The sequence below is a fragment of the Novosphingobium sp. SG751A genome (assembly GCF_013149295.1).
Lineage (GTDB): Bacteria > Pseudomonadota > Alphaproteobacteria > Sphingomonadales > Sphingomonadaceae > Novosphingobium.
In genome coordinates this window covers 173,015-229,474 of the sequence record NZ_JABGCB010000010.1, presented here as the reverse complement: position 1 = coordinate 229,474, position 56,460 = coordinate 173,015, and the positions used below count along the sequence as shown (strand labels likewise).

Sequence of the window (56,460 nt, the reverse complement as noted above, 5' to 3'; positions counted from 1 at the left end):
ATAGAGTCGCTCGACCGCGCGCATGACCGATTTGGCCGCATCCCACACCGGCGTGCGTGCCTGCCCCGCCCCGCGCCGCCCCACGGCGCGGGCGCGGGCAAGGTGGTGTTCGACCTGCCGGCGCATCACCGCCGTTTCGCGCGCCACCGACTCGGCCAGATCCAGCTCCTTGGCCTGCGCGGCATTGAGCAGCACCGTCAGCGGCGTTTTGAGCGCATGGGCCAGATTGCCCGCATGGGTGCGCGCCTCTTCGGCCTGCCTCTCGTTGTGCGAGAGCAGGTCGTTCAACTCCTGCACCAAAGGCTGCACCTCGACCGGCAGCGGATCGCTGACCCGGTTGGCCCCGGTGCTGCGCATATGGGCAATGGCCAGACGCACGCGGCGAAGCGGTGAAAGGCCATACCAACTCTGGATCGCGGCCATCAGCACGAGGCCAAGGCCCAGCACGAGGAAACTGTCGATCAGGATCGTGCGGATGCGACGTATCTGCGCGTCCAGTTCATGCCGGCTCTCGGCCACCACGAACCACCATGTCGTATTGCTGCCCGGCAGGATGATCGAGCGCTCCATGATGCGCAGGGGTTCGCCGGAAAACTGGCTCGAATCGAAGATATGCGCCTGCGTGTCCTGATGATCGGCCGAGATCTTCAGCGTGCGATCCCACAGCGAGCGGCTGGGGAAATCCTCATGCCCCTTGCCGCTGATCTGCCAGTATAATCCGCTGTTCGGCTCTAGAAAACGCTGGTCGCCAAGGGGGCGGTTGAAGAACACCTCGCCATCGGGGCCGATTTCGGCGCTGCCGATCATGCCGGTCAGCATATAGCCGAGCTGTTCGTCAAAATTGCGCGTGACCATCGCGGTCATCGCCCGGTCCAGCGCCAGCCCGCCCGCCAACAGCAGCACCAAGATCCAGCCCACCGCGATCAGCATCATGCGCCGCGCAAGGCTGCCGGTGTATTTTATTCCGTCAACCTTGCGCGTATCGCTTTGTGCTGTTTCCGGCGTCTGGCCGCTGGCCATTGCTGCTTATCCGCGCGCAGGCTCGTCAAGGCTGTAGCCCAGCCCGCGGATCGTGGTGATCACATCGGCGCCCAGCTTCTTACGAATGCGCGTGACAAATACCTCGATAGTGTTTGAATCGCGGTCGAAATCCTGATCGTAAATATGTTCGATCAATTCCGTGCGCGACACCACCTTGCCCTTGTGATGGAGCAGATAGGACAACAGCTTATATTCCTGCGCCGTCAGCTTCACCGGCTCGCCCGCCAGCGTGACACGGCCCGAGCGCGTGTCCAGACGCACATCGCCCGCGATCAGTTCGCTGGACGAATTGCCCGAAGCGCGACGGATCAACGCGCGCAGGCGGGCGATCAGTTCCTCGGTCTGAAACGGCTTGGCCAGATAATCATCGGCGCCGCCATCGAGGCCCGCCACCTTGTCCGACCACGAATCGCGCGCCGTCAGCACCAGCACAGGGAACTTGCGCCCCTCCTTGCGCCACATCGACAAGACGGTCAGCCCGTCGATTTCGGGCAGGCCAAGGTCAAGGATCACCGCGTCATAATCCTCGGTGCTGCCCATGAAATGGCCATCCTCGCCATCGGTGGACAGATCGACCGCATAGCCGGTCTGTTCCAGCGTGGTTTTCAGCTGGCGGCCCAGCGTGGGTTCATCCTCGACGATCAGGATCCGCATCTGGCACTTCCTTATTATTAGGTCGGATTAACAAAGGGAGATGGGCGCCAGGCCGCGCCGCGTCAAGCGCAAGGGAGCAGGGATCAGCGCCGTTGGCGCAGGATTTCCCCGGAACGCGCATCAACATCGACAAAGACTACGCGCCCGTCCTTAACGAACTTCAGGCGATAGGCCATAGCCAGCGGGTCGTATTCAGGCCCGAGATATTGCGCGCCCGCCATCATCGGCAAAACATGCGTTTCGATTTCACGCAGCGAGCGCACATTACCCGCGCGCATTTCACGGCGGGCCTCGCCCTGCGCCTCGCCCGGGCCGGCATGGGCCGCCGGCACCGGCGGAAGAGCCAGCGCCGAAACCACCGCCCAGAGCGCCAGAGGGGCCATCATCAGCATAGAGGTGAGCCGTGTGAACATGAAAGGTGGGTTATCCGTTTGCGATTGAACGCGATGTGAATAGAGAACATAGCGATTGTTCAGCCAGCCATAGAAGGCAAGAGGGGGCGATAAAAAGACGCGAATTGCTTGCCTTCCCGGCGGGCACTGCCTAACGCGCGCCCATGGCAGTTGCACCTATTCTCAGCTGGGAAGGACTGAGCCTGATCCAAGGATCGGGCTGGCTTTTTCGCGACCTCGACATTTTCATCGCCCCGCGCGACCGGCTTGCGCTGATCGGGCGCAATGGCGCGGGCAAGACCACGCTGCTGCGCCTGATCGCGGGCACGCTGGACGCGGACAAGGGCAAGCGTTCGATCCAGCCGGGGACCAAGGTGGTTGTGCTGGAACAGGACCCGGATTTTGGCGGCTGCCCTCGCCTGCTCGACTATTGCCTCAAGGGGCCGGACGCCCCGCCCCAGCATGAGGTCGAATCCATCGCCAGCCAGTTGGGCATCGACCTGAACCGCGAAGCGGTCAGCGCTTCGGGCGGCGAGCGGCGGCGGGCGGCGGTGTGCCGCGCTCTGGCCAGCGAGCCGGACCTGCTGCTGCTGGACGAGCCGACCAACCACATGGATCTGGCCGCGATCGACTGGCTGGAAAGCTGGCTGATGCGCTTTACCGGCGCCTTTGTTGTCATCAGCCATGACCGCACCTTTTTGACACGGCTGACGCGGGCAACTCTGTGGCTGGATCGCGGATCGCTGCGGCGGCGCGAGGTGGGCTTTGGCGGCTATGAGGCGTGGGAAGAGGAAGTCTATGCCAACGAGGCGCGCGCGGCCGAAAAGCTGGACGCCAAGCTGAAGCTGGAAACGCACTGGCTGTCGCGCGGGGTTACGGCGCGGCGCAAGCGTAATCAGGGGCGTTTGGAAAAGCTCTATCAGATGCGTGCGCAGCGGGCCTCAATGCTGTCGGTGCAAGGCGCGGCCAAGATGAAGCTGGCCAGCGACGATGTAAAAACCAAATCGGTGATCGTGGCTGAGGGCGTGTCGAAGAAATTCGGCGACCGCACGATCATCCGCGATTTTAACCTGCGCATCCAACGCGGCGATCGGATCGGCCTTGTCGGCGGCAATGGTGCGGGCAAGACCACCTTGCTCAAAATGCTGACCGGCGAACTGGAGCCGGACACCGGCACGGTCAAGCTGGCGCAGACGCTCTCGGGCGTGATGATCGACCAGCAGCGGAGCCTGCTCAGCCCGGAAAAGCGCATTCGCGATGTGCTGGCCGAGGGCGGCGACTGGGTCGATGTGCGCGGTGAGAAGAAGCATGTTCAGGGCTATCTCAAAGACTTCCTGTTCGACCCCGGCCTGATCGATGCCCGGGTCGGCACGCTGTCGGGCGGCGAGCGGTCGCGCTTGTTGTTGGCGCGCGAATTTGCACGGACTTCCAACCTCTTGGTGCTGGACGAACCGACCAACGACCTTGATCTGGAAACGCTCGACCTGCTTCAGGAAGTTATTGCCGATTATGACGGCACCGTGCTGATCGTTTCCCACGACCGCGACTTTCTGGATCGCACCTGCACGGTCACGCTGGGGCTGGACGGTTCGGGCCGGGTGGATATCGTCGCAGGCGGCTATGCCGATTGGGAAAAGCAGCGTCAGCAGCGCAATGCTCCGGCGGCCAAAAAGGCGGTTGTGGCGGACAAGGCCGAGGTGGCGCCTGTGGTCATGCCCGCGCGCAAGGTCAAGCTGAGCTATAAGGATCAGCGCGATTACGACCTGCTGCCCGCGCGGATCGAGACGCTGGATGGCGAGATTGCCAAGCTGGAGGCGGCGCTGGCCGATGGGGATCTCTATACCCAAAACCCGGCGCGGTTTGCGCAATTGACGGCGGCACTGGACAAGGCTCGCGCGGAAAAGGATGCTTCCGAAGAGCGTTGGCTGGAATTGGCGGAGATGGTGGAGGGGTGAGAAGCGGGAAGGTTTTGCCTCCGGCGGGCAAAGGGTCTCGACCCTTTGCAATCCCGTTATTGCATTTCGTCGCGCTTCCGATCAACTTTGCAGCGCCGCAGGCTTTTAAACCGCTTCGCGGATTAGCGCTTCGATGCAGAAATGGCGCCACCCCTTAATAGGATTGCAAATGGACCAAGTCCCTTTGTCCGCCGGAAGCATAAAGCCCCTCACCCGATCCGATAAAACCCCGCCACCCGGTCGAGCGCCAGCTTCAACACCAGCTTGCCCGACCGAACGGGCCATTCGAGCGCTTTTTCGGCCACGGGCAGACTGTCCCCTGCGCAAACGACGCGCCAAAGAATGTCGGAGAGTCCCTTGCCCGCCTCCGCAAGCGCGCCGTCGAAACGGGCCTTGGCGGCAATCTGGCGCTCGGTGGGGTTGAGATCGCGGTCATGGCGGCTGCCCCGGATAGTGACGGGTTCCCAGCGCATTGAAATATTGGGGCTGAGCTGCGCCATTTCCCAATCGGCGCGCAGCCGCTCGCCCGCATCATATTCCCGATCGGTCAGATGACCACGCGCGTGGAGCCATGTGAGGGGTGATTCGCACAAATTAACCGTCACGCTGCGCCCCAATCGGCGAGATTTTCCGCGTCCCGGCCCCTGTGCGGTTAATTCCCGTTCGACAAGTTGACGATTCATAGTACTATCTCCTTAGGTTTGTTCCGCCATTCCCTGCAAAGAGTTTGCCAAACCGGGCGAATTGTAGGAAAGTGAAAAAACCGGATTGGTTCGAGGGGTCGGCTAGTCATGATTAACCGCATACGTGATATTCGCAGACAAAAGGGCATGACGCTGGCCGATGTGGCCGCGCGTTGTTCACCGCCCACAACGGCGCAGACGATTGGCAGGCTGGAAACCGGCACGCGCAATCTTTCGCTCATCTGGATGAACCGGATTGCCCTCGCACTTGAGGTCGATCCGGAGCTTTTGGTGCGCGGCGATGCTGCCGAACAGGCCAAAATGGTCGCTCGCCTGACCGATGTCGGGGCCGAAGCATTGACCACGCCGCGCGATGCCATTCTGCCTTCCGAACTGGTGGGAGAAGGCACGCAAATGGCCATGTCGGTGGAAACCGGCGCGGGCGATTACCGCAGCGGCGACCAGATCTGGCTGCGCCAGATGCAGCCGGAGAGTTTCTCCAAACTGGTTAACCGCGACGTGCTTGCTCCGCGTCCAGGGGGGCGATTCGTTTTTGGCCGCCTGATCGACCGCGACGAGCATCGCATCGCGCTGCTGCCTCCCGGCATCGGCCATCGCCAGTTGGTGATCGACAGTCCGCCATGGCTGGCCGTTGCCGAAATGTTAGTGAGGAAGCTGTAATCACCCGCGCATGATGCGCGTCCTTTCCATTTCCACCCTGTTCCCCTCGCCCGTGCGCGGGGGGTTCGGCAAATTCGTCGCCAATCAGATGGCGGCGCTCCACCAACTGGGCGGGGTTGATCTGACCATGATCAACCCCATCGGCCTGCCGCCTTTTCCGCTCAGCCTGCGTCGGCCCTATCGGGATTGGGCGCGATGTCCCGCGCAATCGGAATTGGCTGGGCTGACGGTCTTGCATCCGCGTTTCACGCTGATCCCGATGATTGGAGGCGATAGCAATCCGGCGCGGATCGCTCGCGCGGTGCTGCCTCTTGTGCGGCGTCTCCATGCCGAAAAGCCCTTTGATCTGGTCGATGCGCAGTTTTTCTTTCCCGATGGCCCCGCCGCCGCGATCATCGCGGGCGAATTGGGCCTGCCGCTGACGATCAAGGCGCGGGGATCAGATATCCATTACTGGGGCGCAAGGCCCAAGGCGTTGGCACAAATGCTGCGTGCGGCCGATCAGGCATCTGCGTTGTTGACCGTCTCGGGCGCTCTGGGGCGGGATATGGTGGCGTTGGGCATGGATGAGGCGAAATTGCGCATCCACTACACCGGGCTCGACCGCTCCCGCTTCATACCCACGCCGCGCGATCAGGCGCGGGCCGCCTTGCCGGAAAGACTGGGCCTGTCGATTCCCGATGGCGTACCCTTGCTGGTTTGCCCCGGCGCTCTGATCGCCATCAAGGGGCAGGCGCTGGCCATTGGCGCTTTGGAGGAATTGCCCGATGCGCATCTGGCGCTGGCCGGCACCGGCGCTTATGAAACCGTCCTGCGTCAGGTTGCCGAACCTTTTGCCGCCCGGGTTCATTTTCTCGGACAGGTCAGCCATGATGCCCTGCCCCTGTTGATGAGCGCCGCCGACGCCGTTGTGCTGCCATCCGAACGCGAGGGATTGGCCAATGTCTGGATCGAGGCGATGGCTTGCGGGGCGCCTCTGATCATCCCCGATATTGGTGGCGCGCGCGAGGTCATTTCCTCTCCGGCGGCGGGACGGATTGCCTTGCGCACGCCTCACGCCATTGCAACGGCGGCCCGGGAATTGCTGGACGCGCCCATTGCCCAGCAAGATGTGGCTGCGCAGGTGGCGGGGTTTAGCTGGGACGCCAATGCGATGAAACTGAAAGAAATTTGGCAGGAAACAAGGTAGCCTCCGGCGAGCAAAGGATCTCTATCCTTGGCAATCCCATTATGGGGCTCGCTCAAAACCCGGCGCCGCAGGCCATAAAAAAGCGGCTTCGCCGCATAAGCAACGAAGCCGCCCAAAACCTATTAACGGGATTGCCAAGGGACAAGTCCCTTGGCAATCCCGCCGAAGGCAGCCCTAATTAAGGCGCCTCATCCTTGCTCCCCTCACCCGGCACAAAGCTGGTCGGGTTGACCTTGAGCCAGATCAGCATCGGCGCTGCGGCATAGATCGAGGAATAAGTGCAGACGAAGATGCCCAGGATCAGCGCCGCCGAGAAGCCGAAGATGACCTTGGGCCCCAACAGCAGCAGCGCGATCAGCGTGATCAGCATCGTGCCCGAGGTCACCACCGTGCGCGCCAGCGTTTCGTTCACCGACAGGTCGAGCAATTCCTCCAGCGGCATCTTGCGGAACTTCTTCAGGTTCTCGCGGATGCGGTCATAGACCACGATCGTATCGTTGAGCGAATAACCGATCACCGTCAGGATCGCCGCCACGATGGTCAGGTCGAACTCCATCTGGGTAACGGCAAACAGGCCCAGCACCAGCGAGACGTCATGCACAAGGCTGACCAGTGCGCCGACGCCGAATTGCCATTCAAAGCGATACCAGATGAAGATCGAGATCGCGAGGCTGGCAAAGCCCAGCGCCTTGAACGCGGTCCAGCCCAGTTCCTTCGAAACCTTGCCCGACACCGAATCGACCCCATCGACGCGCGCATCGGCATAGTTCTGCTTGATGTTGGCGGTGATCTTCTTGGCCATCGCATCGGCCAGAGCCGCATCCTTGTCCGACCCTTCGGGCAGACGCAGGCGGATCGAGATCTCGTTGGGCTTGCCAAAGGTCTGGATGATCGGTTCGCCATAGCCCAGCGTTTCGACCTCGCCGCGCAATTGCGCCACGGGAGCGGTCGCGCTCTGGGTAAATGTCACGCGGATCATCTGGCCGCCCACAAAGTCCACGCCCATGTTCAGCCCATGGGTGAACATCAGCGTCCAACTGCCCAGCATCAGCAGGACAGAGATGATCGTGGTTGGCCACTGCCACTTCAAAAAGTGGAGATTGGTGTTGTCAGGGACGAGTTTAAGCAAACGCATGGAAATTCACCCCTATCAGATATGCAGGTCAGACGGGCGCTTGCGGCGCAGCCAGCCCGCCACCCACATGCGGGTGAGGAAAACGGCGGTGAACACCGAGGTCGCGATACCGATCATCAGCACCACAGCAAAACCCTTGATCGGGCCGGAGCCGAATTCGAACATCAGCACGGCGGCGATGATATGGGTGATGTTGGCGTCGAAAATCGTACGGCTCGCTTCCTTGTAGCCCAGTTCGACCGATTGCACGACCTTGCGCCCGCGCCGCCGCTCTTCGCGGATGCGCTCGTTGATCAGCACGTTGGCATCGACCGCCGCGCCGATGGTCAGTACGAAACCGGCGATGCCGGGCAGCGTCAGCGTGGTGTTGAACACCGCCATGATGCCCAGGATCATCAGTACGTTGATGATGACCGCCGAGTTGGCATAAATGCCGAAGCGGCCATAGGTGACGGCCATGAAGATCACCACCAGAGCCGTGCCGACCACCATGGCGATCATGCCCTTGTGGATCGAATCGGCGCCAAGGTCGGGGCCAACGGTACGCTCTTCGACCACCTTGAGGTCCACCGGCAGCGCGCCCGAACGCAGCGCAATGGCCAGCTGGTTCGCGCTTTCGACGGTAAAGCTGCCCGAAATCTGGGCGCTGCCGCCCATGATCGGTTCGTTGATGTTGGGGGCCGACAACACCTTGCCGTCCAGAATGATGGCGAAAGGCTTGCCGACATTCTGGCTGGTCAGGCGGGCGAATTGTTCGCCGCCCTGATTGTCGAAGGTGATCGAGACGACCGCTTCGTTATGCTGGCTGAAGCTTTGCGTGGCATTGGTCAGGCGGTCGCCCTTGATGCCGCCCAGACGCTTGACCGCAATCGCGCCTTGCCCATTGGCAAAAGGCACGATTTCATCGCCGGGCGCCGCAACGCCGCCCGCCATGCCGTTCTGATCGACCAGCTTGAATTCCAGCTTGGCGGTCTGGCCCAGCAGCGCCTTCAACGCCGCAGGATCGGACAGGCCGGGCACCTGCACCACGATGCGGTCGGCGCCCTGACGGATGATGGTCGGCTCGCGCGTGCCCATGGCGTCGATACGCTTGCGCACGACTTCGGTGGCGGTTTCCATCGCCTTGTCGATGGCGTCGGCAATGCCTTCCTTGGTCGGCGTCAGCACGAAACGGGTGGTGTCGACCACCTGAATGTCCCAGTCACGCTTGCCCGAAAGCCCCGCGCCCGTGGTCAGCGGCACCAGCACTTCGCGCGCGGCATCGACCTCGGCGTTGCTGGCCACCATAAAGGACAGTACGCCGCCCTTGGTGGAAATGTCGCCATAATGCACATTGCCGGCCTTCTTCAGGGCGGCGCGCACTTCTTCTTCCTTGCCTTCAAGGCGCTGCGAAACCACCTGATCGGCATTGGCTTCGAGCAACAGGTGGCTGCCGCCGGCAAGGTCGAGGCCAAGGTTGATCTTGGGATTGGGCAACGAGGAGGGCCAGTTGCCCCCGGCCCATGACACTATCGAAGGCACGGCGGCGGCCACGCAAAGCAGCGTGAGCGCCCAGTACCAAAGCTGTTTCCAGCGGGGAAAATCGAGCATGGGTTCATCCGGCTCTAGAAATGAAAAGCGGCCCGCCCATGGATTGGGCGCGGGCCAGAGCAGCGCACATAAGAACGCCCCGATGCTCGTTCAAGCACGGGGCGCCTATGATGTCAGTCGTTGGCGGGCTTGCCGGTGCCGGGCACCACCACGTCCGAAATCGTCGCCCGCACCGCGCGCACGCGGGTGTTCGGGGCGATTTCCAGTTCGAGGTAATCGTCATCGGCCTTGACCACCTTGGCCAGCAGGCCACCGGCGGTAATCACCATGTCGTTCTTCTTGATGCCTTCCAGCTTGGCCTTTTGGGCCTTTTGCTGGGCCATCTGCGGGCGCAGGAACAGGAACCACATGACAATGCCCATCAGCACCAGCGGCAGGAATTGCAGCCAAGCGGGGGGCTGGCCACCGGCGGCGGCGGCGGAAAGAAGCGAAAGCGTTTGGATCGACACGGGAAAACACCCTTGCGCAGGAATAACAGGAATCGGATCTGGCCGAGCGGGCAGGACAAATCCCGCCTTCTCGCGCCTCCCCCGAAGTGACCGTGCGCCTAGCAGCTTATCCGGATCATATCAATGTGACGGGGCGTGTGCGGCCATAATGCCCGGAATGCCTGGGTTTTGATTCAAGCCCTGATCCGCAAGGCAAAAAAATTGCCAGAAAAATGCAAAAAGATGATTGCCATGCCGAATAAGCCCTCCTATAGGCGCGCCTCCGGCAGGGCAACGCCCCACCGGAAACAACCAAGGTCGGGACGTAGCGCAGCCTGGTAGCGCATCACACTGGGGGTGTGGGGGTCGGAGGTTCGAATCCTCTCGTCCCGACCAATTGGTTTCAAAAAGGCGATTGCCCTAGCGGCGGTCGCCTTTTTTGTTGCTCATTTTCCTACCTGAACCGATTTGGCTATTCGATACTCCCCAACCGGAGATCAACCATGCCCGAATCAACCGATCCGCCTACCGCCCAGATCGAGGCGGCCTGCCCCGATCGCTATATCAGCCGGGCGCGGCCCAGCTTTCTCTATCTTATGTATGGCATGATCCTGCTCAGCCTGCCGATGGGTCTGCTCTCGGCGATCAGCGCGCCGGTGGCGGCCGCCATCACCAATGGCGTCAAGCTTTGGCTCAACAGCCTGCCTGATGGGCTCTATGCTTTGTTCGGCACCGGTTATTTGGGTTATACCGCCGCGCGCCAATGGGGCAAAGTGGCAGGAACGGACCGCTAACCGACAAAGTGGCGGGCACCGACCGCTGAAGCTTGCCCGCTCCACGCGACATAGTATGACGCCTGCAACGCAAACAGTTTCAGGCAGACTTTTCCATGGCAACGACCATCTTCGTCCTCAACGGCCCCAACCTCAACCTGCTGGGCACGCGCGAGCCGGAAATCTATGGCCGCGACACTCTGGCCGATATTGACGCCCGCCTTGCCGCGCGGGCCGAAGAACTGGGCGTTGCCGTGGTCTGCCGCCAGTCGAACCATGAAGGCGATCTGGTGGATTGGCTGCACGAAGCCCGCGCGACCGGCGCCAAGGCGGTGCTGCTCAATGCTGGCGCGTATACACATACGTCGGTTGCGCTGCATGATGCGATCAAGGCGATCCAACTGCCCGTGATCGAAGTTCACCTGTCCAACCCCCACACGCGCGAAGAATTTCGCCATAAAAGCTATATCGGTATGGCCGCCAAGGGCACCATCGCCGGTTTTGGCGCGAAATCCTATCTGATCGCGCTGGATGCGGCGCTGATCCTGTAAGCAGCGATCCGGTAAAATAGAGGTGAAATCGTCGGAATTCCGGGCTTACCTGTGGCTTGGGGGCGGTGAACAACCGCTTTCCCCTTGCCTGTCCTTTGCCAGAGGGATAGGGGCCAAGCCTGATAAACCATCGCCAAGGGGATTTCATGGGCGACAAAACTGAAACGGGCCGCGACATCCAATCCGGCATGAACGTCGATGCTGCGCTGGTGCGCGAGCTGGCGGTTCTGCTGGGCGATACAGGCCTGACCGAAATCGAAGTGGCCGATGGTGGCCGCAAAATCCGCGTGGCGCGTAACATCACTGTTGCGCCTGCGGCTCCTGCCTATGCGCCTGCGCTGCCTCTGGCTCCTGCTGCTGCGCCCGTTGCGGCAGCAGCTGCGGCGGCCCCGGCTGCGGCCGCTCCTGCCGTGGTCGAAGGCACTCAGGTCAAATCGCCGATGGTCGGCACCGCCTATCTGGCACCCGAACCCGGCGCGCCCGATTTCATCACCATCGGCAAGACGGTCAAGGCGGGCGAAACCCTGCTCATCGTGGAAGCGATGAAGGTGATGAACCCGATCACCGCGCCTGTGGCCGGTACGATCAAGGCGATCAGCATCGAAAACGGGCAGCCGGTCGAATTTGACCAGCCGCTGGTTGTGATCGGCTGATAGAATTATGGCCATCAAACGCATCCTGATCGCCAATCGCGGCGAAATCGCTCTGCGCATCCATCGCGCGGCGCGGGAAATGGGCATCGAAACGGTGGCTGTGCATTCGACGGCGGACGCCGATGCGATGCATGTGCGGCTGGCCGACCATGCGGTCTGCATCGGCCCGCCCGCGGCCAAGGACAGCTATCTCAACGTGGCGGCGATCATCAGCGCGGCGGAAATCACCGGCGCAGATGCGATCCACCCCGGCTATGGCTTTCTGTCGGAAAACGCCCGCTTTGCCGAAATCGTCGAGGCGCATGGCCTGATTTGGATCGGGCCCAAGCCCGAACATATCCGCACCATGGGCGACAAGGTCGAGGCCAAGCGGACCGCAGGTGCGCTTGGCCTGCCGCTGGTGCCGGGCTCTGACGGCGCGGTCTCGGAAATCGAGGACGCCAAGCGGATCGCCGAAGACGTTGGCTATCCGGTCATCATCAAGGCCGCCAGCGGCGGCGGCGGGCGCGGCATGAAGGTCTGCACCGGGCCGGACGAACTCGAAACGTTGATGCAGCAGGCAGGCAGCGAGGCCAAGGCCGCCTTTGGCGACGCCACGGTCTATATCGAAAAGTACCTTGGCAACCCGCGCCACATCGAATTCCAGGTGTTTGGCGACGGCAACGGTCAGGCAATCCATCTGGGCGAACGCGATTGCTCGCTGCAACGCCGCCACCAGAAGGTGCTGGAAGAAGCCCCCTCGCCGGTCATCGGTTCGGAAGAACGCGAACGCATGGGCGGCATCGTGGCCAAGGCCATGGCCGACATGGGTTATCGCGGGGCTGGCACGATCGAATTCCTCTGGGAAAACGGTGAGTTCTACTTCATCGAGATGAACACCCGCCTTCAGGTGGAGCATCCCGTTACCGAAGCGATCACCGGCGTCGACCTCGTGCGCGAACAGATCCGCATCGCCGATGGCCTGCCGCTCTCGGTGCGTCAGGACGAGCTGGAATTCCGTGGCCATGCCATCGAATGCCGCATCAACGCCGAAGATCCCTTCACCTTCGCTCCTTCGCCGGGGCTGGTGGAGAATTTCCACGCGGCGGGCGGCCTGCATGTGCGCGTCGATAGCGGGCTTTACGCCGGTTATCGCATCCCGCCCTACTACGATTCGATGATCGCCAAGCTGATCGTTTATGGCCGCACCCGCGAAGGCGCGATCCTTCGTCTCAAGCGCGCGCTTGAGGAAATGGCAATCACCGGGCCGAAAACGAACATCCCGCTCCATCAGGCTCTGCTGGACGTGGATGATTTCAAGACCGGCAATTACACGATCAAATGGCTTGAGGAATGGCTGGCTAATCGCTGATATTCTTTAGGTTATCGAGAAAGAAAGGCCGGTGGGGAGGGAACTTCTCGCCGGCTTTTTTATGCCTCCGGCGGGCAAAGGGTCTCGACCCTTTGCAATCCCATTACTGTCCTTGTTGCGCCAAAAGTTCGGCCTCGCGCTAAATCGCCGCGCCGCAGCCTATCAAACCGCTTCCCGGAAATCAGCCTCGGCCCGCAAATCAAACGCCCAATTAACGGGATTGCAAAGGGGCCCCGCCCTTTGCTCGCCGGAGGCAAGCCTTCCTAAACAAACCCCGCCCTAAACCCCGCCAATCTCTCCACCGCCTGATCCAGTGTCTCGCCCCGCTTGGCATGACACAGCCGCAGATAGCCCCGCTCAGGCCGATCCGCATAGAAAGCCGACACCGGGATCGACCCTACACCCGCCTCTCGAACCAACCGCTGAGCCAAAGCCTCATCCTGCGCAGGCAGACCCGAAGCCGCCAGATCAACCGTCACGAACCACGTCCCCGCACAGGGCAGCACGTGGAACCCGGCCTGCGTCAGCCCGCTTACCAGCCTCGCCTTGCTCTCGACATAGCGGGCGCGATGCGCGGCAAACCATTCCTCCCCCAACGCCAGCCCCTCGGCCACGGCCCATTGCAGCGGGGTGGGGGTTGTAAAGGTGATGAACTGATGGCTGGCCGCCACGCGCTCGGCCAGTTCGGGCGCGGCCACGGCCCAGCCGATCTTCCACCCGGTCAGCGAAAAGATCTTGCCCGCCGACCCGACCTTGACCGACCGATCGCGCAGGGACGGAATATCCAGCACCGAGAGCGGCTTACTGCCATCCAGCACCGTCGCCTCCCACACTTCGTCAGACAATACATAGATCCCATGCCGCTGCGCCAGCGCACCAATGCCCTCCAGCGTGGCACGGTCCAGCACGGTGCCGGTGGGGTTGTTGGGCGTATTGAGAATAATCAGCCGCGTCCGCGCCGTGATCGTGCCCGCCAGTTCCTCCAGATCGAGGCCCCACGCCGGAGGCCGCAAACTCACCAGCCGCGCCACGCCCCCGGCCCGCGCCACCAGCGGCAGATAGGCGTCATACAAAGGCTGAACGCAGATCACCTCATCACCGGGCCGAACCAGCGCCAGAATCGCACTGGCCAGCGCCTCGGTCGCGCCCGAGGTCACGATCACTTCCGCCGCCGAAACGCCATACAATCCCGCCACCGCCCCGCGCAATTCGGGCAGGCCGCGCATCGGCGGATATTGATTGCTGTGCTCGGACAAGGCCTGCCGCGCCGCGCCGATCACCTCCGGCGGCTCCTCCATATCCGGAAAACCCTGCCCCAGATTGATCGCGCCCAGATCGCGGCACAGCCCCGACATCACTTCAAAAATCGTTGTCTGGCTCATAGATCCCCCAAGGCGTGCAGCGCAAAACGGCGGAACTGCATCAGCCTTTCATCCCGACTCTCGCGCCCCTCGCGCCTTGCATCGCGCGGCGGCACATCAAGCGCGGCTGCCGTAACAAAGCGGATGCGCCAGCCCAGCGTCGCCTCATCCACCCCCGGCAGCGTGGCGGCCAACCGCGCCTTCACCTGCGCCACGCCATCGGCAAACATCTCCCATATCTCGTCGTGCAGCGCAGGTGCGGCGCGCGAAAAAATCTCATCCAGCACCACGATGGCGCGATAATCACCGCTCATCGCCGCCTGCGCCCATAAGGGCTGGATCAACGCATCGACACCGGCTTCAAACCCATCGCCGCGCCCCAGCCAGTCGGCCCTCGCCTCGGCAATCATCGCCCCATTGCGCAACGCCAATTCACGCAGCAACCCATCCGTTCCCCCGAAATGATAGCGGATCAGCGCCGAATTGGCCCCCGCGGCGGCCGCAATCCGCCGCACCGAAAGCGCATGAACGCCCTCGCCCACAACAAGCGTTTCGGCCGCCAGCAACAGGCGTGCGCGGGTTTGGGCTGGCGTATCCTCGGTCATGCAGGACCTGCCCTATCAAACCGCGTGCGCGCCGCCAATCCCAGTCAACCTTTCAAACAACACCCGGTCATGGGTCAGCCTCTCCATGATATAGGCCCGATCGGCCGCATCGGGCGGGGCGGGATAATCCACATCCGCCCGCGCATTACGCCGCAAAGGCTTCACCGCACCAAACGGCGCCACCCCCGCAAAAGCCGCCACCCGCGCCAACACGCCAATGTGATCGCACGCCAATTCCGCGCTTTCGATAAACAGCAATTGCCGGCGGGGAAACAGCGCCATGGCCCGCGCCGCCTGTATCCCATAGGCGCCCCGCTCGACATAAGAATGATGGCGCATCCCCGCCTCGCCCGCCGCGGTTCGCCCCCGCCCCTCTCGGATCGCACGGGCAAAGGGTATGGCCTCATCCCCCCGCGCATATTCCATGCACCATTGCGACCAGGCCCGCTCCACCGGATCACGCCGTAGAAAGATCAGCTGCGCCGCCGGATTGTATCGCGCAATCCGCTCCATCGCGCCTGGCCAGAAGCCATAGATCGGCGTGGCATCGACGCGCATCCCCGGCCCGTCAAACCGGGCCTCATAGGCGGCATAGTCGGGCCGCGCCCAATCCACGCCTTCATCGTCGAAGAAATGCAACTCCTTCGGCCCGCCGCACACCCCCGGATGCTCCGTCAGATAGGCGTGCAGGCTGGTCGTCCCGCATTTCTGCCCGCCCGCGATGAACAGGCCGACGCGGCTCATCCCCGCCCCCGCGTGGTGACAATCCTGCTGACCCGCCGCACTCCATCGCGCCGCTCCAACTGCACGACCACATCGACCACTGATCGCGCATAATCCACAATATCCCCCCGCCCCAGCCCCAATCCGGCCTGCAACACGATCAGCGCCAATTGCTCAATCGCGCCCTCCGGGCTGTCGGCATGGATCGTGGTCATCGAACCGGGATGGCCGGTGTTGACCGCGCGCAGAAAGCTGTAAGCCTCCCGCCCCCGCAATTCGCCCAGCATGATCCGATCAGGCCGCATCCGCAGCGAGGCCTGCAACAGATCCTCCACGCCCACCTGCGCCTCGCCCATCGCGCCGCGCACCGCCAGCAGGCCCACCGCATTGGTATGGGGCACGCTCAGTTCCGGCGTATCCTCAATCGTCACCAACCGCTCCCCACGCGGAATCTCGCGGATCAGGGCATTCAACAAAGTTGTCTTGCCGCTCGACGTGCCGCCTGAAATCAATATGTTGCGCCGTTCGCGCACCATCGCGGCCAGATAATCGCTCATCCCCTGCCCATCCCCCGGCGTGGGCACATGTGCAGCAGGGGCCATCCCTTGCCGAAACTGCGCCCCGTCAAACATCCCCTGCGTGCCCAGATCGTCCAGCCCCAGATCGGCCACCACATGCTTTCGGATCGCCATCGCCATCCCTGCGCGCGCGACGGGCGGGGCCACCACCTGAACCCGTGCGCCATCGGGCAAGGCCGCGGCCATCAGCGGATGTTCGCGGCTGATGCCCTGATGGCTGATCCCCGCAAGCCCTCGCGCGATCAGCCAGAGCCGCGCCTCGTCCACCTCGGGCAGAACATGGCATTCCATTCCCCCGCCCATCCGTTCCACCCAGACCTCCCCGGGCCGGTTGACGAAAATATCGGTCACATCCCCCTGCGCCAGAAAGGGCGCAAACGGCGCCAGCCATGCCGTCAGCATCATCGCACCCCCGGCGTTCCGGCAAAATCGAGATCATGCGCGACAAGCACCGCAATCACAGCTCCCTCGCCCACCTTCACCGTGGCGGGCCGATTGACCGAGGGCACCAATTGCTGCCCCAGACTTTGCCCCGTCCCGCCCAGATAGACCGAGGTGCCGCCCCGACTGACCTCGGCCGTGGCCACATTGACCCCCAGCGTCAGCGCCGATTGCAGCACCGCACTGCCCAGCCTTTCGATGGCATGGGTATCAACCCGCCCCGCAATCCCGGCCCCGCCCATCGCATCAGTGGCGGGCGAGGCGATGCGGATGGCCACCCCATCGGGCCGGATCAATCGGTTCCACACCACCATCACCCGCCGCTTGCCTGCGCCGCTGTCGGCCTTGAATTCCCCGATCAACCGGCTGCCGCGCGGGATCAGCACGCGCGTGCCGTCAAACCCGCGCACATCGCCGCTGATAATCGCGCGGGCCAGACCGGGCCGGTCGGAATTGAGCGGCGTCTCCAGCGTGGCGGCGATGATCGTGCCTTGCGGGATTGTGCTGGCGCGGCTGCGGATCAGGGTGGCATGGGCGGTGTCATCGACCGGCGCGGAACCTTCAGGTTTTGCCCCCTGAACCGCCGGTCCCGCGCCCGCAGTATTGTCGACCACCAGCGCAGAATCCCGATTGGCCACCGGGCGAACCGGCGCGGGCGATATATAGACAGGAGGCACGTAAGCCGCAGCCGGAGGCATATAAGCAACCGGCGGCGGAGCAAGCGGTAGCAAGCGCGCGGGCCGTCGCAACACCACCGGGTGCGGCGGCGCCACCTGCGCCCGATCAACCGGCAGCACCAGCGGCGGCGGCGGCACGCTCAGCATAAGCTGCGCCTGCGGCTCGGGCGGCGCCTTCCTCTGCCCCTCCATCCACACAAACAGGCCCAGCCCCAGCACGCCTGCCACCCCCAGCATCACCGGCAAGGGCAGCATGTCGCGCGGCGGGGCCACCTTCGGGCGAATATCGCGCCCCTTCTCCCTCATGGGGCGATCCTCCGCCCCTCGGCCCGCGCATGGCCTGCAATGAAGGTCAGCCGCGCATGGACCCCCTCCACCACATAAAACCCATCGCGCATCGCGCCATTGACCAGCGCCCGCCCCCCTGCGCCCACGCCATAGACGGCGGGCATCGCCGCCCCCTGCGCCCAGCGCATCCGCGTCACCGCGCCATCATCACCAATTTCCACCGGCCAGAGCGCCCGATCCCCGCTCAGCCGATAGCGCCCCGTCACCACCGGTCCCGCCGCCACCGGCGCGGGATAGATAAAGCTCAGAAGATAAGGTTGAACCCCTTCACCCGGCGCCGCGCCATAAAGGGTGAAATTATAGACCCGCGCATCACTCAGCACCGTCAGATTGGTGGTCGGCGCATAGCCCACCGGCTTGATAATCAGGCTGTCGGCGCGCTTGTTGGTCTGCACCACCCATCCTGCGCCGTCGCCCAGCGTGACCGTTTCGATGCGCTCATCCGCGCCAAAGCGCACCGTCAGAGCAAAGCCGTTCGCCACGTGCAGCGCCACGACTTCATCCGGGTCGTAGGCCACGGTCTGCACATGAGGATCGCCGCCGCCCGCGCGCGGCGTGATTTCGGCCATAGCGGGCGCGGGCGCCATCAGGGCAAGGGCGAGCAGCAGGACGCACAGCAGCCGCATCATGGCTCACCCCCGCCGGGCTGAACGATCTGGGGCGACAGGGCGCGGTGGGGATTACGGAAAGGATAGGGTCGTGGCTGCGCCACCTGCATTGCCGGGGCTGTAACGTTCCGCGCCATTTCCGCAGGGGCCAAGGCCACGGGGTGCGGCGCAACCATCGTGGCGACAGGCGGCGTGGCAACAGGCGCAACCGGCGGCGCCTCCTGATCCCGGCGATAGGCGAAAACCTGAAAGCCCAGCGGGTTGATCCATCGATCCGCGATCCGCTGAGGCGCGCCGGAAAAGCGGTAATGCACCAGCGCCACCCAATAGTCGCGCCCCTCCGCCCGATCCCCCCAATAGCGCACCATCGCCTGCCCGGCGCCCATCGCCGTCACGCTCTCCACCCCCACGCGCAGAGCCTTGCTGCGGCCATAGAGGCTGATCGGCCCCTGCGGATTGTCCGCCTGCATCAGCGCCAGATAATCGCGCCGCGCCGCATCGGCAGACCACAGCGCGACCTTGCGATATTGCTCCTCAATCGTGGCGGCATCATAGCCCTCGCGCGCGACGACATATTGCGCGAGCAGCGATTGCGTCAGCGCCGCATCAGGCCGGATCGTCTGGGGGTGCGTGCCCTCCAGCGTCTGGGTAAAGCCGGTATGGCTGTCGACCAGCAGCGTATAGGGCACCACGGTTTTCATCGGCGCCAGCGCGATGATGGCCAGCGCCTCCAGCCCCGCCACGCCCACCGCGACGCCTGCCACGATCCACGCCCGCCGCGCCGATCGGGCATAGGTCGTGTCACGCTGTCGTGCCCAACTGTCGGCCTGTTGGTAATAGGCGATCCTCGTTTCCTCGCTCATGCCGCGCCATTTCTGTTTTGCGCCGCCCCGGCGCCATCTCTATTTCGCGCCGCGCCCGATATGCGGCGCATCCGCCGCCCCGCCGCGCCGCCGCTTTGCCCCAAAGGAGCGCTCAAGAGCGCCGATGCCGCGCCCGCCCGCTCGCTGGTCCGTTCGATATACATTTCCTCGCGGCGCAGGCTGCGCATTGTGATCTGAGCGATTTGCTGGGCGCGGGTGGTGCTGGTCTGTTCGGCCCGCCGCTGGCGGATCACATGCTTGCGGTTTTCATGGCGGATGGAGGAGAAGAAAGTTTCCCCCATCGCGCCTCGGGGCAAACGGATCGCCCACGCCGCCCGCATCACCCCCAGCGCCACCGCCGCCAGCAAAGCCGCAAACAGCCCCGCCCCAGCGGCGATCCTTCCCGCCATCGCATTGGCCCCATCGCCGCCCAAGGCACCGAGCAACCCCGCCACCTGCGGCCCGATCACCGCCAGTTCCAGCCCCAGCACCATCGCCCCCGCGACCGCCGCCAGCATCGCCCCGGCGCAGGCCCGCAGCCACCCCACAAACAGCCCCTGAGCCCCGGCCAGCAACAGCGCCCCCGTAAACAGCGGCCCCAGCCCCAGCAGCAGCGCAATCACCAGACGCGGGGCCATCAAACCCGCCAGCGCCGCCCCCGTCAGCCAAGCGCTGGCCCATGCCACCTGCCCGCGCGCCTCGCTCGACAAGACATGGCCGCCCGGTTGCACTTTGTCCTCGGCGGTCTGAACCCCATCCACGAGCAGGACCTCGTCCAGATCGCCCGCAATCCGGTCAAAACGCGCCGCAAGGCCATAGCGTGATCCATCCGCCTCGATCACCGAGAGCGCGAGGCTCTCCGGCCCCTCGATCCCCAATCGATAGGCCACCACCTCCCACGTGGGCCATTGCGTGGTCAGCGCCAGCACCCCCCCGATGCGCAGCGCCAGCATCAGTCCATCGCGCCCGCGCGCCTGCCCCAGCATCAGCCGATAGCCGATCAGAGCCACGGCAATCGTCAAAGCTGCTGTTAACCAAGCTCCGCCACTCAGCGCCCGCCATCCATCCTGCGCCAGCCCCAGCGCCCGGCAATCGGCCAGCGCCAACACCCCGCCCACATAAGGCCCGGAAGGATCGAATGCCCCGCAATCACCCATCATCCTTCCCCCAGCAGGCGCGGCAGCCAATGGGCAGGATCATCCCCCACCTGCGCCCGGATGGCATCCAGCCGCCGCACATGCGCCTCACGCCCCGACAGCACCGTCAGCCAGCGCGCCCCGCCATTGAGCGCAAGGCGCAAGACCACGCTTTCCCCACCCTGCTTCACCAGAAAGCAGCGCGCCGCATCGGGCATCGCGCGCACCAGTTCGAACTCATGCGGGGTCAGGCCAAAGCCATCGACATAATCGTCCGCCCGCGCTTTGGAGTTGGCGGTGAAGATCTGGGTCGCGGTCTGCTCAACAATCGCCCCCGCGATCCGGCTGGCCAGAGCATCCTCGGCATTTTGCGTGACAAAGCCCAGAATGCCGCCCCGCTTGCGGATGGTTTTCAGCCAATCGCGCAGCCGCCCGGCAAAGATTTCATCATCCAGCGCCTTCCACCCTTCATCCACCACGATGATCGCGGGCGTGCCGTCCAGCTTGGCGTCCACCAGATGAAACAGCGCCATCATCAAAGGCGTGCGCAAAACCGGATGGTCCAGCACCAGCGTCATGTCGATCCCGATGACATCGCGCGTCAGATCAAGGCTGTCCTGCCCCTCATTGTCGAACAGCCATGCGTTTTCGCCCGCGCCCCACCATGCCCGCAGCCGCGCCGCCAGATCATCGGGCATGGGCCGCGCCCCCCCGCGCAGCAGGGCGGCAAAATGGCAGAGCCGCCGCAATTCAGGCGGGGCCAGATAGTTGGCCTCAACCGCCGCCCGCATCACCTCCATTTCCGCCGCATCGCGCAGACCACCCACAAGGCAGCCCAGCCAATCGAGCAAAAACGCCCTGTTGGCCGCCGTATCGGGCAGGCGCAGCGGATTGAGCCCCGAGGGTTGATCTGGCCGCATCGCCTCATAGGCGCCGCCCATCGCGCGGATGAAGATTTCCCCGCTGCGATCTTTGTCAAACAGCACGATGCGCGGGGCAAAGCGGCGGGCCTGCGCCAGCAGGAAATTGGTGATGACGGTTTTGCCGCTGCCGCTGGGGCCGATCACGGTGAAATTGCCCAGATCGCCATCGGCGTGAAAGTTGAAATGATAAGGCCCCGCCGCCGTGGTTTCGAACAAAGCCACCGCATCGCCCCACGGATTGCCCCGCGCGCGGCCCAGCGGGAAATTATGCCCGCTGGCAAAAGCGGCGAAATTGGCCGATCCGATCAGCGCGCGGCGGGTGATATAGGCAAAATTGCCCGGAAACTGTGCCCAGAAGGCCGGTTCCATCCCGACATCCTCGCGCACCGCCACGATGCCCAGATCGCTCAGCGCGGCCAGCACCTCGGCTACGCCCGCATCCACTTCGCGCTGATCCTCGCCCATGATCTGCACGCTCAGATGGTGTTCGCCAAAACCGGCGCGGCCCGCGGCCACCTCATCCTTGGCCTGCGTCAGTTCTTCGCGCAGGCTGATCGCCTCATCATCGGCAGCCCGCATCCGGCGGAGCGCACGGTTCATCCGGCCAAGACTTTCCCCCCGGTCGACAAAGGCGAAGCTCTGGCTGATGCTCATCGCAAAGGGCAGGCGCAGCAGATCGTCGAGCATCCCCGCCGTTGTCTGCCCCGGATAGTCCTTGATCGAGACCATCGCGGCGAAACCATGCCCCATCTGCAGCGTATCCTGGCCAAAGGATACGCGGGCGCGGGGCAGATGATGGCCGACATCGCCATGGGGCAACAGCATAGGCGCCATATCGCCATGAAACAACGCGCCCAGAAATTCGAGCAACTCGCTGCACACGCCATGGCCCGCGTCATAGGCCCCCAGCCGCCGCGCGCCGTAGGGGACCAGCGTCGCCAGCACCTGCTCCACCGCCGCCTCCAGCGCGCGCAATTCGCCCGCCTGTTCCGCCCCTTGCGCGCGGCCCCACAGGCGCCGGGCACGTGCCGGGCGGCGGATAACGGTGATGAACAGGTCATTGGCATAGAGCCGCCGCGCCGCCAGCCTTTCGCGCCATGCCGCGTCCAGCCCCGCGCTGAAAGCATCGGGGAAAGCGCCCTCCAACTCCGGCTCCACCCGGCGGCGCAGGATATGGTGATAGAGGGCAAAGCGCGAGGACCCGATCGCGCGCAGCATCGCCTCGCGCATGTCCTTGCGATAGTTCAGCGTGTCGCCATCGGCGGTTTCGAACATCAACCCGTCGATGCGGATCACCTGCGCCAGCGATCCATCGCGCAGCGCCAGCGTGGCATCATCGACCAGATGCGAATAGGGCAGATGCGCGCCCGCCGCCGCCTCTCCGGCATAATCGGGGGCCTTTACGGCCGATAGGAATTGCATTGCCAGAACCGATAGTGGCGCACACGCGGACAGCGCATCACGCGGACCATCCAGAGGTCGAACCTGCGCGGTTCATGCAGACAGGCCAGCGCGCCCAGCCCATGCACCCCAAAGGCCAGCCCCACCACCCAGACCGAGCGCAGCAGCAGAAAGGCCTCGGTAAAAATTACCAGATTGAGGACGAAGAAGGACCAAGTGACGCCCATAAACATCTGGGGCCGGGTGAGGCCCACAAACAGCGTATCACGCGCCAGAGGGGCCGAGACGGCCGCCGCGCCCCGCCCACTCATTGCCCCGCCGCCGATTGAATGCCCGCCACGATGCTGGCCGCGCCGAACAGGACGAAGCAGCCAAGGATCACACTGGCCCCGTATCGCCAGTTGATCCGCCCGGTCAGCATCATCATGCCCACCACCGCCACGGCCACAACAGCGGCCACAGTGGCCACCGATCCCATCAGCGTCCCCTGTACCCAGCGCAGCGCGCCGACGATAGGACCCGAGCCTGCCGGATCGACGGAACCAAATGTCTGAGCCCCAAATGTCTGAGCCCAAGTGGGCACGGCCCAAAGCGTCATCAAAAGCCCGACCATCCGGCGATAATAAGGGAGCAGATCCTGTTTCATGCCCATGAGGCTAAAAACGGGCCGCCCCCCGCGCAACGCGGATTGCATCGGTTTCCAATCCGATTTTTTACCTAAATGCGCCAGTGATATCCTTCAATCTCGACAAAGCATGTCGGACAAAGGTTGATGCCGGGGCCCGCTTCGGCTAAAGGCCCGCCCTTTCCCGGAGTCTGGCGGTAGTTTTGCCGTATGTTCTGCATTCCGGGGCTTGCCTTTTGGCGGCGCTGGGCGCCAAAGGCATGTATCGCCGATCCAGTCAGGAATTAGGGGAAAGCCCATGTCGCGTCGCCGTCAGATCTATGAAGGCAAGGCCAAGATCCTTTACGAAGGTCCCGAGCCGGGCACGATCATCCAATATTTCAAGGATGACGCCACCGCTTTCAACGCGCTCAAAAAGGGCACGATCAACGGCAAGGGCGTGATCAACAATCGCATCAGCGAATATGTGTTCACCCGCCTGAACCATATCGGCATCCCGACCCATTTCATCCGCCGCCTGAACATGCGCGAACAACTGGTGCGCCAGTGCGAGATCGTGCCGATCGAGGTGGTGGTGCGCAATGTGGCGGCCGGTTCGATCTCCAAGCGCCTTGGCATCCCCGAGGGTGAGCCGCTGCCCCACACGCTGATCGAATATTATTACAAGGACGATGCGCTGGGCGATCCGATGATCGCTGAAGAGCACATTGCTTGCTTCGGCTGGGCCAGCAACGAGGAAATGCAGGACATTTCCAGCATGGCCATCCGCATCAACGATTTCATGTGCGGCATGTTTGCGGCGATCAACATCCGTCTGATCGACTTCAAGCTCGAATTCGGCCGTATCTGGGATGGCGATTACAGCCGCGTGATCCTGGCCGACGAAATCAGCCCCGACGGCTGCCGTCTGTGGGACATGACCTCGGGCGAGAAGCTGGATAAGGACCGCTTCCGTCAGGATCTGGGCGGGGAAGAAGAAGCCTATCAGGAAGTCGCGCGCCGTCTGGGTCTGCTCGACAATGAAGGGCCGAGCGAAGTTCTTGACCTGAACCACCATCGCAAGCTGCGCGGCAAGTAAGCCGGGCGGTCAAGCCAAACAAAAAAGGCGTCTCCAGCGATGGAGGCGCCTTTTTTGTTGATCGGCTCCCCAGCGCCGCCGGGGCGGTCACGATGACTGCGTCAAAGGTGCCGACATGTCCTCTGGCGGCCAGCAGAGTAGAACACCCCAGCCATAGCGCTTGGCCGGAAACCAATATGCCTTATCGGCATCGCGCATGACCATCTCCGGATAACAACGACACTGGTAAAAACACGCCTTGCGCGCCCCCTCGGCAAGGCGCGATCCGCGACAAATGTCCGCTTTCCCTGCACGCCAATCCCTTTTAGCATGGCGCCATGAAGCAGCTTCGTCATCGCCTTGTTCTGACCGCCCTTTTGGGAGTCGCGCTCCTGCCGCTCGCCTCACATATCGAGGCAAGGACAGGACCGACGGCGGGGCACGCGGCGCATCAGGCCATCCCGGCCGTCTGGACATTTCAAAAGAGCGACATCACGCCCGATCCGGCCTATCGCTTCGGGCGGCTGGCCAATGGGATGCGCTATATCCTGCGCCACAATGAAACGCCCAAGAACGAAATCGCGGTGCGGATGCGCTTTGATGTCGGCTCGCTGGACGAAGGCGAGAACGAGCGCGGCTTTGCCCATTTCGTCGAGCATATGGCGTTTCAGGGCAGCACCCATGTCGCGCAGGGCGAGATGGTGCGCCTGCTCGAGCGCAAGGGGCTGGCCTTTGGCGCGCATACCAACGCCTTCACCACCTATGAGACGACGACCTATCACCTCGACCTGCCGCGCAACACGCCTGATCTGATCGACACGGCGCTGATGCTGATGCGCGAAACAGCGGGCGAACTGACCATCTCGCCCGAGAGTGTCAGCAATGAGCGCGGCGTGATCCTGTCGGAAAAGCGCGACCGCAACAGCTGGCAATATCGCGAGGCGCAGGACCGCTACGCCTTTGTCGACCCCAAATCGCGCTATCTGCAACGCAGCCCCATCGGCACCGAGGAGACGCTGGGCGGGGCCACGGCCGAGGCGCTGCGTGCATTCTGGCGGCGCAATTATGTGCCGGAAAAGGCGGTTCTGGTGATGGTGGGCGATTTCGATGTGGCCACCGTCGAGGCCGAAATCCGCGCCCGCTTTGGCGACTGGGCGCCCGCGCCCGCCGCGCCTCAACCTTCGGCAGGGCCGATTGACGGGGCCGATACGGGGCGCAATTCGGTCTATCTCGACCCTTCGCTGTCCGAACATATCACCATCACCCGGCGCAGCGCATGGCGCGACGAGCCTGACACATGGGCCAACCGCCGCAAAAGTCTGGCCACCACGGTGGGCTATGCGATCATCAACCGGCGGCTCCAGCGGCTTGCGCGGCGGCTCGATCCGCCTTTCCGGGCAGCGCAATTCGGCACGAATGATATTTTCCACGCCGGACGCGATACCGCGATCAACGTCGATTCCATCGACGGGCGCTGGCGCCGCGCCCTGACCGCTGCGACAACCGAGGTGCGCCGCGCGATGGAGCAGGGCTTTACCCAGCGCGAGATCGACGAACAGGTGGCAAACCTCAACAGCCTTGCCGAAACGGCAGCGGCCCGTGCCGAAACGCAGGGCAGCGTGGCGCTGGCCAATGCGGCGCTGGGCATGTTGCGCGGGGGCACGATCCCCTCCGATCCGGCGACCAACATGGCTTTCCTCAAGGCGCAAACGGCGGGACTGACGCCCCAACTCGTGCTGGCCGCAGTCAAGGCCGATATGGCCACGCTCGACAATCCGCTGATCCGCTTTACCGGGCGGCGCGCACCCGAAGGCGGGGCCGAGGCCATCCGCACCGCTTGGAACGAGGCTTCGACCACCCCCCTGCCCACGATCATGGAGCCTCCGCCTGCACCCTTTGCCTATACCGATTTCGGCGCGCCGGGCCGCGTGGTCGAGGACAAGCGCGAGCCCAATTTCGGCATCCGCCAGATCCGCTTTGCCAATGGCGTGCGGCTGAACCTTAAACGCACCACGCTTTCGCGGCAATCGGTGCTGGTGCATATGGCGATTGACGGGGGGCAGATGCTGGCCACCAGCGACAATCCGCTGGCGGTGGAGATGACCGCGATGATGGGCACAGGCGGGCTTGGCAAACATACGCTGGACGAGATGCAGTCGCTGACTGCGGGCCATATCGTCAGCCTTGGCCTGACGGCGACGGGCGACAGTTTCAACGCATCGGCGGGGACGCGGCCCAAGGATCTGCTGCTCCAGCTTCAGATGATGGCCGCGCTGATCACCGATCCGGGCTATCGGCAGGAGGGTGAGAACATCTTTCACCAGAATGCCAACACGATGTTCCTGCGTCTGCGCGCCACGCCGGGCAGCGCGCTGCAAAGCTCGATCGGGGGCATTCTGTCGGACAATGATCCGCGCTTTACGCTGCAACCCGTCAGTGCCTATCGCGGCCTGACCTTTGCCAAGCTGAAGCGCGATATTACCGAGCGTTTGCAGCATGGCGCCATCGAGATCGGCCTGGTGGGCGATCTGGACGAGGAGGCCGCGATTGCCGATGTGGCACGCACCTTTGGCGCGCTGCCCACGCGCGAGGCCGAGTTTCGCAAATATGACGACCAGCGCAAGCGGCCCTTCACCACGCAGCGGGGGGATCGCGCACTCACCCATACCGGGCCGGCGGATCAGGCGCTGATCTATGACGTTTGGCCCACGCGCGATGATCGCGACCCGGCGGAAAAGCAGGTGTTCAACATGCTGCAACGCGTGCTGCGCATCCAGTTGACCGAGACGCTGCGCCAGAAACTGGGCCGTTCCTATTCGCCCAGCGCCAGCAGCGATCTGAGTCGGGTGTGGCGCGATTACGGCACTTTCGCGGTGTCCGCCTCGGTCGATGTGGGCAGCGTGGATATGGCCAAGCAGGCGATTGACGAGGCGGTGGCGGCGCTGGCCAAAACGCCGCCTTCGGACGATCTGATGTTACGCGCACGCCAGCCCTTGCTGGAAACCATAGACAACACGCTCCATACCAATGGCGGCTGGCTGGGCATCGTCGCGCTGGCGCAGAGCGAGCCCGATCAGATCGAGCGGCAGGTCCACGCTGCCGAAAGGCTGCGCGCCGTAACGCCCGAAGCCGTACAGACTCTTGCCCGGCGCTATCTGAACGCGTACGATGCGGTGCGGATCACGGTCCTTCCCGCCACCGCTTCGGACATTCCGCAAGGGCCGCCCCAAACAGCAAAGCTGGGCACAACGCATGAGGGCGCTTTTGTTTCCCGCACTGAAGCAGCCGGGTTATAATTTTCATGATCGGTGGCAAACTGAGCCAAAAAGCGTATGCCTTGCGACAAATAATTACCCTTTTTCCGACATTCTGCTCCTTTGGCACCCTTGACGTTTGCGGCGTGTGACCGGAAAGCCGCAAGCTATAGAACGATTGTATCAGTACCGGGGGCCTTTCATGTTTCATAGCCGTCGCCTTGCCTCCCTTGCGGGTGGGCCTGCCATGCTGGCTGTCAGCCTTGCGCTGGCGTTGTCCGCGTGTTCGGGGGCCCCGCAACGCGACAAAAAGACCCCGCAGGTCGGCTTTTCGCAGGTCACGCTGACCGAGGTTCCGCTCGAAATCGAGCTGCCGGGCCGCACCGCGCCCTTCCGTCAGGGTCAGGTCCGCCCGCAGGTGTCGGGCGTGCTGATGCGCCGCCTGTTTACCGAAGGGCAACTGGTGCATCAGGGCCAGCCCCTGTATCAGATCGACCCCAGCGTCTATCGCGCCGCCGCCGATCAGGCCGCCGCCAATCTGGTCAGCGCGCAGGCCAGCGCAGAGGCCGCCAAGGTCAAGGCCGACCGCTACAAGCCGTTGGCGCAGGATCAGGCCGTGGCCCAGCAGGACTACACCGACGCCGCCGCCGCCGCGCGCACCAGCGCCGCCTCGGTAGCACAATATCGCGCCGCGCTTAATGCGGCCAAGGTCAACCTGCGCTTTACCACCGTTCCCGCGCCGATTACGGGCCGCATTGGCCGCTCGCTCTATACCGAGGGTGCGCTGGTGACGGCGAACCAGACCGATCCGCTTTCAGTGATCTCGACGCTGGACCCGATCTATGTCGATATTCAGCAGAGCAGCGCCAGCCTGATGAAGCTGCGCAAGGAATTTGCCGATGGCGGCATCAAGGAAGTCGGCAAGGTCAAGCTGATCCTTGAGGACGGCAGCGAATATCCGATTCCGGGCACGCTGGAATTTTCCGAAGTCACGGTCGACACCGCCACCGGCACAGTCGCGTTGCGCGCCAAATTCGCCAACCCCGACGGCACGCTGCTGCCCGGCCTGTTTGTGCGTACCCGCGTGTCGCAGGGCAAGCAGAGCAAGGTCGTGCTGGTGCCGCAGGGCGCGCTGAGCCGCGATCCGCGCGGGGGCGCCACGGTGATGGTGCTGGGCGCGGGCAACAAGGCGGAAATCCGCAAGGTGACCGCAGACCGCACGATCGGCGATCAATGGGTGGTGACCGATGGCCTGAAACAGGGCGACAAGCTGATCACACAGGGCCTTGGTAAGATCCGGCCGGGTCAGGTCGTGGTCGCCGTGCCGGACAGCACGCCGCAGGGGATCAAGGCCCACGACAAGTCCTCAGCCCAAAAGCCCTCCGCAAAGTAAGAGACGGGAAAAAGCGTCATGTCGCGCATCTTTATTGACCGTCCGATCTTTGCATGGGTGATTGCGATCATCATCATGCTGGCCGGTATCGCCGGGGTTTCGACCCTGCCGGTGCAGCAGTTTCCGGACATTGCCCCGCCTCAGGTGAACATCAACACCACCTATCCGGGGGCGTCGGCGGCCATTCTGGAAACCAGCGTCACGCAGGTGATCGAGCAGCAATTGACCGGCCTTGACGGGCTGCTCTATTTCTCCTCGACATCGAGTTCATCGGGGCAGGTGTCGATTTCGGCAACGTTCGAAAAAGGCACCAACCCCGACATCGCCCAGGTGCAGGTGCAGAACAAGGTGCAGCAGGCCCTCTCGCGCTTGCCCACGGTGGTGCAGCAGCAGGGCGTGCGCGTGACAAAGTCGAACCCCGACTTCCTGCTCGTGGCCTATGTGGCCGACACCTATGACCGCACGACAAACATCGACGTTTCCGACTTTCTGGCAAGCCGGTTGCAGGAGCCGATCGGGCGTATCGAAGGCGTGGGGCAAACCAACGGCTTTGGCGCACAATATGCGATGCGCGTCTGGATGGACCCGAACAAGCTGGCCGCCAATCAGTTGATGCCTTCCGACATCATCACCGCAATCACCGCCCAGAACGCCGAAGTGGCGGCGGGCGAAATCGGCGCGGTCCCCTCGCCTGCCGGTCAGATGCTGGACGCCACCGTGACGGCCCAGTCGCGCCTGACCAGCCCGGCCGAATTTGCCCAAATCGTCGTGAAGAGCGCCAGCAGCGGCGCGACGGTGCGCCTGTCGGACGTGGCGCGCATTGAACTGGGTTCGGAATCCTATGGCGTGGTCAGCCGCGTCAACGGCCATCCGGGTGCGGCGCTGGCCATCTCGCTGGCGCCGGGCGCGGACGCTCTGGCCACGGCCAAGCTGGTCAAGGCCAAGTTTGCCGAACTCTCCAAGAGCTTCCCGCAGGGCTACACCTACGGCTTTGCCAATGACTCGACGCGCTTCATTTCCAAGTCGGTTGCCGACGTTGTGGAAACGCTGTTCGAGGCGATCATTCTGGTCGTGATCGTCATGTTCGTGTTCCTGCAAAGCTGGCGCGCCACGCTGATCCCGGCGATTGCGGTGCCGGTGGTGATGCTGGGCACTTTCGCGATCTTTGCGGTAGCGGGCTATTCGATCAACACGTTGACGCTGTTCGGCCTTGTGCTAGCCATCGGCCTGCTGGTCGATGACGCCATCGTGGTGGTAGAAAATGTCGAGCGGTTGATGGCCGAAAATCCGGGCATGACCCCGCGTGAGGCGACCATCGAATCGATGAAGGAAATCTCCATCGCGCTGATCGCCATCGCGCTGGTGCTCTCGGCGGTGTTCATGCCGATGGCTTTCTTTGGCGGCTCGACCGGCGTGATCTATCGCCAGTTCTCGCTGACCATCGTTTCGGCCATGGCGCTCTCAGTGGTGGTGGCGCTGGTGCTTTCGCCCGCGCTGACCACGACGATCCTGCAAAGACCCGAGGATGAGGATGAAACCTCGCTGATCGGGCGGGCCAGCCATTGGATGCGGGTCAAATTCGAGCGCTATTTCGGGCGCCTGCTCGAATGGTATCACCCCAAGGCGAGTTGGGCCGCGACGCATAAGCGCATCCCCATTCTGGCCTATGGCGTAGTGCTGGTGGCGCTGGTCGTGCTGTTTGTGCGGATGCCCACGGGCTTTCTGCCCTCGGAAGATCAGGGCATGGCCCAGATCAGCTTCCAGTTGCCCGCCGGCGCCACGCTGGAGCGCACGCAGGAAGCGCAGTTGGCCATCGAGAAATATTTCCTCCAGCATGACAAGAAGAACATCGACGCCGTGCTGGTCGTGGCGGGCGGTGCGCAGGGCGGCGGCAGCGGCCAGAACGCGGGTCGCGGTTTCGTCTCGCTGACCGATTGGGACCAGCGCAAGGGCACGGAAAATTCGGCCGAAGCGATCACCCGCCGCGCCACGCAGGCGATCAGCGGCGGCTATCGCGATCTGGAATTCTATGCGTTGCAACCGCCCATCGTGCGCGGTCTGGGTCAGGCAACCGGCTTTACCGCCGAAGTGCTCAACAGCGGCGGCATGGATGCCGAGGCCTTTGGCAAGCTGCGCGATGAAATTCTGGCCGAAGCGCGGACCCTGCCTCAGCTCTCGAACGTCCGTCTGACCGGCCTGCCCGATCAGCCGACGCTGAAAATCACCACCGACACGGCCAAGCTGGCCGCGCTGGGGGTTGCGCCTTCGGATGTGAACACCACGCTGGCTGCTGCATGGGGCGGACGCTATGTCAATGACTTCGTGGATCGCGGGCGTGTGAAGCGCGTCTATGTGATGGGCGATGCTGAATTCCGCTCGCGCCCTGAGGATCTGTCGCAATGGCAGGTCCGCAACAGCAGCGGCAAGATGGTGCCTTTCTCGGCCTTTGCCAGCTTCAGCTGGAGCAAGGCGCCCAACGCGACCTATCGCTTCTCCGGCACGCCCAATTTCGAAGTCTCGGGCCAATCCTCGCAGGGCTATTCCTCGGGCGATGCGATGAATGCGTTCGAGGCTCTGGTCGCGCAATATCCCGATGTGTCGATCGCATGGTCGGGCGCCTCCTATCAGGAACGCCTGTCCTCGGGTCAGGCGCCGCTGCTCTATTCGGTGTCGCTGATCGTGGTGTTCCTCTGCCTTGCCGCGCTGTATGAAAGCTGGAGCATTCCCTTTGCCGTGCTGCTGGTCATTCCGGTGGGTCTGGTCGGGGCGGTGGCGCTGGTCACACTGCGGGGGCTTCAGAATGACGTCTATCTGCAGATCGGCCTGACGACGACGATGGGTCTTGCGGCCAAGAACGCGATCCTGATGATCGAATTTGCCGAACAGGGTGAAAAGGCGGGCAAGGACCCGATCACCGCGGTGCTGGACGCGGCGCGGATGCGGTTGCGCCCGATTCTGATGACGTCCTGCGCGTTCATCTTCGGCGTGCTGCCTCTGGCCATTGCCACGGGCGCTGGCGCCAATGCGCGCATCGCCATCGGCACTTCGGTGATCGGCGGCATGTTGACGGCAACGGGTCTGGCGATCTTCTTCATCCCGCTGTTCTTCGTGCTGGTGCGGGGCGGTTTCCGTCAGTTCCGTCGCAAGAAAGCCGACGATCAGGGAGTGGTGGCATGAAGAACCTTTCCCTGATTGCGGCTCTCGCTCTTGTGGTGGTCCCGGCAGGACTCGAAGCTCGCCCGCGCGCCGATCAGCCCGCTGATCCGGCTCCTCTGCCGATCCCCGCCGCATGGCCCGAGGGTGAAGCCTACGTCCTGCCCGGCGATGCGGCGCTGCCGTCTTATTCCTATGCGCAGGTTCTGGCAGATGCGCGTCTGGTCAAGGTGATTAACCTTGCTTTGGCAAAAAATCAGGACCTTGCCGTGGCGATTGCCAATATCGAAACAGCGCGCAACCAGTATCTGGTGCAGCGCGGCGCGCTGTTCCCGGAAATCGACGCCAATGGCGGCTTCACCCATGCGGGCGGCGATGGCACCCGCGTGGCCGGGGCCACCACCAAGGGCGATTCGGCCAGCGCCACCGGCACTTTGGCCAGCTATGAGGTCGATCTGTTCGGGCGCGTGCGCGGGCTTACGGCGGCGGCCAAGGCGACCTATCTTGCCAGCGAAGCCGGATCGCGCGCGACGCGCCTGACGCTGATCGCCAATGTCGCCAATGGCTGGCTGACCTATGCGGCGGACAGGAGCCTGCTGAAACTGGCGCAGGATACGGCGGCCAGCGCAGAAAAGAGCGTGGCGCTGACCAAACGGCGGGTGGATGGCGGGATTGGCCTGTTGGCCGATCAGCGCAAGGCGGAATTGACGTTGCGCACGGCGCAGGCCGATGTGGCGGCCCAGACCAATGCCGTGGCGCAGGATATCAACGCGCTGCGCCTGCTGGTGGGCGATGATGTACCGGGCGATCTGCTGCCCGCCTCGATTGACGATGCGGCGGGGCATCTGGCGCCGGTCGCGGCAGGGCTCGATTCGTCGATCCTGCTGCGCCGCCCTGATGTGGCGCAGGCGGAATTCTCGCTGCGTTCGGCCTATGCCAATGTCGATGCCGCCCGCGCGGCGCTCTATCCCAAGATCACGCTGACGGGCGTGGCGGGCGTGGCCACCACCGCGCTCTCCAGCCTGTTTTCGCCCACGAATTTCGCATGGGGCCTGACCTCTGCGGCCTCGTGGCCGATCTTTAAGGGTGGGGCGGCCAAGGCATCCTATCGCGTCAGCCAGGCCCAGCGCGACGCCGCGCTCGCCACCTATCGCAAGACTGTGCAGAACGCTTTTGCCGACGTGGCCAATGTGCTGGCGCGACGCGGCACGATTGAGGCGCAGGTCGAGGCGGTGCGCGCCGGGCGCGATGCGGCGTCCGACAATTACCGTCTGGTCAACCGCCGCTATGAGGGCGGGATCGGCACGTGGCTCGATGCGTTGACCGCGCAGCAATCGCTCTATTCGGCGGAAAAGACGCTGGTCTCGGCGCAATATACGCGGGCCAGCAATCTGGTCGGCCTCTATCGCGCGATTGGCGGGGATAGCGCCGCAATTGCACGGCGTTAAGCGGATCAGGGGCTTTTTGAGGCCAAAAATGCCCCCTACCCCTTGGCTTTTACGCCATTGCGCGCCATAGGCGGGGCCGATTCTACCATGATGCATCATCGGTGCATCGCACCCAATCGGGTGCCATAACAGAAAGGCCGCCCAGCGATGAAAGTGCGCGTTTACGTCAGCCTCAAGAACGGGGTGCTCGATCCGCAGGGCCGCGCGATCCACCATGCCATCGAAGGCCTTGGCTTTTCGGGCGTTTCCGACGTCCGCGCCGGCCGTTTGATCGAGCTGGAAGTGGACGAGACGGTCAGCGATGCAGCGCTTGAAGAAATGGCGCAAAAGCTGCTCGCCAATCTGGTGATCGAGAACTACCGCATCGAGAGGGTGTAAGCCATGCGTTCGGCAGTCATCACGTTCCCCGGATCGAATTGCGACCGTGACATGGCCGTGGCCGTCGAGCAGGTCTGCGGCGGCGAGGTTCACCGCGTCTGGCATGGCGACGCCGCCCTGCCCGAGGGTCTGGACTTCATCGCCCTGCCCGGCGGTTTCTCCTATGGCGACTATCTGCGCAGCGGCGCAATGGCAGCCCGCAGCCCGATCATGCGTGCCGTGATCGAGGCGGCCGGGCGCGGCGTCAAGGTGTTGGGCGTGTGCAACGGCTTTCAGGTGCTGACCGAGGCAGGCCTGCTGCCCGGCGCGCTGATGCGCAATGCGGGCATCCGCTTTGTCTGCCGCGAAGTGAAGCTGACGGTGGAAAACAACACCAGCGCCTTCACGCATCGTTACCTCAAGGGTCAGACGATCACGATCCCTGTGGCGCATCACGACGGCAATTTCTTTGCCGATGATGCGACGCTTGACCGCCTCGAAGGCGAAGGCCGCGTGGCCTTCCGCTATGCCGAGGAAGTCAACGGCTCGGCCCGCAACATCGCGGGCGTGCTAAACGAAGGCGGCAATGTGCTGGGCATGATGCCCCACCCGGAACGCTTCATCGAGGCGGCGCAGGGCGGCATCGACGGCCGCGCGCTGTTTGAAGGCGTGACCAAGGCGCTGCTGAGCGCCTGATCGATCGGGCCTAAACCTTTAGAAGGGCGGGTTGGCCAGGCGGTCAGCCCGCCCTTTCTTCTTGGGCAACAGGCACCGGGCGGGTGCCGAACAGATCCTGCACTTCTTCCACCCCGCGCGCATCGCCATAGGCCAGCCCCTGAAGGCGGCGACAACCTAATTTACAGGCGATTTCCAGCTCTTGCGGGGTTTCCACACCCTTGGCGATAGTGATCATTTCCAGACTGTCGGCAATCGCTACGGCCGCACGGATCATCGCCATGCTTTCCGCATTGCCCGAAGCCGCGCCCTTCATCAACGCCCGGTCCAGCTTGATCGCATCGAAACGCATTTCACACAGGATCGCGACCGAAGCCTGACCCGCGCCGAAATCGTCCAGAATTACCGAACAACCCAACGCCGTCAGCCGTTCAATCGTGGCGCGCGCCAGTGCGGGATCGCGCTGAAACAGGCTCTCGGTCACCTCGATCTCCAGCCTTTGCGGCGCCAGATTGCTGACCGCCAGCGCGGTGACGACGTGATCGATAAAGGCCGGGTCCAGCGCCTGCTTATCCGAAACATTGACCGAAACGCGCAGGTTTCCGGGCCATTGCGCGACCTGATGGCAGGCTTCTTTCAACACCCATGCGCCAATCGGCAGGCTCAGACGTGTGTCCTCGGCCAGCGAGAGGAAACGGTCGGGCGAAACCCGGCCCAGCTCCGGGCTGTTCCAGCGCAGAAGGGATTCAAAACCCACCAGGCGCTCGCTGCGCGCATCAACCACGGGCTGATAGAACATCTCGAATTCCTGCCGCTCAACCGCCGCGCGCAGGGCCTCTTCCAGCCATGCGCGGGCCTCGGCTTCGGCGCGCAGCGCTTCGTCAAAGGCCGAATGCATGCCGCGCCCGTTGCGCTTGGCGCGATAAAGCGCAAAATCGGCATTGCGCATCAGCGCAGGCACGCTGCCTCCATCGACCGGGCCGAACGCCGAGCCCACCGAGGCGCCAATCGTCAGTTCATGACCATCCACGAAATAGGGCTGGGAAAGATCGGCAATGATCGCCTGCGCCAGACGGGCCACCAGTGTGCGCTCATTGGCCTGACGCAGCACCACGCAAAATTCATCGCCGCCAAGCCGCCCACAGAGCGAATTGTGCGTCATCAACACTTTGAGCCGTTCGGCCACCTGGCTGAGCAGTTGATCGCCTACCGGATGGCCCAGCGTGTCATTGACCGCCTTGAACCGGTCGAGGTCGATCATCAGGAACGCGCATTGCCCATCGCCTTCACGCGCGGCCACCAGCGCATTTTCCAGTGCATCGATCACCATCATGCGATTGGGCAGGCCGGTCAGCGTATCATAACGCGCCAAATAGGCGATCTTTTCGCTGGTTTCCTGCTGTTCGGTCACATCCGAGGCGACGCCACGAAAGCCCATAAAGGCCCCCACATCGTCAAAGCGCGGCGCGCCCGACAGCGACCAGTAGCGCCGCGTCCCTTGCACCATCACCCGCACCAGCAGGTTCGAGAAACTTTCGCGCGCCTTGAATTTTTCTTCCAGTTCCATCAGGCCGGGGATCGTGCCGCGCTCGATCCCGCGCCCCTCGCCCGAGCGCGGATCACCGCCCGGCCCCAGCAGCAGCGAGAGAAAGCCCGATCCCTCGATCTCGCTGGGCGCCATGCCCATCGCTTCGGCAAAACGGGTCGACACCGCACGCACCCGGCGCTGGGCGTCGGTCTGCCACAGCCAGTCGGCCTCATCCTCGTCAAATTCGCGCAGCAGCAGGCTGACCACCTCATTGCGTTCGGCCATGCCCGCCACCGCAAGGCGCGAAGCCAGAAAATGACGCGACGCCTCGATCGTGCCCAGCGCAATGCTGGCCACAAACAGCGCGGCGACGCCCGCCATGCCGGGCTGAAGCAGCGTGAAAAAGCCCACCACCGAACCGCAGCCGACAATCGTGGAAAACAGCAGGGTGGACAAAGGCACCGTCGGCACGATCACCGCCGAGACGGTCATCAGCATCGCCAGCACGGTCCAGAATTCATAGCGCAGATGGACCGGCGCCTGCGGCAGGAAAAACAGCAGCGGTGAGGCCCAGACCATCGCATTGATAATCGTGCCCATCGCCTGGCGGCGGAATTCATTGCTGGACATGCCGCGCCGGTCGGCGTCGCTCAATTGCCCTTCGTTGCGTACGCTATAGGTTAACGAAGCGCACAAAGCCCCCAACCAGCCACCGATCATCGGATGGCTGACATAGGGCGCAAACAGCAGGACCGAGACAATCGCGGCCAGCGCCTGCGCCCAGATGCGCGCGCGCGCCACCAGCGCAAGCTGAGAATATTGCAGCCCGCGCAGGCGCGCCCATTCCTCCGAGCCTTGGCCGGACAGGCCCAGCACCGACCAGATGCTCAGTTCGCCAATTGCGGGGGAGGAAATCGCGTGAGTCATTGCAGTGAAACCTACGCTGCAATGCCTATCGCCATGTGTAATGGATGTGGTAAACGGCGCATCAATACTTTACCGTTTTTTTAATAAAAACGGAGCGGAAACAGACAGATATTCTGTCGCCTCCGCCCCCGTAATTGCGTCAATTATTCCACCGTTACCGACTTTGCCAGATTGCGCGGTTGATCAACGTCCGTACCCTTAACGCAGGCCACATGATAGGCCAACAGTTGCACGGGGACCGCATAGACCAGCGGCGCGATCAACGGGTGAACCTGCGGCATCTCGATGGTGGCCATACAGCCCTCGCCCGCCTCGGCCAGCCCTTCGGCATCAGAGATCAGCACGATCTTGCCGCCGCGTGCGCGCACTTCCTGCATGTTCGAAACGGTCTTTTCAAACAGCGGGCCCGAGGGCGCGATCACGATCACCGGCACATTCTCGTCGATCAGCGCAATGGGGCCATGCTTCATCTCGCCCGCAGCATAACCTTCGGCGTGGATATAGCTGATTTCCTTGAGCTTGAGCGCACCTTCCAGCGCCAGCGGATAATCCTGTCCACGCCCCAGATAAAGCACATCGCGCGCCGGGGCGATCAGATGCGCCATGGCCGCAATCGCATCATCATAGGCCAGCGCCGCATTCAGGGCCGAAGGCGTCTCGATCAGATTGCGCACAACCTCGCGCTCGTCCTCACGCGTCATGCGCCCGCGCTTCACCGCCAGATGGGCCGCCAAAGCGGCCAGCACGGCGAGTTGACAGGTAAATGCCTTGGTCGAGGCCACGCCGATTTCCGGCCCGGCATGGGTGGGCAGCAAGAGATCCGCTTCGCGCGCCATCGACGAGGTAGGCACATTCACCACCACCGCGATGGTCTGTCCATTGGCCTTGCAATGGCGCAGCGCGGCCAGCGTATCGGCCGTCTCGCCCGACTGGCTGATGAAGATGGCAAGGCCGCCCGGCTCCAGCACCGGATCGCGGTAGCGGAATTCCGACGCCACATCGATGTCCACCGGCAGGCGCGCGAAATGCTCGAACCAATATTTGGCCACGAGGCCCGCATAGAAGGACGTGCCGCAGGCCACGATAGTCACGCGCTTGATCGCCGACAGGTCAAAGTCGATCTGGGGCAGCGCCACGCTCTCATCATCGCGGCGCACATAGCTTTGCAGCGTCTGGGCCACGACGGTCGGCTGGTCGTAGATTTCCTTCTGCATGAAGTGGCGGAAATTGCCCTTTTCCACCGCCGCGGCCGAAGCGCCCGAGGCCACAATCGCGCGCGTGACCGGATTGTTGTCCTTGTCGTAAATCTCCACGCCCTCACGGCGGATGACGACCCAGTCGCCCTCCTCCAGATAGGTGATGCGCTGGGTCAAAGGCGCCAGAGCCAGCGCGTCCGAGCCAAGGAACGTCTCACCCTCGCCATAGCCCAGCACCAAAGGCGAGCCGAGGCGCGCGCCGATCAGCATGTCGGGATATTCGCGAAATGCAATCGCCAGCGCAAAAGCCCCGCGCAATTGCGGCAGAGCGGCCTTGACCGCATCAACCGGAGACAACCCGCCCTCGACCAGATCCGACACCAGATGGGCCACCACCTCGGTATCGGTTTCCGATTCAAACACGCGGCCTTTGGCCTGCAGAGCCTCCCGCAGGGGGCGGAAATTCTCGATGATGCCATTATGGACCAGCGCCAGCTTTTCCGTGGCGTGGGGGTGGGCGTTGGCGGCCGTGGGCGCGCCATGCGTGGCCCAGCGCGTATGGGCGATGCCCACCAGGCCCGGCGCAGGATTGACCGCCAGTTCTTTGACCAGATTGAGCAATTTGCCCGGTGCGCGGCGGCGGATCAACTCGCCGTCATGCACCGTACAAACGCCCGCCGAGTCATAGCCGCGATATTCCATCCGGCGCAGACCATCGACCAGACGATCCGCCACCTCTTCCTTGCCGACAATGCCGATAATCCCGCACATATGTTCAGCCGCCCCTTTATCCATCCGTGGCCGGACCATGCCCGGCCATTCCTTGCGGCCCCTATTAAGGGCCAAACGCTTTCTGTCCGATTAAGCCGGTTTAACCCTGCTTTTCGGCCTTTTTCTTCTTCATCGCGTCGTGGAAACGGTCGGCCCAGCCGGGCTTGACCATTTGTTCGGCGCGCACCAGCCGCAATTCACCGTCGGCCACATCGCGCGAAACCGCGCTGCCGGCCGCCACGATGGCGTCCTTGCCGATGCGTACCGGGGCGATAAGCGAGCTGTTCGAACCGATGAAGGCGCGCTCGCCGATCACGGTCTTGTATTTGAAATAACCGTCATAATTGCAGGTGATCGTGCCCGCGCCCAGATTGGCGCCCGCGCCCACTTCGGCATCGCCGACATAGGAGAGGTGGTTGACCTTGGCGCCCTCGCCCACAACGGCCTTCTTGATCTCGACGAAATTGCCGATCTTGGCCTTGGCGCGCACATCCGCGCCGGGGCGCAGGCGGGCATAGGGGCCAAGCTGCGCCTTGCTGCCCACGGTTGCGCCTTCCAAATGGCTGAAAGCATGGATCGTGACATGATCGGCCACGGTAACGCCCGGCCCAAACACGACATTGGGCTCGATCAGCACGTCGCGGCCGATCTTAGTGTCCCAACTGAACCACACGGTTTCGGGCGCGATCAGCGTGGCGCCATCGGCCATCGCCTGCGCACGGCGGCGATCCTGCCACCGGCGTTCGGCATCGGCCAGTTCGGCGCGGCTGTTGATCCCGGCCACTTCATCGGGGTCGGCGGTCACCACCACAGCGGCACGATCCCCATCGGCCAGCGCGATGTTTACAATGTCGGGCAGGTAATATTCGCCCTGTGCATTATCATTGCCCACCCGCGCCAGCAGCGCGAAGAGATCACCCGAACGCGCCGCCAGCAAGCCCGAATTGCACAGTTTCGTCGCGCGCTCGGCCTCGGTGGCGTCCTTGAATTCCACCATCTTCGCAATGGCATCGCCATCGGCAATCACCCGCCCATAGGCCAGCGCATCATCAGGCGCAAAGCCCAGCACGACCACCTTGGGCGCGTCATCAGCATGAAGCCGCTCGATCATCGAGCGCATCGTTTCGGCGGTCACAAACGGCACATCGCCATACAGCACCAGCACATCGCCATCAAAATCGGTCAGCGCATCCTGCGCCATCTGCACCGCATGGGCCGTGCCGTGCTGCGGGTCCTGCACCGCGATGGTCGCGCGCACGCCCAGCGCCTTTTCCAATTGATCGCGGCCATGGCCCGCCACCACCACTTGCCGCGCCGGCGTCAATTCCGCCGCGCTGGAGAGCAGATGCTCCAGCATCGGCCTCCCGGCGATGGGGTGCAACACCTTGTGGGTGTCGCTTTTCATGCGGGTTCCCTTGCCCGCGGCAAGGACAACGACGGCGAGCGGTGTCGGAATATTTGTCATATCGCCCCCATGCCAGCAAATCCTTGCAGATTCCATACGGACGCGGCATCGGCGTCAGTCATGCACAATTTTCCTTTCGATATCGTCGGATTCGACCTCGACGGCACGCTGCTCGACACCAAACTCGACCTTGGCGTGGCGCTCAATCATGCGCTGGAGCAAGGCGGCTTTGCGGCGGTTCCGCTCGACATGATCCCGCGCCTTGTGGGCGGGGGCACGCGGGTGTTGATGGAGCGCGCGCTGGCGGTTCAGGGGGCGACGCTCGACGATGACGGACTGACCGCGATGGCGGCCGAACTGGTGCGCTATTACGAGGCCAATATCGCGGTCCATTCGCGCCTGTTTCCGGGCGGGGCCGAAATGCTCGACGATCTGGCCGGGCGCGGGGTCAGGCTGGCGGTGGTGACAAACAAGATGGAGCATCTGGCGCGCAAGCTGTTTGGCGAACTGGGGCTGACGGACCGGTTCTACACGATCATCGGCGGCGACACGCTGGGGCCGGGGCGGCAAAAGCCTTTGCCCGATCTGCTGCATCTGATGGTCGAGCGCTCGGGCATGGCCGCGCCGCGCACCGCCTATATCGGCGACACCCATTTCGACACGGGCGCGGCGCGCGCGGCCAATATCCCCTGCGTGGTATGCAGCTTTGGCTTTAATCAGGGCCGGACCGAGCAATTGCAGGCCGACGCGGTGATCGACCATTTCGACGCGCTGGTGCCTGCGCTGGAACAATTGGGCGGAAAATGAAGCAACTGGGCCTGATCGGCGGAATGAGCTGGGAAAGTTCGGCCCATTATTACCGGCTGATCAATGAAGGCGTGCGCGCCGCGCGCGGGGCCACTGCTTCGGCGCACTGTATCCTGTGGTCTTTCGATTTTTCCGAAATCGCCGCCCTGCAACATGCCGGAGACTGGGGCGCGCTCTCGGCCCGGATGGTGGAGGCCGCGACCGCCTTGGAACGCGCCGGTGCGCAGGCTCTCGTGCTCTGCACCAACACAATGCATCGCCTCGCCCCGGATATCGAAGCGGCAACGCCCCTGCCCCTGCTGCATATTGCCGATCCCGCGGCGCGGGCTGCGCTGTCGCTGGGTGCGCGCCGGATCGGCTTGATCGGGACGGGCTTTACCATGGAGCAGCCCTTTCTGCGCGATCGTCTGGCCAATCATGGGTTGGAGGTCATCACGCCGGAAACGCAGGATCGCGCCGAAATCCATCGCATCATCTATGACGAACTGATCGCAGGTATCGTCTTGCCGGCCTCGCGCGCGATCTATCGCGCGATCCTGCATCGTCTGGCCGAACAGGGGGCCGAGGCGATCATCCTTGGCTGCACCGAAATCATGCTGCTGGTCGATGAGAGCGACAGTCCGGTGCCGCTGCTCGACACCACCGCGCTGCATGCTGCGGCCGCCGTGGAACTCGCGCTGGGCGATTAACCCTCGACGATCTTGACCAGTCGCCGCTCGATGATGCTGAGCACGCCGGCCAGTTCATGGCCGCGCTTCAGAACCTGCCCAGCCTCGCCATAAAGCGCCCACATGCCCTGTTTTCCGCGCAAAGAGGGCCGCTTTTCGATCCGCGCCTGCGGCCTTTCGGCGCTGCGTTTGAAGGCGGAGAAACTGGCGGCTTCCTTGCCGAAATCCATCGCATAATCGCGCCATTGGCCCGCCGCGACCATCCGGCCATAAAGGTCGAGGATGCGCATCAATTCTGCCCGGTCAAAGGCCACCTGCAAAACAGGGCGGGGAAAGGCAACGACTGTGGGCGGCTTCTCCGGCTCCATCCCGCCAGATCAGCCTTTCGTCCCATCGTGACGCTGATCGGCGGCCAGCAGATCGGCCACCTGCGCGCGCAGATCGGCGATTTCGGCCTCCAGCTTGCAGATCCGCCCCACCGCCGGTTCGGCATCCGCGCAAGGCTCCTTGCAGGGCGTGCCATAGGGGATGAAGTCTTTGGCCCATGTCTCGGCCGCCACCAGCGTGCTGCGCGCCTTGACGCCCACCATGGTCGCGCCCTCGGGCACATCCTCGGTCACCACCGCATTGGCGCCCACGCGCGCGCGGCGGCCAATCGTGATCGGGCCCAGAATCTGGGCGCCCGAACCGATAATGCTGTCATCGCTCAACGTGGGATGGCGTTTGCCGCCAATGCCATTGGCCGGATTGGTCCCGCCCAGCGTCACGCATTGATAGATGGTGACATTATTGCCGATCTCGGCCGTTTCGCCGATCACGGTAAAGCCATGGTCGATAAACAGATGCTTGCCGATGGTCGCGCCGGGATGGATGTCGATGGCGGTGAAAAAACGCGCCAGATGGTTGACCATGCGGGCCAGAAAGAACAGCCGCGCCCGGAAAAACGCATGGGCCACGCGGTGAAAGCCCACCGCCCACAGGCCCGGATAGAGCAGCACTTCCCAACGCGAACGCGGCGCCGGATCGCGCGCGACAATCGAGTCCAGATAGGCGATCAGACCTGAAACCATCCCTCAAAATCCCTCTGCGCGCCGCAGGCAATCCCGCGTCCGCCTTTATCGCTATGCTTTACAACATACGCGGTTCGGCAGATCCATTCAACTCCTCCAGCGCGTCACGCAAAATCGCCTGTCCGGGCGGCGCCTTGCGCTCCAGAGACAGCCGGTCAATTGTCGCCACCAGACGTTCGGCGACGATATGGGTACGCTCGCACCGGCTTGCAAGATAGCGCGCATGATCGTCGGTCAAAGGCAGCAGGCGCGTTTCGGCATGGGCCGCGATCAGGTCGGCCATCATCTCGTCGTCGGGCGCCTCAATATCCAGCCAGAGCGCGGCCCCCATGCGCGAGCCAAGGTCGGGCAGCGTGATCTTCCACCCGCCCTCGCGCGCGGTGGTGGTCAGCAGCAGAGGCGTCTTTTCCTCCTGCGCGCGATTCCATCGGTGAAACACAGCGGTTTCGTCCATAGTGTCGGCATCGTCGAGCGCCACGCCGCCGCTCTCGGCAAACCATGCGGCCAGCAGGCTCTTGCCCGAACGCGGCGGGCCGGAAAGGATCGCGGTGCGAAACGGCCAGCTTTCCGGCGCGGACAGCGCGGCAATCGCCGAAGCATTGCCCTCGCCCACGACAATGCGCGCGGCGCTGGGCGACTGATCGGGGGCCAGCGGCAGCGCGAACTGACTGGATGCGGGTTTTTTCATAATTTTGCTCATAAATCTCTATCGGCGGATGCGCAGCGCGGCCCCTGCCACGCTGACCTGCCACCCGGCCTTGCGCAAAGCCGCCGCCAAAGCGTCGGCATTGCCGTTGAACTGCGCGCGCATCACCGAAGTTCCGCCAATCGCGATCGAAGTGGTGGCCGCATTGTCCACCCCCGCCACGCCGCGCACAGCGGCCAGCGCCTGATCCACCGCGCGCGCATCGGGCGAGGCGAATTGAATGGTCAGCGCCGCGCCGCCCGGCTTGGGCTGGGGCGCAACCGGCTGTGCGGTAACAGCCTCGGCGGCGGCGGCCTCATCGGCGGCATGTTCGGCGGCGGCCTGGGCTGCGGCGGCGGCCTCGGCGGCGCGGCCTGCGGCGATCAGCGAGGCCAGCCCCGGCTCCATCGTGGGATGATCAACCGAGAGCGTGGGATCGGGCCGCAACAGCCCGCGCGTCAGCGCATCGGTATAAATCTGGTCCATCCGCGCCAGCGCCTGTGCCAGCATCGCGGGCACGGCGCTATCATCCGAAGCGCTCAGCTCAAAAGAACCCAAAGCGACATTATCCGGGCCATAGCGCGCGGTAAAAAAGCCCTTCACCGGCCCGCCGGGCCATTGCCGTTCCAGCCGCGCGGCGGGGATCAGCACATCAGAGGCACCAAACTGGTCCAGCAGACCGCGCCACCAGACGCGGCTGCGCCGTCCGGGCTGGCCCGCGTTGATCAGCAGCGAATCGGCGCCGCCGCCATTGGCGCGCACATAATCAATCGCGCTGGCCCCGGTGCGATATTCGGCCCAGACCTTTTGCCATGGGCTGCGTACTTCAAATACCTGCCCCACCCCGCCCGAGGTCAACATGGGAATCACCAGCATCGGCGCGGAACGCACCGCGACGCCGCCATTGCCCGCGCCATATTGCCCGGCCCGGCTCCGGTCGAAGGCGATCACCAGCTTTGCACGATAGCGATGCGGCCCGATTTCCTCGCGATCCACCACCACACCCGCCACAATGCTCTCAATCGTGCCCACGTCCAGCGCGGGGCCATGGGCGGCTTCCCAAGCCTTTTTATAGGCCTCGCGCCAGCCATTGAGCTTGGCCTCCTGCGCATTCCTGCCGGTGGCATCGACCTCGATATTGCCGATTTCGATGTCATTGCTGGCCACCACCGGGGCGATGCCTCGCTCGCCCTCGATTTGTGCCAACAGGCGATCAGGGCCGACAAAAGCCACGACGCCCGCCGCCAGCAGACCCGCCGCCAGCGCGCCGCGCGCGACAAAACCACGGGGAAGAAGCGCGATCAGGCCACGCCGTGCGAGAAGATTTGCCGGATTTGTCATGTTCAAGGGTCGCTATTGCCCAATCGGGCATGGAAATCCAAGCAGGAAAGCGCTAGGCGGCCCGCAAACATGATTTCTTCGTAAGCGAGCAAGACCCCATGACCGACACCACAGCCTCTGGCCCCACCAATTACACGTATGAGGACGCCGGCGTTTCGATTGCCGCCGGCAATGCGTTGGTGAAGGCCATCGGCCCGCTGGCCAAATCGACCCGCCGCCCCGGCGCGGACGCGGATCTTGGCGGTTTCGGCGGCTTTTTCGATCCTCGGGCAGCGGGCTACAAAGACCCGCTGCTGGTGGCGGGCAATGATGGCGTGGGCACCAAGGTCAAGCTGGCCATCGACCATGACCGCCATGACAAGATCGGCATTGACCTTGTCGCCATGTGCGTCAACGATCTGATCGTGCAGGGCGCCGAACCGCTGTTCTTCCTCGACTATTTCGCCACGGGCAAGCTGGAAAACGGCGTGGCCGAGCGTGTGATCGCCGGTATTGCCGAGGGTTGCCGGATCGCAGGCTGTGCGCTGATCGGGGGCGAGACGGCCGAAATGCCGGGCATGTATGCCGCCGGTGACTATGACCTTGCCGGTTTCTGTGTCGGCGCGGTGGAGCGCGGCGAGCAACTGACCGGCGACCGGGTTGCGGCGGGCGATGTGCTGTTGGGTCTGGCCTCGTCGGGGGTACATTCCAACGGCTATTCGCTGGTGCGCCGTCTGGCCGCCGACAAGGGGTGGAAGCTGGACCGCCCCGCGCTGTTCGATGCCGACCGCCTGCTGATCGACTATCTGATCGAGCCGACTCGCATCTATGTGAAGACGCTGCTGCCCTTCATCCGTTCCGGCCGCATCAACGCGCTGGCCCATATCACCGGCGGCGGCCTGCTCGAAAACGTCCCCCGCGTGTTGCCCGAGGGGCTGCATGCCTATATCAGCGCCGATGCTTGGGAACAGAGCCGTCTGATGGCCTTCCTTCAGGCGCAGGGCAATATCGAGCCGGGCGAAATGGCGCGCACTTTCAACTGCGGCATCGGCATGGTGCTGGCGGTCAAGGCTGATGAGGCCGAGGCGCTGGCCGCCGATCTGGCGGCTGCGGGCGAGACGGTGTTCCGCATCGGCGAAATCCGCGAAGGCGCGCGCGGCTGCACCGTGATCGGCAGCGCCGAGGCGTGGAGCGCCCGCGAGGCATGGGAAGCCACCCATAATGCGTGAACGCGCGAAGGTCGCTGTCCTGATTTCGGGTGGTGGCACGAATATGGCCGCGCTGCTCTATGCGAGCCGTGCGCCTGAGTGCCCCTTCGAAATCGTGCTGGTGGCCAGCAATAACCCGCAAGCCGGCGGCCTGAAACTGGCCGCCGCCGAGGGCGTGGCCACCTATGCCCTGCCCCATAAGGGTATGGCGCGGGCCGATCATGACATGGCGATGGATGCTGCCATTCGAGCCTCCGGCGCGGAATATGTCGCGCTGGCGGGCTATATGCGCATTCTGACGGCGCAGTTCGTTTCCGGCTGGACGGGACGGATGCTCAATATCCACCCCTCGCTGCTGCCCAAATACAAGGGGCTGCACACCCACGAGCGCGCCATTGAGGCGGGCGACAGCCATGGCGGCGTGACCGTCCATCTGGTGACGCCCGAGTTGGACGATGGGCCGATTCTGGGCCAGACCCCGGTGGCAATCATCCCCGGCGATACGGCCGAGAGCCTTGCCGGACGCGTGCTGTTTGCCGAGCATCAGCTTTATGCGCGCTGCCTGACCGAACTGGTGACGCGGCCCTATCGTGCGGACTGGCTGTTGGCGCGGGTGTCGGAACTGGCCGCCGCATTGCCAGAGGTAGAGGCTCGTGAGAGCCACGGCTCGCCGGGCTGGGCCATTCAGGGCGGAAAATTCTTCGCCTATTTCAACGACCAGCATCACGGCGAACCGCATATCGCGCTGCTTGTAAAAACCAGCGGGCAGGACGAAATGAACGCCCTGATCGACGCCGATCCCGAAGCGTGGTTCCGGCCTGCCTATTATGGGGCCAGCGGCTGGGCGGGCCTCATCCTCAACCGCGCCGATGTCGATTGGGATCAGGTGTCCGATTGGCTGGCGCGTAGCTGGCGCAGTGTGGCGCCCAAGCGGTTGACCCGGTTGATGGATGTGGCGGATCAGTTTTAAAAAGGCTTGCCTCCGGCGGGCAAAGGGCGGGCGCCCTTTGCAATCCCGTTAATGGGTGGCGCATCATTGGCCAGAGAGCGCTGTTCCGCGAAGCGGTTTATAAAGCCTGCGGCGCTGCAGCGTTACGCTAGATCGAACCTATAGCGTAACCATGACAGTATCGGGATTGCAAAGGGCCCCCGCCCTTTGCCCGCCGGAGGCATAAAACCGGAAACAAAAAGCCGCCGGAAAGGTCATCCCCTCCCGGCGGCTTTTTTAAACCATCAAAACGTCAACGATTAGCCGACGATTTCTTCCGGCTTGAAGAAGTAGGCGATTTCGATCGCGGCGTTTTCTTCGCTGTCCGAACCGTGGACCGAGTTGGCTTCGATCGATTCGGCCAGTTCCTTGCGGATGGTGCCGGCGTCGGCGTTGGCGGGGTTGGTGGCGCCCATGATGTCGCGGTTACGCTTCACGGCGTCTTCGCCTTCCAGAACCTGCACCACGACCGGGCCCGAGATCATGAACGAAACCAGATCGTTGAAGAAGGGGCGTTCGGCGTGAACGGCATAGAAGCCTTCGGCCTGTTCCTTGCTCATCTGGATGCGCTTGCTGGCGACGACGCGCAGGCCGGCTTCTTCCAGCATCTTGGTGACGGCGCCGGTCAGGTTGCGGCGGGTGGCGTCGGGCTTGATGATCGAGAAGGTGCGGGTAAGCGCCATGATGCTGTTCCTTGCGTTGGATGGGCCTTAAAGGCCCTGTTGCGCGGCCCCCTAGCCTTTCGCGCCGCCTCCTGCAAGGGTGACCATTATCCCGCTTGCGTCCATTTCCGGCCTTCCCGGCGAAAGAAGCGGCATTGCCACCCTTCGCGCCCTTTGAGCAGGCGCCATGTTTCGCGCGCGGCCACGCGCTCGGCCTCGCCAAAGACCAGCAGGACGCGGTCGAAATCTCCCTCGCCCGGCTCGCGCCAGACGCCATCGGCCAGAGCGAGGAAACGCGCGCCATTGGACGGGGCCACATCATCGGCGATCAGGATAGGCTGGCGCGCGTCATGTTCGCCCCCGGCAATCCCATTGGCCAGAAAGCTTTCCGCCCCCGCACTCCACAGAGCCTGCGAAATCCGCTCCCGCGCCGCGCCCTCGCCCGCCACCACCAGCAGGCGGCCGCCCGTCTCCAGCACCTTGCCCGCAAGCGGGGCAAGGGCCAGTTCCGGGCCGCCGGATTCCAGCAGGTAGAAATCGGCCTGCATTTACTCGGCGCCGCGCACCAGAGCGTCGAGCAGACGCACGCCAAAGCCGGTCGCGCCCTTGTCCCATGTCGCCCCCGGCTTGTCGGTCCACACCGTACCGGCAATGTCGAGATGCGCCCAGGGGGTACCCTTGTCGATATAGCGGGCGAGGAATTGCGCCGCCGTGATCGAGCCGCCGAAGCGCCCGCCGACATTCTTCATATCGGCAATCGGGCTGTCGATCATCTTGTCATAGACCGCGCCCATCGGCATCCGCCACAGCTTGTCGCCGGTGGCCTCGCCCGCCTTGGTCAGTTCGGCCGAAAGCGTGTCGTCATTCGAGAACAGCCCGGCATATTCATGCGCCAGGCTCATAATGATTGCGCCGGTCAGCGTGGCCAGATCGACAATGCGCGCAGGCTTATACTCGCGCTGAACAAAGGTGAGCGCATCGCACAGCACGAGGCGGCCTTCGGCGTCGGTGTTGATGACCTCGATGGTCTGGCCCGACATGGACGTGACCACATCACCGGGGCGCTGGGCATTGCCGTCGGGCATGTTTTCAACCAACCCAAGGATGCCGACGACATTCAGCTTCGCCTTGCGCCGGGCGATGGTCAGCATCGCGCCCGACACCGCGCCCGCGCCGCCCATGTCCCACTTCATGTCCTCCATGCCCGCGCCGGGCTTGAGGCTGATGCCGCCGGTGTCAAAGGTCACGCCCTTGCCCACGAAGGCCAGCGGGGCCGCGCCCGCCTCGCCCCCGCGCCAGTCCAGCACGACCAGACGCGGCGGCCGGGCCGAACCCTGCGCCACGCCCAGCAGCGAGCCCATGCCCAGCGCGCGCATTTCCTTTTCGTCCAGCACGCGGATGTCCACGCCCGTCCCGGCGAAACGCTGACGGATGCGTTCGACGAAGCTTTCGGGATAAAGCACATTGGCCGGTTCGGTCACCAGTTCGCGAGTGAATTCGACGCCCTCGGCAATGGCGGTGGCGGCGTCCCATGCGGACTGCGCGCCATCGGCGGCGTTCATCACCACGATTTCCTCAAGGCTGGCCTTTTCATCATCCTTGAGCGTGGTGCGGTACGAATCCTGTTTCCACAGGCGCAAGCGGAGCGCCAGCAAGACCGAGGCCAGTTCATCCGACCCCAGCCCCGCGCCATCCAGCAACAGCTGCGCCGCGCCCGAGGTGCGATACTTGGCCGCCAGCGCCCCGCCCGCCTTTTCCAGCGCGGCGCGGCGATCATCGGCACTGGCATCGCCATCGCTTTCGCCAAGGCCGACCAGCGCCAGACGGCTGACCACGCCATCGACATCGGCAAAGCCTTCGAACAATTGCCCCGTGCGCCCCGCAAAGCGCGCCGCCCGCGCGCCCGCCGCGATCACGGCGGGCAAACCTTCTTCCCATCCCTCGCCGCCCACGAAACGGGCGACCGGCGCAAGGACAGAAGCGGGCGGGTTGGCGAGGAATGTGACGATCATGGTAACTCCTTGCAGGCCGGACGAGCGGCCCGTTCAAAAGCATTGGGCAAAAATCGCGATGCGGTGGACCGATGCCAATCTCATCGCCTTCATGGATTGCAGTTAGGCATCCCCTCTGCGATAGGCAAGCCATGCCTGCGTTGATTGGGCCTCTTGCGCCCCTTACCAAACCGAACCTTTCCATTGTCCTGCGCCAGATGGCGCCATGGGCCGCGCTCTGCGTTGCGCTGGCCGCCGATCCGGCATGGGCGGCGGCCATGCGCGATGGCGCGGGCGGCGCCTCTGCCGAGGCGGCGGGCCCTGCGTCCGATCTGCCCCAGCGCACCCGTTACGACGAGGACAAGATCGACTTTGCCGCCGATCAGGTCGATTATGACGACACCAATGATGTCGTGGTTGCCACGGGCAATGTATTCCTGCGGCGCGGCGAACAGACCGTGCGCGCCAACACGGTGCGATGGAATCGCAAGACCGGTCAGATCATGGCGCAGGGCCAGCTTCGCGTGGTCGATGCCAATGGCAACGAATTGCTCACCGACCAGATGGAGTTGAGCGAGGACCTGAGCGTTGGGCTGACGCATAACATGCTGATGCTGATGCGCGAGGGCGGACGTCTGGCGGCCAATGAAGGGCGGCGCGATTCCAACGGCCATTTCGTGCTTACTCAGGCCGCGTATACGGCCTGCGATGTGGTGGACAGCAAGGGGTGCGAAAAAAAGCCGATCTGGAAGGTGACGGCGCGCCACGTCGAATATGATCCCGACAAGAAAATCGTGCGCTTCAAAGGCGCGCGGCTGTCGCTGTTCGGGGCCTCGATCGTGCCGCTGCCCAGTTTGCAGGTGGCCACCGACGGGCGGCCCCTGCCCGGTTTTCTGGTGCCCGATTTCCGCACATCGGCGGCGAACGGGTTTGAATTTTCCAGCACCTATTACGCCCGCCTTGCCAATAACAAGGATCTGGCCATCACCGGCTATGCCTTTACCAAGGCCAATCCGATGGCCAAGGTGCATTACCGCCAGTTGGGCGATACCGGCGCGTTTCAGATCACCGGCTATGTCACCCGTTCGGCGGCCACCGACGTTTCGGGCCTGACCACCCAGCAGAAATGGCGCGGCTATTTCGACGCCAACGGCAAATATCAGCTTTCGGAAAACTGGAGCCTCGATTTCTCGGGCCGGTTTGCTTCGGACCGCACGTTCCTGCGCCGCTATTACATCTCGTCGGACGATACGCTGCGTTCGAACATCAATCTCGAAAGGATCGGCCAGTCCTCCTATTTCTCCATCTCGGGCTGGGCGTTCCAAACCCTGCGCGCCACCGGCACGCAGGGACAGGTGCCCCTTGCGGTGCCGATGATCGACTATCGACGGCGGCTGAATGAGGATCTGCTGGGCGGCAAGATCGAATTGCGCGTCAACACGCTGGCCATCACCCGCAGCGCGGGACAAGACATGCAGCGCGCCTTTGCCAGCGCGGAATGGAATCTGCGCAAGATGACGCCCATGGGCCAGATCATCACGCTGACTGCACTGGGCCGGGGCGATGTCTATCATTCGAGCGACAATCTGCTGACCAGCACCGCGATCTATCGCGGCACCGCCGGATGGCAGGGCCGCGCCACCGCAACGGCCGCCGTGGACATCACATGGCCGCTGGTCGGCCCGCTGTTTGGCGGGACGCAGGTGCTGACCCCCCATGTGCAGGTGGTGGCCGCCCCGCCCACGCGCAACATGGCCATCCCCAACGAGGATGCGCGCGCCATCGAACTCGAAGACGTCAACCTCTTCGCGCTCAATCGCTTTCCCGGCTATGACCGGATCGAGGACGGCAACCGGGTCACCTATGGCATGGAATGGCGGCTGGAGCGGCCAAGCTGGCGCATCAACGCCAATGTCGGGCAATCCTATCGCCTAAGCAGCGAGCCGACGCTGTTGCCGCAGGGCACAGGCCTTTCGGATCGCATGTCCGACATCGTCGGGCGCACCGAAATCCGCTATCGCGATTTCTTCAAAATCACCCACCGCTATCGGCTGGATCACGACAGTTTCGTGTTTCGCCGCAACGAAGTGGACGCGGCTCTGGGCAGCGACACGACCTATCTGGAGGTCGGCTATGCGCGCCTGAACCGCAATATCACCACCAGTCAGGAAGATCTGGTCGACAGCAACGAATTGCGCACGGCGGGACGAATCGCCTTTGCCAAATTCTGGTCGGTGTTCGGGTCGGGCGTGTTCGACCTTTCGGACAAGAGCCTGCTGGCCAACACCAGCACCGCCTCGTTCCAGCCCTTGCGCACAAGGCTGGGCGTTTCGTTTCAGACCGACTGCTTTCAGTTCGACCTGAACTGGCGGCGCGACTATGTGACGATTGGCGACGCCGTGCGCGGCAGCAGCTTTGAATTGCGCTTTTCGCTGCGCAATCTGGGTTTCCGGTAAACGACTTCAAGCATCTGTTGGCAGGGCCAGACAAAGGCGCTATCGCCTGCGGCCATGGCGGGGCAGCATATTCCGATATGCTCCCAATTCGCTGCCGGCTCAGCCGGGGTTAAGCCCGGATGGTTCAGGTGCACGGCGACAAGAACAGGATCGAGCGCAAGATTATGGTGGTGACGAAAAAGGCAGGATCTGGGTCGGCTGTGGCACGCGCAAGGACGGCGGCCCGGATGGGTGCGCTCGTCGGCCTGTCTCTGGCGCTGGCCGCGCAGGGTTTTGCACAAGCGCCTGTGCGCACCAAGGCCCCTGCGGCAGCCACCAAGACGCCCGCCGCCAAAGCGCCTGCGGCAAAGCCCGCAGAAGCGGCAGCGCCCACAGCCACCGATCCTTTCGGCATCGGCCAGAATGTGACCATGCTGGGCAAGGATAATCCCAATCTGCGCCGCGCCACCGCCATCGTGAATGGCGATATCATCACCGGCACCGATGTGAACCAGCGTCTGGCGCTCATTCTGGCCGCCAATGGCGGCAAGGTTGCGCCTGAGGAAGTCGAACGTCTGCGCGCGCAGGTTTTGCGCAACCTGATCGACGAAACGCTGCAGATTCAGGAATCGAAGAACGCCGACATCAAGATCGACGAGGGCGAGGTTGAGGGCACTTATGCCCGCGTCGCGCAGGAAAACTTCAAACAAGAACCGGCCGCGCTCGACGCCTATCTGGCGCGCATCGGCTCCTCGCCCAATTCGTTGAAGCGCCAGATCCGGGGCGAAATGGCCTGGAACCGCGTTCTGCGCCGTAATGTTCAGCCTTTCGTCAATGTCAGCCAGCAGGAAGTCAAAGAACTGCTGGAGCGGATGAAGGCTTCGAAAGGCACCGAGGAATATCGCCTGGGTGAAATCTACCTCTCGGCAACGCCCGACAGCCGAAGCATTGTGGCCGAAAACGCCCAGCGCATCATGAGCCAGTTGAAGGAAGGCGGCAGCTTTGCTGCCTATGCCCGCCAATATTCCGAAGCCTCTACCAAGGCGGTGGGCGGCGATCTGGGCTGGATCCGTCTGGCGCAATTGCCCACCGAACTGGCCGCCTCCGCGCGTGAGATGCAGACCGGTCAGCTGGTCGGCCCGATCGAAATGCGCGGCGGCTTCTCGATCCTCTATCTGATCGACAAACGTCAGGTGCTGACTGCCGATCCGCGCGATGCGGTTTTGGCGCTTAAACAGATCACTCTGGCCCTGCCCGCCAATATTGCCGAGGCCGAGGCCAACAAGAAGATCGACGAATTTTCCAACGCGATCAAATCGGCCAAGGGCTGCGGCGGCGTTGATGCGGTTGCGGGCAAACTGGGCGCGCAGGTGGTGGCCAATGACCAGATCCGCGCGCGCGATCTGCCCGCCCCGCTTCAGCAATCGCTGCTGGCGCTCTCGCTGGGCGAAACCACGCCGCCCTTCGGCTCGGTGCAGGAAGGCATCCGCATGCTGATGCTGTGCGGCCGCGACGATCCCAAGGCGGCCAGCGGTCCCTCGTTCGAGGAACTGATGTCGCAGATGGAAGAAGACCGCGTCAACAAGCGTGCGCAGATGTATATGCGCGACCTTCGCCGCGATGCGATCATCGAGTATAACTGAGGACAAGAACCGTGGCCCAAGCAATCCTTCCATTGGCCGTTTCGCTGGGCGATCCGGCCGGTGTGGGGCCCGAACTGATCGCGGCGGCATGGTTTGCCCGCCGCGTTCATGCCCTGCCCGCCTTTTGCGCGGTGGGGGGCGCGGGTTTGCTGGCATCGGCGGCGCGGGCGCGGGGGCTGGATATTCCGGTCGAACGTGTCGGTTCGATGGAGGAAGCGGCGCTGGTCTATGATCGCGCGCTGCCCGTCATCGGCGATTTCGATGGCGAATATCGCCCCGGCGCGCCGGATCGCGAGGGCGCGGTGCTGGCGCTGGAAAGCCTGACGCAGGCCACCGCTCTTGCCGTGTCTGGTCAGGCAGGCGCGCTGATGACCGGGCCGATTGCCAAGTCGCGGCTCGCCGAAGTGGGTTTTGATTATCCTGGACAGACCGAATTCGTGGCCGCCGCCGCAGGCGTTGAGGCCGAGGACGCGGTGATGATGCTGGCCGGGCCCAATTTGCGCACAGTGCCGCTGACGGTCCATGTCGCGCTCTCGGCGGTGCCGGGGCTGATTACGCAGGATCTGATTCTGCGCAGGGCACGGGTGGTGGCGCGCGCGCTGGAGCTTGATTTCGGGCTGGCCAAACCGCGCATCGCGATTGCCGCGCTCAACCCCCATGCGGGCGAGGACGGCCGCTTTGGCGACGAGGACCAGCGCATTGTCGCCCCCGCCATCGAACAGTTGCGCGCCGAGGGCATCAGCGCCAGCGGCCCCCATGCCGCCGATGGCCTGTTTGCCGCGCGCGGGCGGGCGGGTTTTGACGTGGCCATCTGCATGTATCACGATCAGGCCTTGATCCCGTTGAAAGCGCTGGATTTTGACCATGGCGTCAACATCACGCTGGGCCTGCCGATCATCCGTTCCTCGCCCGATCATGGCACGGCCTTTCCCATTGCGGGCAAGGGGCAGGCCAATGTCGGCGCCACGGTTTCGGCGCTGCGCCTCGCCGCCGATTGCGCGCGCAGCCGCGCCGCCCCATTGGCCGCCTGATGAGTAATCAAGATTTGCCCCCCCTGCGCGAGGTCATCAACGCGCATGGCCTGTTTGCCAGCAAGGCCCTGGGTCAGAACTTCCTGTTCGACGAGCAATTGCTCTCGCGCATCGCGGCCATCCCCGGACGGCTGAAGGACCAGAATGTGCTGGAGGTCGGCCCCGGCCCCGGCGGCCTGACGCGCGCCCTGCTGCGCGCGGGGGCCAAGGTCACGGCCATCGAGATGGACAAGCGGTGCATGGCGCCGTTGGGCGAGCTGGCCGAGGCGTTTCCGGGGCAATTGACGGTGATCGAGGGCGATGCGCTCAAGATCGACCATGCCACCCTGTTTGATGGTGAGCCTTACGCGATCCTTGCCAATCTGCCCTATAATGTCGGCACGGCGCTGTTCACGGGCTGGCTGTCGGGTGAAGCTTGGCCGCCGCGCTGGGCTTCGCTGACGCTGATGTTTCAGCAGGAAGTGGCCGAGCGGATCGTGGCGCAATCGGGCAGCGATGCTTTCGGACGTCTGGCGATTCTGAGCCAATGGCGCGCCGCTCCCAAGATCGCAATGAAAGTGCATCGCAGCGCCTTTACCCCGCCGCCTAAGGTGATGAGCGCGATCATCCATGTCAAACCCGGCGACATGCCCGAAGGCGTCTCGGCCCGGATGCTGGAGCGAGTGACCGAGGCCGCCTTTGGCCAGCGGCGCAAGATGCTGCGACAAAGCCTGAAAGGTCTGCCCGGCGCGCTGGAGGCATTGGAAACATTAGGCATCGACCCGTCCCGCCGCGCCGAAACGCTGTCCGTGGCCGAATTCGTCAGCATCGCCAAAATTCTGAGCGTATAAGAAAACCCCCGGAGCATAGGCTCCGGGGGTTTCTTGCATCAGGCCGTTTCGAGTTGCCGCGCCGCCTGCTTCTTCTTCAGGCGCCATGCGTGCAGCAAAGGTTCGGTATAGCCGCTGGGCTGCTCCACCCCGTTGAACACCAGATCGCAGGCCGCGCGGAAGGCATAGCTTTCCTCCCATCGCCCGGCCATAGGCTCATAAAGGGGATCGCCCGCGTTCTGGGCATCGACCTTGGCGGCCATGCGCTTCAACGAATCCATGACCTGCTCGCCCGTGGCCACGCCATGCAGCAGCCAGTTGGCCATATGCTGGCTGGAAATACGCAGCGTGGCGCGGTCCTCCATCAGGCCGACATCATTGATATCGGGAACCTTGGAGCAGCCGACCCCCTGATCGATCCAGCGCACGACATAGCCGAGCAAACCTTGCGCATTGTTGTCCAGTTCCTCGGCCACATCCTCGGCCGAGAAATTGACGCCCAGCGCCAGAGGAATGGTCAGCAAAGGCTCCAGCCCCGGCACCGGTTGCTCGGCAATCTCGCGCTGGCGGGCGAACACGTCCAGCCCGTGATAATGCGTGGCATGCAGCGTGGC

Annotated in this window: 51 protein-coding genes and 1 tRNA gene (2 of these 52 only partly in view); 23 read left to right on the top strand and 29 right to left on the bottom strand. The window is 63.7% G+C overall.

Going from position 1 to position 56,460, the window contains the following annotated elements:
- The 3 genes from FHW96_RS15400 to FHW96_RS15390 all read right to left on the bottom strand — a co-directional run.
- Window positions 1–1,020: the 5' portion of a sensor histidine kinase gene (locus tag FHW96_RS15400; RefSeq protein WP_371815729.1), read on the bottom strand. 384 nt of this gene lie to the left of the window's left edge; 1,020 of the gene's 1,404 nt are visible here — the first part of the coding sequence; it begins with the start codon at window positions 1,018–1,020; its stop codon lies beyond the left edge, outside the window.
- Between the two features lie 6 nt (window positions 1,021–1,026).
- Window positions 1,027–1,695, bottom strand: a complete 669-nt coding sequence (locus tag FHW96_RS15395; RefSeq protein ID WP_172341453.1) for a response regulator transcription factor — start codon at window positions 1,693–1,695, stop codon at window positions 1,027–1,029.
- 83 nt (window positions 1,696–1,778) lie between these two features.
- The gene (locus FHW96_RS15390; protein WP_371815728.1) at window positions 1,779–2,081 is read right to left on the bottom strand and encodes a PepSY domain-containing protein; all 303 of its coding nucleotides are present in this window, start codon (window positions 2,079–2,081) and stop codon (window positions 1,779–1,781) included.
- A 170-nt stretch (window positions 2,082–2,251) separates the two neighbouring features.
- On the opposite strand from FHW96_RS15390, the gene FHW96_RS15385 reads away from it, so the two are divergent.
- Entirely contained in the window at window positions 2,252–4,042 is a 1,791-nt protein-coding gene (locus FHW96_RS15385) for an ABC-F family ATP-binding cassette domain-containing protein (protein WP_172341452.1), read from the top strand.
- Between the two features lie 209 nt (window positions 4,043–4,251).
- Here FHW96_RS15385 and FHW96_RS15380 read toward each other — a convergent pair whose 3' ends face one another.
- Entirely contained in the window at window positions 4,252–4,725 is a 474-nt protein-coding gene (locus tag FHW96_RS15380; RefSeq protein WP_172341451.1) for a DUF6456 domain-containing protein, read from the bottom strand.
- Window positions 4,726–4,833: 108 nt separating this feature from the next.
- On the opposite strand from FHW96_RS15380, the gene FHW96_RS15375 reads away from it, so the two are divergent.
- Together FHW96_RS15375 and FHW96_RS15370 are read left to right on the top strand one after the other, a co-directional pair.
- Window positions 4,834–5,406: a helix-turn-helix domain-containing protein gene (locus FHW96_RS15375; RefSeq protein WP_172341450.1), complete on the top strand. Its 573-nt coding sequence runs from the start codon at window positions 4,834–4,836 to the stop codon at window positions 5,404–5,406.
- A 13-nt stretch (window positions 5,407–5,419) separates the two neighbouring features.
- Complete coding sequence (locus tag FHW96_RS15370; RefSeq protein ID WP_172341489.1) at window positions 5,420–6,595, top strand: glycosyltransferase; 1,176 nt, start codon at window positions 5,420–5,422, stop codon at window positions 6,593–6,595.
- Window positions 6,596–6,773: 178 nt separating this feature from the next.
- On the opposite strand, the gene secF is transcribed toward FHW96_RS15370, so the two are convergent.
- From secF to yajC, 3 genes are all read right to left on the bottom strand, one after another.
- Entirely contained in the window at window positions 6,774–7,730 is a 957-nt protein-coding gene (gene secF / locus FHW96_RS15365; RefSeq protein WP_172341449.1) for a protein translocase subunit SecF, read from the bottom strand.
- Window positions 7,731–7,745: 15 nt separating this feature from the next.
- Window positions 7,746–9,320: a protein translocase subunit SecD gene (gene secD, locus FHW96_RS15360; protein ID WP_172341448.1), complete on the bottom strand. Its 1,575-nt coding sequence runs from the start codon at window positions 9,318–9,320 to the stop codon at window positions 7,746–7,748.
- A gap of 113 nt (window positions 9,321–9,433) precedes the next feature.
- The gene (yajC, locus tag FHW96_RS15355) at window positions 9,434–9,769 is read right to left on the bottom strand and encodes a preprotein translocase subunit YajC (protein ID WP_273616424.1); all 336 of its coding nucleotides are present in this window, start codon (window positions 9,767–9,769) and stop codon (window positions 9,434–9,436) included.
- A gap of 298 nt (window positions 9,770–10,067) precedes the next feature.
- On the opposite strand from yajC, the gene FHW96_RS15350 reads away from it, so the two are divergent.
- From FHW96_RS15350 to accC, 5 genes are all read left to right on the top strand, one after another.
- Window positions 10,068–10,144: transfer RNA gene (locus FHW96_RS15350), tRNA-Pro, on the top strand.
- Between the two features lie 107 nt (window positions 10,145–10,251).
- A complete protein-coding gene (locus FHW96_RS15345) occupies window positions 10,252–10,542 on the top strand; it encodes a 3TM-type holin (RefSeq protein WP_172341447.1) in 291 nt (96 codons plus the stop codon).
- A 95-nt stretch (window positions 10,543–10,637) separates the two neighbouring features.
- A complete protein-coding gene (aroQ, locus tag FHW96_RS15340) occupies window positions 10,638–11,072 on the top strand; it encodes a type II 3-dehydroquinate dehydratase (protein WP_172341446.1) in 435 nt (144 codons plus the stop codon).
- A 146-nt stretch (window positions 11,073–11,218) separates the two neighbouring features.
- A complete protein-coding gene (gene accB, locus FHW96_RS15335) occupies window positions 11,219–11,725 on the top strand; it encodes an acetyl-CoA carboxylase biotin carboxyl carrier protein (protein ID WP_253950993.1) in 507 nt (168 codons plus the stop codon).
- Window positions 11,726–11,732: 7 nt separating this feature from the next.
- Window positions 11,733–13,076 carry an acetyl-CoA carboxylase biotin carboxylase subunit gene (accC, locus tag FHW96_RS15330; protein WP_172341445.1) on the top strand — a complete coding sequence of 448 codons (1,344 nt, stop codon included), beginning with the start codon at window positions 11,733–11,735 and terminating at the stop codon, window positions 13,074–13,076.
- Between the two features lie 263 nt (window positions 13,077–13,339).
- Here accC and FHW96_RS15325 read toward each other — a convergent pair whose 3' ends face one another.
- Genes FHW96_RS15325 through FHW96_RS15275 form a run of 11 tightly spaced genes read right to left on the bottom strand, consistent with a single transcriptional unit; the run spans window position 13,340 to window position 23,338 of the window.
- Entirely contained in the window at window positions 13,340–14,458 is a 1,119-nt protein-coding gene (locus FHW96_RS15325) for an aminotransferase class I/II-fold pyridoxal phosphate-dependent enzyme (RefSeq protein WP_172341444.1), read from the bottom strand.
- The gene (locus FHW96_RS15320; RefSeq protein WP_172341443.1) at window positions 14,455–15,042 is read right to left on the bottom strand and encodes a TetR family transcriptional regulator; all 588 of its coding nucleotides are present in this window, start codon (window positions 15,040–15,042) and stop codon (window positions 14,455–14,457) included. Before FHW96_RS15320 ends, FHW96_RS15325 begins: the two co-directional genes overlap by 4 nt.
- A 15-nt stretch (window positions 15,043–15,057) precedes the next feature.
- Complete coding sequence (locus FHW96_RS15315) at window positions 15,058–15,786, bottom strand: sulfotransferase (RefSeq protein ID WP_172341442.1); 729 nt, start codon at window positions 15,784–15,786, stop codon at window positions 15,058–15,060.
- The gene (gene virB11 / locus FHW96_RS15310; RefSeq protein WP_172341441.1) at window positions 15,783–16,748 is read right to left on the bottom strand and encodes a P-type DNA transfer ATPase VirB11; all 966 of its coding nucleotides are present in this window, start codon (window positions 16,746–16,748) and stop codon (window positions 15,783–15,785) included. Before virB11 ends, FHW96_RS15315 begins: the two co-directional genes overlap by 4 nt.
- Entirely contained in the window at window positions 16,745–17,767 is a 1,023-nt protein-coding gene (locus FHW96_RS15305; RefSeq protein WP_172341440.1) for a TrbI/VirB10 family protein, read from the bottom strand. The genes virB11 and FHW96_RS15305 overlap by 4 nt, the downstream gene beginning before the upstream one ends.
- Window positions 17,764–18,438: a TrbG/VirB9 family P-type conjugative transfer protein gene (locus FHW96_RS15300; RefSeq protein ID WP_172341439.1), complete on the bottom strand. Its 675-nt coding sequence runs from the start codon at window positions 18,436–18,438 to the stop codon at window positions 17,764–17,766. Before FHW96_RS15300 ends, FHW96_RS15305 begins: the two co-directional genes overlap by 4 nt.
- Entirely contained in the window at window positions 18,435–19,280 is an 846-nt protein-coding gene (locus tag FHW96_RS15295; protein WP_172341438.1) for a virB8 family protein, read from the bottom strand. Before FHW96_RS15295 ends, FHW96_RS15300 begins: the two co-directional genes overlap by 4 nt.
- Complete coding sequence (locus tag FHW96_RS15290) at window positions 19,277–20,440, bottom strand: type IV secretion system protein (RefSeq protein ID WP_172341437.1); 1,164 nt, start codon at window positions 20,438–20,440, stop codon at window positions 19,277–19,279. Before FHW96_RS15290 ends, FHW96_RS15295 begins: the two co-directional genes overlap by 4 nt.
- Entirely contained in the window at window positions 20,437–22,767 is a 2,331-nt protein-coding gene (locus FHW96_RS15285) for a VirB4 family type IV secretion/conjugal transfer ATPase (RefSeq protein WP_371815730.1), read from the bottom strand. The genes FHW96_RS15290 and FHW96_RS15285 overlap by 4 nt, the downstream gene beginning before the upstream one ends.
- Window positions 22,740–23,051, bottom strand: a complete 312-nt coding sequence (locus FHW96_RS15280) for a type IV secretion system protein VirB3 (protein ID WP_172341435.1) — start codon at window positions 23,049–23,051, stop codon at window positions 22,740–22,742. The genes FHW96_RS15285 and FHW96_RS15280 overlap by 28 nt, the downstream gene beginning before the upstream one ends.
- A complete protein-coding gene (locus FHW96_RS15275; protein ID WP_253951002.1) occupies window positions 23,048–23,338 on the bottom strand; it encodes a TrbC/VirB2 family protein in 291 nt (96 codons plus the stop codon). The genes FHW96_RS15280 and FHW96_RS15275 overlap by 4 nt, the downstream gene beginning before the upstream one ends.
- Before the next feature lie 325 nt (window positions 23,339–23,663).
- Between FHW96_RS15275 and purC the strand changes: the two genes are divergently transcribed.
- The 7 genes from purC to purQ all read left to right on the top strand — a co-directional run bounded on the left by purC (window position 23,664) and on the right by purQ (window position 34,723).
- Window positions 23,664–24,443 (top strand): phosphoribosylaminoimidazolesuccinocarboxamide synthase, encoded by a 780-nt coding sequence (gene purC / locus FHW96_RS15270; protein WP_172341434.1) that lies wholly within the window; start codon window positions 23,664–23,666, stop codon window positions 24,441–24,443.
- Window positions 24,444–24,760: 317 nt separating this feature from the next.
- Window positions 24,761–27,718 (top strand): pitrilysin family protein, encoded by a 2,958-nt coding sequence (locus FHW96_RS15265; protein WP_172341433.1) that lies wholly within the window; start codon window positions 24,761–24,763, stop codon window positions 27,716–27,718.
- A 160-nt stretch (window positions 27,719–27,878) separates the two neighbouring features.
- On the top strand, window positions 27,879–29,069 hold the full coding sequence (locus FHW96_RS15260) for an efflux RND transporter periplasmic adaptor subunit (RefSeq protein WP_253950991.1): 1,191 nt from the start codon (window positions 27,879–27,881) through the stop codon (window positions 29,067–29,069).
- A gap of 18 nt (window positions 29,070–29,087) precedes the next feature.
- Window positions 29,088–32,246: an efflux RND transporter permease subunit gene (locus tag FHW96_RS15255; protein WP_172341432.1), complete on the top strand. Its 3,159-nt coding sequence runs from the start codon at window positions 29,088–29,090 to the stop codon at window positions 32,244–32,246.
- The gene (locus FHW96_RS15250; protein WP_172341431.1) at window positions 32,243–33,670 is read left to right on the top strand and encodes an efflux transporter outer membrane subunit; all 1,428 of its coding nucleotides are present in this window, start codon (window positions 32,243–32,245) and stop codon (window positions 33,668–33,670) included. The genes FHW96_RS15255 and FHW96_RS15250 overlap by 4 nt, the downstream gene beginning before the upstream one ends.
- Window positions 33,671–33,817: 147 nt before the next feature.
- Window positions 33,818–34,048 carry a phosphoribosylformylglycinamidine synthase subunit PurS gene (gene purS, locus FHW96_RS15245; protein WP_168604598.1) on the top strand — a complete coding sequence of 77 codons (231 nt, stop codon included), beginning with the start codon at window positions 33,818–33,820 and terminating at the stop codon, window positions 34,046–34,048.
- 3 nt (window positions 34,049–34,051) lie between these two features.
- Window positions 34,052–34,723: a phosphoribosylformylglycinamidine synthase subunit PurQ gene (gene purQ, locus FHW96_RS15240; protein WP_172341430.1), complete on the top strand. Its 672-nt coding sequence runs from the start codon at window positions 34,052–34,054 to the stop codon at window positions 34,721–34,723.
- A gap of 43 nt (window positions 34,724–34,766) precedes the next feature.
- Here the strand turns inward: purQ and FHW96_RS15235 are convergent, their stop codons facing one another.
- The 3 genes from FHW96_RS15235 to glmU all read right to left on the bottom strand — a co-directional run bounded on the left by FHW96_RS15235 (window position 34,767) and on the right by glmU (window position 40,589).
- Entirely contained in the window at window positions 34,767–37,157 is a 2,391-nt protein-coding gene (locus tag FHW96_RS15235) for a bifunctional diguanylate cyclase/phosphodiesterase (protein WP_172341429.1), read from the bottom strand.
- Window positions 37,158–37,300: 143 nt separating this feature from the next.
- The gene (gene glmS, locus FHW96_RS15230; RefSeq protein WP_172341484.1) at window positions 37,301–39,124 is read right to left on the bottom strand and encodes a glutamine--fructose-6-phosphate transaminase (isomerizing); all 1,824 of its coding nucleotides are present in this window, start codon (window positions 39,122–39,124) and stop codon (window positions 37,301–37,303) included.
- A gap of 100 nt (window positions 39,125–39,224) precedes the next feature.
- Window positions 39,225–40,589: a bifunctional UDP-N-acetylglucosamine diphosphorylase/glucosamine-1-phosphate N-acetyltransferase GlmU gene (glmU, locus tag FHW96_RS15225; RefSeq protein WP_172341428.1), complete on the bottom strand. Its 1,365-nt coding sequence runs from the start codon at window positions 40,587–40,589 to the stop codon at window positions 39,225–39,227.
- A 60-nt stretch (window positions 40,590–40,649) separates the two neighbouring features.
- Here glmU and FHW96_RS15220 point away from each other — a divergent pair, with 60 nt between their 5' ends.
- Window positions 40,650–41,336, top strand: a complete 687-nt coding sequence (locus FHW96_RS15220; protein WP_172341427.1) for an HAD hydrolase-like protein — start codon at window positions 40,650–40,652, stop codon at window positions 41,334–41,336.
- On the top strand, window positions 41,333–42,025 hold the full coding sequence (locus FHW96_RS15215) for an aspartate/glutamate racemase family protein (protein ID WP_172341426.1): 693 nt from the start codon (window positions 41,333–41,335) through the stop codon (window positions 42,023–42,025). The genes FHW96_RS15220 and FHW96_RS15215 overlap by 4 nt, the downstream gene beginning before the upstream one ends.
- On the opposite strand, the gene FHW96_RS15210 is transcribed toward FHW96_RS15215, so the two are convergent.
- The 4 genes from FHW96_RS15210 to FHW96_RS15195 are packed head-to-tail and all read right to left on the bottom strand — an operon-like array spanning window position 42,022 to window position 45,100.
- Window positions 42,022–42,372 (bottom strand): DUF2794 domain-containing protein, encoded by a 351-nt coding sequence (locus tag FHW96_RS15210; protein WP_172341425.1) that lies wholly within the window; start codon window positions 42,370–42,372, stop codon window positions 42,022–42,024. The genes FHW96_RS15215 and FHW96_RS15210 overlap by 4 nt on opposite strands.
- A 9-nt stretch (window positions 42,373–42,381) precedes the next feature.
- Entirely contained in the window at window positions 42,382–43,074 is a 693-nt protein-coding gene (gene epsC, locus FHW96_RS15205) for a serine O-acetyltransferase EpsC (RefSeq protein WP_172341424.1), read from the bottom strand.
- 58 nt (window positions 43,075–43,132) lie between these two features.
- On the bottom strand, window positions 43,133–43,762 hold the full coding sequence (locus FHW96_RS15200) for an ATPase (RefSeq protein WP_172341423.1): 630 nt from the start codon (window positions 43,760–43,762) through the stop codon (window positions 43,133–43,135).
- Window positions 43,763–43,780: 18 nt separating this feature from the next.
- Window positions 43,781–45,100: a heavy-metal-associated domain-containing protein gene (locus FHW96_RS15195; protein ID WP_253950987.1), complete on the bottom strand. Its 1,320-nt coding sequence runs from the start codon at window positions 45,098–45,100 to the stop codon at window positions 43,781–43,783.
- Window positions 45,101–45,198: 98 nt separating this feature from the next.
- Between FHW96_RS15195 and purM the strand changes: the two genes are divergently transcribed.
- Both purM and purN read left to right on the top strand, forming a co-directional pair.
- The gene (purM, locus tag FHW96_RS15190; protein WP_172341422.1) at window positions 45,199–46,308 is read left to right on the top strand and encodes a phosphoribosylformylglycinamidine cyclo-ligase; all 1,110 of its coding nucleotides are present in this window, start codon (window positions 45,199–45,201) and stop codon (window positions 46,306–46,308) included.
- Window positions 46,301–47,257, top strand: a complete 957-nt coding sequence (purN, locus tag FHW96_RS15185; RefSeq protein WP_172341421.1) for a phosphoribosylglycinamide formyltransferase — start codon at window positions 46,301–46,303, stop codon at window positions 47,255–47,257. Before purM ends, purN begins: the two co-directional genes overlap by 8 nt.
- 278 nt (window positions 47,258–47,535) lie before the next feature.
- On the opposite strand, the gene ndk is transcribed toward purN, so the two are convergent.
- The 3 genes from ndk to FHW96_RS15170 all read right to left on the bottom strand — a co-directional run bounded on the left by ndk (window position 47,536) and on the right by FHW96_RS15170 (window position 49,949).
- Window positions 47,536–47,958, bottom strand: a complete 423-nt coding sequence (ndk, locus tag FHW96_RS15180; protein WP_172341420.1) for a nucleoside-diphosphate kinase — start codon at window positions 47,956–47,958, stop codon at window positions 47,536–47,538.
- Window positions 47,959–48,044: 86 nt separating this feature from the next.
- Entirely contained in the window at window positions 48,045–48,485 is a 441-nt protein-coding gene (locus tag FHW96_RS15175; protein ID WP_172341419.1) for a DNA polymerase III subunit chi, read from the bottom strand.
- Window positions 48,486–49,949: a leucyl aminopeptidase gene (locus tag FHW96_RS15170; RefSeq protein WP_172341418.1), complete on the bottom strand. Its 1,464-nt coding sequence runs from the start codon at window positions 49,947–49,949 to the stop codon at window positions 48,486–48,488. It lies immediately after the preceding gene.
- Window positions 49,950–50,080: 131 nt separating this feature from the next.
- On the opposite strand from FHW96_RS15170, the gene FHW96_RS15165 reads away from it, so the two are divergent.
- From FHW96_RS15165 to rsmA, 4 genes are all read left to right on the top strand, one after another.
- Window positions 50,081–52,384 (top strand): LPS-assembly protein LptD, encoded by a 2,304-nt coding sequence (locus tag FHW96_RS15165; RefSeq protein WP_253950986.1) that lies wholly within the window; start codon window positions 50,081–50,083, stop codon window positions 52,382–52,384.
- Window positions 52,385–52,611: 227 nt separating this feature from the next.
- Window positions 52,612–54,006, top strand: coding sequence for a peptidylprolyl isomerase (locus tag FHW96_RS15160; protein ID WP_172341481.1), 1,395 nt, complete (start codon window positions 52,612–52,614; stop codon window positions 54,004–54,006).
- An 11-nt stretch (window positions 54,007–54,017) separates the two neighbouring features.
- Window positions 54,018–55,037, top strand: coding sequence for a 4-hydroxythreonine-4-phosphate dehydrogenase PdxA (gene pdxA, locus FHW96_RS15155; RefSeq protein WP_172341417.1), 1,020 nt, complete (start codon window positions 54,018–54,020; stop codon window positions 55,035–55,037).
- On the top strand, window positions 55,037–55,867 hold the full coding sequence (rsmA, locus tag FHW96_RS15150; protein WP_172341416.1) for a 16S rRNA (adenine(1518)-N(6)/adenine(1519)-N(6))-dimethyltransferase RsmA: 831 nt from the start codon (window positions 55,037–55,039) through the stop codon (window positions 55,865–55,867). The genes pdxA and rsmA overlap by 1 nt, the downstream gene beginning before the upstream one ends.
- 38 nt (window positions 55,868–55,905) lie before the next feature.
- On the opposite strand, the gene FHW96_RS15145 is transcribed toward rsmA, so the two are convergent.
- On the bottom strand, window positions 55,906–56,460 hold the 3' end of the coding sequence (locus tag FHW96_RS15145) for a malate synthase G (RefSeq protein ID WP_172341480.1). It continues 1,596 nt past the right edge of the window; 555 of the gene's 2,151 nt are visible here — the last part of the coding sequence; its start codon lies beyond the right edge, outside the window; the stop codon is at window positions 55,906–55,908.

Bases quoted from the DNA above. Each gene is read 5' to 3' on its own strand.
- FHW96_RS15195 (WP_253950987.1), bottom strand. From the start codon at position 45,100: ATGACAAATCCGGCAAATCTTCTCGCACGGCGTGGCCTGATCGCGCTT.
- rsmA (WP_172341416.1), top strand. From the start codon at position 55,037: ATGAGTAATCAAGATTTGCCCCCCCTGCGCGAGGTCATCAACGCGCAT.
- FHW96_RS15295 (WP_172341438.1), bottom strand. From the start codon at position 19,280: ATGAGCGAGGAAACGAGGATCGCCTATTACCAACAGGCCGACAGTTGG.
- FHW96_RS15210 (WP_172341425.1), bottom strand. From the start codon at position 42,372: ATGGAGCCGGAGAAGCCGCCCACAGTCGTTGCCTTTCCCCGCCCTGTT.
- FHW96_RS15250 (WP_172341431.1), top strand. From the start codon at position 32,243: ATGAAGAACCTTTCCCTGATTGCGGCTCTCGCTCTTGTGGTGGTCCCG.
- secF (WP_172341449.1), bottom strand. From the start codon at position 7,730: ATGCGTTTGCTTAAACTCGTCCCTGACAACACCAATCTCCACTTTTTG.
- FHW96_RS15170 (WP_172341418.1), bottom strand. From the start codon at position 49,949: ATGATCGTCACATTCCTCGCCAACCCGCCCGCTTCTGTCCTTGCGCCG.
- FHW96_RS15300 (WP_172341439.1), bottom strand. From the start codon at position 18,438: ATGATGCGGCTGCTGTGCGTCCTGCTGCTCGCCCTTGCCCTGATGGCG.
- FHW96_RS15280 (WP_172341435.1), bottom strand. From the start codon at position 23,051: ATGAGTGGGCGGGGCGCGGCGGCCGTCTCGGCCCCTCTGGCGCGTGAT.
- FHW96_RS15265 (WP_172341433.1), top strand. From the start codon at position 24,761: ATGAAGCAGCTTCGTCATCGCCTTGTTCTGACCGCCCTTTTGGGAGTC.
- FHW96_RS15260 (WP_253950991.1), top strand. From the start codon at position 27,879: ATGTTTCATAGCCGTCGCCTTGCCTCCCTTGCGGGTGGGCCTGCCATG.
- purN (WP_172341421.1), top strand. From the start codon at position 46,301: ATGCGTGAACGCGCGAAGGTCGCTGTCCTGATTTCGGGTGGTGGCACG.
- FHW96_RS15395 (WP_172341453.1), bottom strand. From the start codon at position 1,695: ATGCGGATCCTGATCGTCGAGGATGAACCCACGCTGGGCCGCCAGCTG.
- FHW96_RS15315 (WP_172341442.1), bottom strand. From the start codon at position 15,786: ATGAGCCGCGTCGGCCTGTTCATCGCGGGCGGGCAGAAATGCGGGACG.
- FHW96_RS15345 (WP_172341447.1), top strand. From the start codon at position 10,252: ATGCCCGAATCAACCGATCCGCCTACCGCCCAGATCGAGGCGGCCTGC.
- ndk (WP_172341420.1), bottom strand. From the start codon at position 47,958: ATGGCGCTTACCCGCACCTTCTCGATCATCAAGCCCGACGCCACCCGC.
- purS (WP_168604598.1), top strand. From the start codon at position 33,818: ATGAAAGTGCGCGTTTACGTCAGCCTCAAGAACGGGGTGCTCGATCCG.
- FHW96_RS15200 (WP_172341423.1), bottom strand. From the start codon at position 43,762: ATGAAAAAACCCGCATCCAGTCAGTTCGCGCTGCCGCTGGCCCCCGAT.
- purQ (WP_172341430.1), top strand. From the start codon at position 34,052: ATGCGTTCGGCAGTCATCACGTTCCCCGGATCGAATTGCGACCGTGAC.
- FHW96_RS15220 (WP_172341427.1), top strand. From the start codon at position 40,650: ATGCACAATTTTCCTTTCGATATCGTCGGATTCGACCTCGACGGCACG.
- FHW96_RS15160 (WP_172341481.1), top strand. From the start codon at position 52,612: ATGGGTGCGCTCGTCGGCCTGTCTCTGGCGCTGGCCGCGCAGGGTTTT.
- FHW96_RS15175 (WP_172341419.1), bottom strand. From the start codon at position 48,485: ATGCAGGCCGATTTCTACCTGCTGGAATCCGGCGGCCCGGAACTGGCC.
- FHW96_RS15275 (WP_253951002.1), bottom strand. From the start codon at position 23,338: ATGACGCTTTGGGCCGTGCCCACTTGGGCTCAGACATTTGGGGCTCAG.
- FHW96_RS15165 (WP_253950986.1), top strand. From the start codon at position 50,081: ATGCCTGCGTTGATTGGGCCTCTTGCGCCCCTTACCAAACCGAACCTT.
- FHW96_RS15385 (WP_172341452.1), top strand. From the start codon at position 2,252: ATGGCAGTTGCACCTATTCTCAGCTGGGAAGGACTGAGCCTGATCCAA.
- FHW96_RS15380 (WP_172341451.1), bottom strand. From the start codon at position 4,725: ATGAATCGTCAACTTGTCGAACGGGAATTAACCGCACAGGGGCCGGGA.
- FHW96_RS15235 (WP_172341429.1), bottom strand. From the start codon at position 37,157: ATGACTCACGCGATTTCCTCCCCCGCAATTGGCGAACTGAGCATCTGG.
- accB (WP_253950993.1), top strand. From the start codon at position 11,219: ATGGGCGACAAAACTGAAACGGGCCGCGACATCCAATCCGGCATGAAC.
- FHW96_RS15290 (WP_172341437.1), bottom strand. From the start codon at position 20,440: ATGATGGGTGATTGCGGGGCATTCGATCCTTCCGGGCCTTATGTGGGC.
- FHW96_RS15325 (WP_172341444.1), bottom strand. From the start codon at position 14,458: ATGAGCCAGACAACGATTTTTGAAGTGATGTCGGGGCTGTGCCGCGAT.
- FHW96_RS15215 (WP_172341426.1), top strand. From the start codon at position 41,333: ATGAAGCAACTGGGCCTGATCGGCGGAATGAGCTGGGAAAGTTCGGCC.
- aroQ (WP_172341446.1), top strand. From the start codon at position 10,638: ATGGCAACGACCATCTTCGTCCTCAACGGCCCCAACCTCAACCTGCTG.
- purM (WP_172341422.1), top strand. From the start codon at position 45,199: ATGACCGACACCACAGCCTCTGGCCCCACCAATTACACGTATGAGGAC.
- FHW96_RS15320 (WP_172341443.1), bottom strand. From the start codon at position 15,042: ATGACCGAGGATACGCCAGCCCAAACCCGCGCACGCCTGTTGCTGGCG.
- glmS (WP_172341484.1), bottom strand. From the start codon at position 39,124: ATGTGCGGGATTATCGGCATTGTCGGCAAGGAAGAGGTGGCGGATCGT.
- purC (WP_172341434.1), top strand. From the start codon at position 23,664: ATGTCGCGTCGCCGTCAGATCTATGAAGGCAAGGCCAAGATCCTTTAC.
- virB11 (WP_172341441.1), bottom strand. From the start codon at position 16,748: ATGATGCTGACGGCATGGCTGGCGCCGTTTGCGCCCTTTCTGGCGCAG.
- FHW96_RS15255 (WP_172341432.1), top strand. From the start codon at position 29,088: ATGTCGCGCATCTTTATTGACCGTCCGATCTTTGCATGGGTGATTGCG.
- FHW96_RS15305 (WP_172341440.1), bottom strand. From the start codon at position 17,767: ATGAGGGAGAAGGGGCGCGATATTCGCCCGAAGGTGGCCCCGCCGCGC.
- accC (WP_172341445.1), top strand. From the start codon at position 11,733: ATGGCCATCAAACGCATCCTGATCGCCAATCGCGGCGAAATCGCTCTG.
- secD (WP_172341448.1), bottom strand. From the start codon at position 9,320: ATGCTCGATTTTCCCCGCTGGAAACAGCTTTGGTACTGGGCGCTCACG.
- FHW96_RS15390 (WP_371815728.1), bottom strand. From the start codon at position 2,081: ATGATGGCCCCTCTGGCGCTCTGGGCGGTGGTTTCGGCGCTGGCTCTT.
- FHW96_RS15370 (WP_172341489.1), top strand. From the start codon at position 5,420: ATGCGCGTCCTTTCCATTTCCACCCTGTTCCCCTCGCCCGTGCGCGGG.
- glmU (WP_172341428.1), bottom strand. From the start codon at position 40,589: ATGACAAATATTCCGACACCGCTCGCCGTCGTTGTCCTTGCCGCGGGC.
- epsC (WP_172341424.1), bottom strand. From the start codon at position 43,074: ATGGTTTCAGGTCTGATCGCCTATCTGGACTCGATTGTCGCGCGCGAT.
- FHW96_RS15375 (WP_172341450.1), top strand. From the start codon at position 4,834: ATGATTAACCGCATACGTGATATTCGCAGACAAAAGGGCATGACGCTG.